Source organism: Microbacterium tenebrionis (genome assembly GCF_020682665.1).
Lineage (GTDB): Bacteria > Actinomycetota > Actinomycetes > Actinomycetales > Microbacteriaceae > Microbacterium > Microbacterium tenebrionis.
This window is the reverse complement of the sequence record NZ_JAGTTM010000002.1, coordinates 732,897-789,937: the sequence shown is the minus strand read 5'-3', so window position 1 is coordinate 789,937 and position 57,041 is coordinate 732,897. Positions and strand designations below refer to the sequence as shown.

The following is a 57,041-nucleotide window of genomic DNA, read 5'->3' as shown; positions in this document are numbered from 1 at the left end:
ACGTCGACACCGGCGACTTCGTCGTCATCGTCAACGCTGACAAGGTCGCCCTGACCGGCCAGAAGCTCCAGAAGAAGATGGCCTACCGCCACTCGGGCTACCCGGGCGGCCTCACCGCGACGAGCTACTCCGAGCTCCTCGAGAAGAACCCGGTCCGCGCTGTCGAGAAGGCCGTCCGCGGCATGCTCCCCAAGAACAGCCTGGGCCGTCAGCAGCTGTCGAAGCTCAAGGTCTACACGGGTGCCGAGCACCCGCACGCCGCGCAGCAGCCGACGCCGTACACCCTCGACCAGGTCGCCCAGTAAGCGCCGCAACGACTAAGGACATACTCGTGGCTGACATCGAAACCACTCCCCAGAACTACTCGACCTCCACCCCGGAGAGCGCAGCGACCGAGACGGCTCCCCGTCCGGTGCTGAACGTCTCCGGCGCTGCCGTCGGTCGCCGCAAGCAGGCCATCGCCCGCGTGCGCGTCATCCCCGGCTCGGGCACCATCACGGTCAACGGCCGTACGCTCGAGGACTACTTCCCGAACAAGCTGCACCAGCAGCTGATCAACGACCCGTTCAAGGTGCTGAACCTCGAGGGCGCGTACGACGTGATCGCGCGCATCTCGGGTGGTGGCGACTCGGGCCAGGCCGGTGCTCTGCGCCTCGGCATCGCCCGTGCCCTCAACGGCATCGACGTCGAGAACAACCGCCCGACCCTGAAGAAGGCCGGCTTCCTCTCTCGCGACGCTCGCGTCATCGAGCGCAAGAAGGCCGGTCTCAAGAAGGCCCGCAAGGCGCCTCAGTACTCGAAGCGCTGATCCCGCGGATGCCGCTCTTCGGCACGGACGGCGTGCGAGGACTTGCCAACGGCATCCTCACCGCCGATCTCGCGCTCTCCCTGGCCCAGGCGACTGCTGTCGTCCTGGGCCAGGGTCGCACTGCGGAGGCGCGCAAGGCGCAGGGCAAGCGACTTTCGGCCGTCGTCGCCCGCGACCCGCGCGTCTCCGGTGAGTTCCTCGTGGCCGCCGTCTCCGCCGGCCTCGCCGCATCCGGCGTCGACGTGCTCGACGCGGGTGTCATCCCGACCCCGGCTCTAGCGTTCCTCGTCGGCGACCACGACGCCGACTTCGGCGTGATGGTCTCGGCGTCGCACAACCCCGCGCCCGACAACGGGATCAAGATCTTCGCCCGCGGCGGTGTGAAGCTCCCCGACGTCGTCGAGGAGCGCATCGAGGCCGCGATGGCGGGGGAGAAGCTGCTCCCCACCGGCTCCGGCGTCGGGCGCATCGAGCGCTTCTCCGATGCCGAGGACCGTTACAAGCTCCATCTGCTCGGCTCGCTGCCGAACGGGCTCGACGGCATCCATGTCGTCCTCGACTGCGCGCACGGCGCAGCATCCGGGGTATCGCCCGAGACCTTCAAGGACGCCGGCGCGACCGTCACGGTGATCGGCGCCGACCCCGACGGACTCAACATCAACGACGGCGTCGGCTCCACCCACCTGGGCAACCTCGCCGAGGCTGTCGTCCGCCTGGGCGCGGATGTCGGCATTGCTCATGACGGCGACGCCGACCGCTGCCTCGCCGTGGATGCCGAGGGGAACATCATTGACGGCGACCAGATCATGGCGATCCTCGCGGTGGCCATGAAGGAGCGCGGTCACCTCGTCGAGGACACGCTCGTCGCCACGGTCATGAGCAACCTCGGCCTGCATCGTGCCATGGCGGAGCACGGGATCACCGTGCGGCAGACGGCGGTCGGCGACCGCTACGTGCTCGAGGACATGAATGCTAACGGCTTCGCCCTGGGCGGCGAGCAATCGGGCCACGTCATCATGAGCGAGTTCGCGACGACGGGCGACGGCGTCCTCACCGGACTTCACCTGGTCGCCGAGATGGCGCACAGGAAGAAGTCGCTCGCAGAGCTCGCCGCCGTCATGACCGTGTACCCGCAGGTGCTCGTCAATGTGCGCGGCGTCGACAAGGACCGCGTCGCGGACGACGCGGTCGTGCAGGATGCCGTCGCCGCTGTCGAGCGCGAGCTCGGAGACTCCGGTCGGGTCCTGTTGCGCAAGTCCGGGACCGAGCCGCTCGTCCGTGTCATGGTCGAAGCGGCGGATGCGGAATCCGCTCAGGCGTACGCCGACAGGCTCGCCGGCGTGGTCAAGGAGCGGCTCGCGCTTTAATCCGCGCTGATCGGGGAGAAAAGCGAGTCGTATACCAAGCGGAGCGCTCGCCCCGATAGGCCAAGGTCACGGAAATGTAACGAGTCTTTCTCGTGATCTTGTTGGTGTCCGGGCGCGCGAATACGCTTACCGCGCTTGCACCGAACGTAATCCGAACCTCGGGCAAGCGGGGACGGAATGAGGCGGGGCCTTTCCTGGGGAGGCACCGAGCGCATTCCTGAACCATCAGGGTTTTGGGGACCCCTGGGGGAGGAAAAGACGTGGGTTTGTTGGCTTCGCGCAAGGCGCGCGTCGTCGCGGTCAGCCTGCTGGCCGGACGTTGAGGAGAACAGGGTCGCGACAGCGGCAGTTTTCGTCAGCACCAGCGGTCGAGGAGGAGCATCACCGGGGAGAGCAGCGTATGACGTTGCGGGATCCTCCCGGCGATCGAGGTGCCTCCAGCCAGCGACTCGCGATCTCGGGCTGGTTCTCATCTCGGTGTATGCGCCGCAATCGCTCGATGCATCCGTGCTGCACGTCGGCAGCGTCGCTGGGCGTGAAGTCGGCCACGACGTCTCGCTGCGGTCGGTGTCTTCGTGTGCGGGCTGATGGATACCGTGGTGATCGTGCCCAGGCTTACGCTCCGGCGTGACCGGGCGTATCATCTGGTCGTGAACGGCCCTTTGGGGATCGGGCCGACTGGGGGAGACATGAATACTGCGCAGTATCTGCTGAGCACGGGTGAGGACCACAGACCCGTGTTCGTCGATGGGGACCGGACGTACAGTTATGCCGAGCTGCGCGGTGCCGTCGCGAAGGCCGGCACGCAGCTGGAGGAGTTGGAACTGCCTCTCGGGGCTGCTGTCGCTCTCGCCGCGCCGAACAGCTTCTTCTGGATCGCGGCGTACCTCGCCATCATCGCCGCAGGGCTCGTCTGCGTGCCGATGCCGTCCGTTCTCGCGCCGGACGAGTTCCGTGCTCGCCTGCGATTCGCCGGATGCCGTGCAGTCCTGTTCGGCGGTTCGGAGGCACGGCGGATCGGGCCGCTGGCAGACGTCGCGGTGCTCGACAATACGATTCTTGACGATACTTCCCGCGGAGATGATCGCGGGGGCGGCCCGGAGATCCGCGAGGTCGACGACGACGAGGACGCTGCGTATCTGTTCACCTCGGGGACGACGGCGGCGCCTCGTGTGGTGCGCATCACGCATCGCAATATCCGTGCGAACACCGAATCGATCCTCGGCTATGCGGGCATCGCCGGCGATGACCGGATGCTGGTGGTCCTGCCGTTCTCGTATGTGTTCGGCGCTTCGCTGCTGCACACGCATCTGCGTGCCGGAGCGTGCCTGGTGAACCAGCCGTCGTTCGTCTATCTGGAGTCGGTCGTGGAGCGCCTCGCCGCGCAGTGTTGCACTGCGATCGCCGGAGTGCCGTCGAACTTCCACGCGCTCATGCGCAACAGCTCCTTCGGCACACGCGAACTGCCCGACCTCCGCACGGTCCAGCAGGCGGGAGGTCGGATGTCCCCTGCGATCGTCGACGAGATCCGCGCGGCGCACCCTGGTGCACGTCTGCTCGTCATGTACGGGCAGACCGAGGCGACCGCGCGGCTGTCGTATCTGCCTCCGGAGGACCTCGACGCGCACGCAGGATCCATCGGACGCGGCATCCCGGGCGTGACGCTGCGCGTGGTCGATGAGCAGGGCGCCGATGTCGCTCCCGGAGGAGTGGGCGAGATCTGGGCGACGGGGGAGAACATCTCGCCCGGCTACCTGTTCGACGAGCAGCGCACGGCCGAGAAGATGCCGGGCGGGACGCTGCGCACCGGAGACCTGGCCACGATCGACGCCGACGGCTACATCTACGTGGTCGACCGCGCAGAGGACTTCATCAAGTCGTGGGGGATCCGCATCGCCAGCCAGGACGTGGAATCGGCGGTGATGGTGCTGCCGGAGGTGATCTCGGTGGCGGCCGTCGGCGTCCCGCACTCCGTGGCGGGCGAGGCCGTAGCCGTGGCCGTCGTCATGCGTCCCGATTCCGACCTGGATGCCGCGCGTCTGATTGCGCACTGCCGTACGCGGCTGCCCAAGCATATGGTGCCGGAGTTCGTCGCGTTCGTCGAGCAGCTGCCGCTGAACAGCAGCGGCAAGGTCGTCAAGCGCGAGGTCCGCGATCGGCTGCGCGATCTTGCGGAAGATCGGAGCGTGCCGGCATGATCACGTCGGAGCGCACCGGTGCCAGGTGGCCGGCGAAGCGCAGATGGCGCTGGGCGGTGACATCGGCGGCGCTGCTCGCGCTCGCCGGGATCGGAGTGTGGTTCATGGTTCCCAGGCCCGCGGAGGCGGTCGCCGTGACTGAGCCGACGAGCGGTCAGCTCGATGCCTTCACCGAGACGAGTGTGCTGTTCGGCCACCAGTCCGTCGGCATGAACATCCTCGACGGTGTCGAGAACGTCTATCGGGATGCCGGTCGTGAACCCCCGCAGATCGTCGAGGCATCGGACAGTCCGGGCGGCGCGGCGATGGTGCACGCCTATGTCGGCGCCAACGGAGATCCGCTCGGCAAGTTCGCCGACTTCCGCGATCTCGTCGATGGGCCGGCTGGGGATGCCGCAGCGATTGCGCTCGTCAAGCTCTGCTACACCGACATCACAGCATCCACCGATGCCGAGGCCGTGTTCGCCGAGTACACCGAGCTGATGGCAGATCTGGAGAGACGTCACCCTGACATCGCATTCCTGTACGCGACGGTGCCCCTGACCACGGACCGCAGCTGGCGGACGAACCTCAAGGCGCTGTTCGGCTCGGACGACCAGATGGGGCCGGCTGACAACCAGGCACGCGAGCAGTACAACACCTTGATCCGAGAGGAGTACGCGGCGAGCGGGCGGCTGTTCGACATCGCCGCGGTCGAGGCCACGATGGAGACCGATCCCGCTGTGCGCACCGGTGACGAGGCGGAGTATCACGTGCTGAACACCGCGCTGAGCTCCGATGCCGGGCACCTGAACGACGTCGGTGGTCGTATCGCTGCGGCAGAACTGATCCGGATCGTTGCCGACCTCCGTTCCTGAGACGATCATCCGCGGGATCGGTATCGATCTTGTGGACGTGGCGCGCGTCGAGCGAATCATCAGGGCGGGCAGCGGTTCATTCGCGACGCGGTGGTTCTCCGAACGGGAACGGGTGGATGCCGCGCGCTCCAGCGACGCCGCGCACGAGCTGGGAGCGCGCTTCGCCGTGAAGGAGGCGACGTGGAAGGCGCTGGGCGTCTCGCGCGCGGGGGACCCGGTGCCGTGGGCCCGCATCAGCACGGCGCGCGCCGTGACAGCTCGGGGCTGCTCCGGTTGGTCTGTGACGCTGAACGGTTGGCTTGCGCAGCGCGCGGCGGATGCCGGAGTGACGCGGCTCGTCTGCCTGTCGGCGGTCGTCGAAGGAGTAGCCGTCGCGGTCGCTCAGGCTGTCGCCGCCGGTGACTCCGCGGACGGCGCGCGAGCGGTCTCAGGTGAGATCGAGGTGCTCGACCTCGCCCACGGGGGCGATGAGGACCGGGGCCTCGTGCAGGTAGGCGGTGCTGCGCCGCTTCTGCTCGATGTCGCGGAACACGCGCTCGACCTGCTCTGCACTCAGATCCGCCGCCTGCGCGACGGCCTCGGCGCCGATGCCGTGGTTGAGGCCGAACAGGCAGAGGTCCATGAGCGCGTAGGGGAGTGAGAAGTAGAACTCCTCCTGCGACTGCGGCATCGAGTACGTGTCGGTGGTGGGCTGGCGCGTTCGGATCGACTCGGGGACGCCGAGGTACGCCGCCAGCGCGTACACCTGGGTCTTGTAGAGGTGGGCGATCGGCTTGATGTCGGCCGCTCCGTCGCCGAGCTTGACGAAGAACCCCTGGTCGTACTCGAGGCGGTTCGGCGTGCCGGCGACGGCGTAGTTCAGCCGGTCGGCGTGGTAGTACTCCAGCATCTTGCGCGTGCGCTGTTTGAAGTTGGATGCTGCGACGATCTCGAGATACGCGGATGCCGTGAGGCGCGCGCTGACCTGTTCGCCGTCCGGCGACTGCGCGACCACGGAGAACAGCCGGAGCGCGTCGGAGTCGATGACGCTGGGCAGCACGATCTTCGACGCCCAGCCCGGGCCGTACTCGGGGATGACCGAGCGGATCGCATCGTCACGGCGCTGGTAGCACCCGGCGGCGGTGAGGATCGGCGTGATGTTCTCCTCAGCGGAGTCGACTCCCAGCGCGTCGGTCAGCTCGGTGCTGTACGAGATCGTGTTCTCTGACGACTCCCGCTCGGGCAGGTGCAGGGCGAATACGCGCTCTGGCCCCAGGGCGCGAACACTCAACGCCGCGACCACGCTCGAGTCGATGCCGCCCGAGACGGCGACGACGATCCCCTTGCGTCGCGAGGCCGAGAGATAGCGGCGGATGCGCTCGCCGATGCGCTCGGTCTCGGCTTCTTCGTCGATCGCGAGGCTCTCCGTGCTGAACTCGGTCATGTCCACTCCCCAGCTGGATTCCCACTCGTCCGGTCGAAGGTCACGACCGGTCGCGGCGGCAGCGGCTCCGGCGCACGCCAGTCGCGCACGAGCATCCGGTGCAGCAGCTGCATCGTCAGCACGCCCATGACCCGCATGTTGTCGGTGTTCCCCATTCCGCGTCCCTCAGCCCGGCGCCCCTTCTGCATCAGAAGCTCCACCGCGCGGGGGTTCCAGATGCCCGCCGCAACGATCTCGCCGGGCGAGGTCGCATCGGCCACCCAGTCGGGGGCATCAGTCAAGAAGATACTCGCCGCGTCCGGTGCGCGATAGGGCTGCTTCGGCCGATCGATGATCTCGGCGGGGATGAGATCGGCGAAGGCGCGCTTGAGCAAGTGCTTCTCGTCGAGACCATGCAGCTTGTGCTCGGCGGGAGCGGCGGCGGCGATGTCGAAGACGCGATGGTCGAGGAACGGGAATCGCCCCTCCACGGAGTTCGCCATCAGCATTCGGTCCCCTTGGGACGAGAGCAGGTATCCCGACAGCAGCGTCCGCATTTCCAGCCACTGCGCACGGGAAAGCGGATCCCAGCGCGCGGCCCCTGTGGGCATGTCGGCGAGGATCCGGTCGGCCGACCCGCTCGCGCGGCGGTCGGGATGCAGCATGGATGCGATGGATGCCGTCGTCACCCAGCGCGTGCGGTGCGATACGCCGAGGTCGTTTGGGGCGAAGGGGCGGTTGAAGAAACTCTCGGCGAACGCGGGCACCTGTCCGGGCGAGCGGCGCATCCACGGGTACAGCTGCTCGGTCAGCTCGGCGCGCACCGCGGCATCCGGTTCCTCCGCCATGAGGGCCCGCACCTTGGCCTCGCGGAAGATGTCGTACCCGGCGAGCACCTCATCGGCTCCCTCTCCGGTGACGACGACCTTGTACCCCTCGTCTCGTACGAGCTGCGAGAGCAGCATCATCGGCGCGGGTGCCGAGCGCAGGAACGCGCTCTCGGCGTGCCATACCGCTCGGGGCAGTGCCTCGGCGATGTCTTCTCCCGTGACGGCGACCTCGCGATGAACGGTGCCCAGACGCTGCCGCATCAGCCGCTGGTAGTGGCCCTCGTCGTACTCGGCGTCGGTGAACCGCAGTGAGAACGTGTGCACATCGGCATCGGCGAACTCGGTGATGACCGCTGCTGTGACCGCTGAATCGATGCCGCCGGAAAGGTAGGCGCCGACCGGGACGTCGCTGCGCTGGAACCGCAGCCGGGTCGCGTCGATGACCGCCTCGCGAAGACGCTCGGTGTTGTGCTGGAGGTCGCGAGCCGGTTCCGCGCCGCGGTCGGGAAACGCCGGCTCCCAGTACATGTGCGATGTGACGCCGTGCTCGTCGATTTGCAGATACGTGCCGGGGACGACCTGACGGATGCCGGTGAACAATGTGCGCGGTGCGACCGGCGACCAGGCGGTGAGCAGGTCGTCGATCCCATCGGGGTCGAGTTCGCGGGTGACCGTCAGGTCGCTGAACAGCGATTTGATCTCCGACGCGAACAACACCCTGCTGCCGGAGCGGGTGTAGTACAGCGGCTGGATGCCGTAGCGATCGCGCGACAGGATCAGCTCGCGCGCACGGCGATCCCACAGGGCGATGGCCCATTGTCCGTTGAAGCGGCGGAAGCAGTCCGGACCCCACTCCTCCCAGGCGTGCACGATCACTTCGGTGTCGCTGGCTGTACGGAACCGGTGACCCCGGCTGCGCAGCTCGTCGGCGAGTTCGACGTAGTTGAAGATCTCGCCGTTGAACACCAGCCAGACCCGTTCGTGCTCGCCGGTCATCGGCTGGACGCCGCCGTCGACGTCGATGATCGCCAGGCGCGTGTGGCCGAGAGCCGTGGTGTCGTCGCGGAAGTATCCGCTGCCGTCGGGGCCGCGATGGGCGATCGCGGTCATCATCCGCAGGATGAGGTCCGGTGGGGTCGTCGTGACGGGGTCGAAGACCCCGCAGATCCCGCACATGTCAGTGCTCCACCGGTGACGCGACGATTCGTGCCCGCACTGCGACGTTCATGGAGTATCCTTCTGGCTGTGCGGGCACGGCGTCTGGCCGATGCTAAGCACAATAGAGCACGCGGGTCTGGGGACACGAGGGCCGATCATCACGGGGAAGATCGGCTCGCACCGCGATGGGGATAGGGGAGAGCATGCTCACGATCGATGGGCGCATCGAAGAATTCATTCTGAACAGCTTCCTGTTCGGAGACAGCGGACGGATGCCGTCTCGGCAGGAATCGCTGCTGCAGTCCGGCGTGATCGATTCGACGGGGGTGCTCGAGCTCATCGAGTTCCTCGAGAGCGAGTTCGACGTTCGCGTCGAGGACACCGAGTCGGTTCCCGAGAACCTCGACTCGATCGAGAACCTCATCCGGTTCGTCTCGGTGAAGACCGCCTGAGGGCGCGTCTGACGTCGCGATGTCGACGACGATTGCGGCGGGATCTCTCGCCGCCGATACGACACGGATGTTAGCGAGCCTGCTCGACGGCGCTCGGACGCCGCTCGGGCGCAAGCTCGCGTTCGTGATCTCGAACTCGGAGCTGCACAGCGTCGCGTGCTATCGGTTCGGCCGGTTCGCCCTGCGTGCGGGCCGCCGTTCCCGGTTCGCCGGATTCGTGTTCACGGTGATCCACCGGATCTGGAACCGGTGGATCACACACCTGCACCATTGCGATATCTCTGTGCACGCCGAGATCGGCCGCGGGTTCCTGCTCATGCACCGCACCGGCGTCATCATCGGTGGGGCGACGATCGGCAAGAATGTCGTGATCCACCAGAACGTGACGATCGGGCAGAGAGTCGCCGGCGGCGACCAGGGGCTCCCCGCGATCGGCGACGACGTGTGGATCGGCCCGGGCGCTGTGATCACGGGAGCGATCCGGATCGGCGACGGGGCGACGGTCTCGGCCGGGGCTGTGCTGTCGCGCGATGTGCCGGCGCATGCCCTCGTCGCCGGGGTGCCGGGGCGCGTGGTGGCGCAGGACTACGACAACCGGGCGATGCTCGGACCACTGGTGAGCTGATGAGCATCGAATCGCGAGCGCGGAGGCATCCCAGTGCGAAGATCGCGGCGCTGCTTGCGGCCGTGTTCGTGCTGGTGGGGTGCACCGGGGACATAGAGGCCGCGGGGACAGGCGCGTCGGCTGAGTCGGTGCCGGAACCGTCGGCGCCCCAGGCATCGGTCGAGCCGAACTCAGTGGCGACGCCGGATCCGTTGCCCGAACTCGATGCTGTCGGACTGGAGTCGCTGCGGCAGGTACGGATTTTTTTCGCTCATCGTTCGGTGGGCGGGAACATCGTCGAGGACGGCTTCCCGGCCGTGTACCGGCGGCTGGAGCTCGAGCCGCCGCGCGTGGATGTGGGGCTCCCCGCGACCGGGGGCGGCTTCGGCGACCACTGGCTCGATCAGACCGAGGACCCGCAGTCCAAGCTGCGCGACTTCGATCGCTGGGTGCGCATCGAAGGAGTCGGCGCGAACGCCGACATCACGGTCATGAAACTCGGCTACGTCGACGTCGTGGCGGACACCGATGTGCAGCACCTCTTCGACTCCTATCGTTCGATGATGGATCGGCTCGAATCCGACTACCCGCAAGTCGCGTTCCTGCACGTCACTGTCTCGGTCACGGGATGGCAGCCGGAGAACAACGCCGCCATCGAGCGGTTCAACACACTCATGAGGGATCACTACGGGCCGACAGGTCGGCTGTACGACCTGGCCTCTGTCGTATCGACGTGCGCGGACGGACGCTCCGAGACGCGAGAGACCGAAGAAGGAGATCCGTATCACAGCATCTGCGATGAGTACACAAGCGATGGTGGACATCTCAACGAGCTCGGCGCGACGATCGCGGCGGACGGACTACTGCGGCTGCTCGTCGCTGCCGCTGCAGAGCGTGAGGATTCACGATGACCGGCACTGAGCAGTCTCTGAAGATGACCGCGGCTCGCGGCGCGGCGTGGAGCGCTGTCAGCTCGATCGTTCTGCGGCTGGGAAGCCTCGTCGTCGGGATCGTACTCGCCCGGCTGCTGACGCCTGAGCAATTCGGAGTGTATGCCGTCGCGCTCACTGTGCAGTCGGTCCTGTCTACAGTCTCAGACCTCGGCCTGTCGTCGGACTTGATCCGGTCGGAGGAACCGGAGAAGATCGCACCGACCATCGCGACGCTCGGGCTCGTGAGCGGCGCGACGATGACGCTTATAACGGCTGCCACGAGTACCTCGGTGGCGGGACTGCTGGGAAGCCCGGAGGCGGCGCCCGCCATCTCGGTCCTCGCTTTCACCCTCGTGCTCGGAAGCATCAGTCTCGTGCCGTACTCGATGCTGATGCGTCGATTCCAGCAGCGGGCGATGTTCCTGGTGGGGGCGGTGGACTTCGTCGTGTCGACCACGGTCACCCTCGTCCTGATCTTCTTCGGCTTCGGGGTGATGGCACTGGCACTGGGGCGCGTCGCCGCGCAGGTCGTGTCGTCGACGATGCAGTTCTTCCTCGCACGCGTGCGTCCGCGCTATGGTCTGGATCGCACACGGCTCAAGCCGATCCTTGCGTTCGGCGTTCCGATCGCGACGGCCAACCTGCTCGCGTGGGGACTGCTGAACGTCGACAACGTGATCCTGGCGAGGATGGTCGGGGTAACGGCTCTCGGGTACTACGTGCTCGCGTTCAACATCTCGAGCTGGCCGATGAATGCTCTCTCGCAGAGTGTGCGCGCCATCTCCATGCCGTACTTCTCCCGCGCTGACGGCCCGTCCGGCGGACTGGCCACGGTCGTCGCGATCGGCTGGGCCGGCGCGCTGCCGGCGGGTGGCGTGCTCGCCGTGCTGAGCGCACCGCTGATCAGCGTGCTGTACGGGGACAGATGGCTGGCAGCAGCCCCCGTGCTCGCAGCGCTCGGGATATACGGTGCGCTGCGGGTGGTCTTCGATATCTTCACCGGATTCCTCTATGCGCGAGGACGCGCGCAACCGGTGCTGTGGATCCAGGTGATATGGCTGATCACGCTCGTGATGGGCATGATCGTCGCGACCGGATCGTACGGAATCGTCGGCGCAGGGTGGGTCCACGTCATCGTCGCGGCGGCTGTCGTTCTCCCCGCCTACCTGATCGTCCTGCGTCAGAGCGGCGTCCGCGTGATGCCGCTCATCCGCCGATCGCTGTGGCCAACGGCTGCGGCGATCCCCGCGATCGTCGCAGCCGTTGTGTGCCACACGTTCATCGATCATGACCTCCTCGCGCTCCTGATCGGCTGTCTCGCGGCCGTCGCGGTGTACGCCGGGCTGGTCTGGCCGTGGGCGTGGCGGGAATGGCGACGGATACGGCCGGTGCGATGAACGAGCTACGAAACGCGATGTTCGCGGCGTTGGGGCTGCGAGCAGCCGATGTCGCTCTGCGTGCGCTTACTGTGGCCACCGACGCCGTGCCGGCGAAGTATCGGTTCGGGCACTGGAATCGGCTGCTCGCAGCGTTGGCGCTCAGAGGCGGCCTGCCCATCGTGGAGAAGCGGGCTGCCGGCGAGCGTCGGCTGGGTGCAGCCGTTGCGACCGAGGCCGGTGAGCCGATGTCGTGCATGATTCTGGCGGGCGATCTCGACACGGGTGGGATAGAGACGGTCGTCGCGACCCTCGCCCCAGGGCTGGCATCGATGGGGTTCGACGTCGAGGTGGTCTGCTCGTCCGGCGGACGCGTGCAGCGGATGCTCGAGAACGACGGCCTGCACGTGTCGTTCGTGTCGCATGATCGGGTCGGAGAGCATATCGCGCATCGCCGGCCGGACGTCGTCCAGCTGCACCGGCTCGACCCGACGCTGATGCGGTCGCTCGCGCCGTGGCGTTCCCGCACGGTTCCCGTATTCCACGCCATGGAGTCGTACCTGACCCCAGCTGTGTGGGGTGAAGTCACTCGGATGCTGCACGATGCCCCCGCGAGCGTCGCCGTGAGCACATCGGTGCGCGACTACTTCGAGGAGCGCACGGGTGCGACGGCGCTCGTCGTCGAGAACGGTGTTCCTCCTGCTGAGACGATCGACGAACAGCAGCACGCCACCGCGCGCGCCGCGATCGGGAGGGCGCTCGGTCGCGAATTCGGCGGCGAGGACGTCATCGTGCTGGGACTCCAGCGGTTCAGCGAGCAGAAGAACCCGACAGGTCTCGTCGATGCCTTCCTGCTCGCGGCCGAACAGGATCCGCGACTGCAGCTGGTCGTGGCAGGCGCGCCCAACAGCTGGCTGGAGGTGCGTCGTGCGGACATCATCCGCCGACGGCATCCGAACGGCGACCGGGTGCACTTCCTCGGCGATTCGGATTCCTCGACCCTTTTCCAAGGTGCGGATGTCTTCGCGCTGGATTCGTTCTCGGAGGGCGGACCGATCGCGGCGGTGGAAGCGATCGCGCACGGCTTGCCGATCGTCGTGACGGAAGTCGGATTCGCCCGCGAGCTCGTCGACGTCTGCGGCCCGCGGGGCGTGCTGGTCGTCCGAGCGAACGAGGACGTCAGTGAGAGCGCGATGGCGCGTCAGCGCCGGATGCGTCATCAGAGGAATCGCCGAGCGTTCTCGGAGGGGATCCTGCGGGTCGCCGCGCACTCCGTCCGCGCGACACAGGGAGTACCGGAGCGCTTCACCGAGAAGAATATGGTGCGCAGGCACGCCGACATCCTGCGTTCGGTGGGCTCGCGGATCTAGCGGCGGAGCGCCCGTCGTGCCATACTCGGAGCAGGTTCGGATCTGGGGTCCGTGCCGATACTGGGGTCGTGCGCTCAGGCGTACGCGCAATGCATTGGGGAATGCAGTGTTCAAGCATGCGAATCGATCCATTCTGGGGATCGCCACCGCTGCCGTGCTCACGCTCGCAGCGCTCGTGGTTCCGACGTCTGCTTCTGCGGCGGATTGCGAGACGACAGTCGCGACCATAGTGGCTCATCAGGATGACGACATCCTGTTCATGAATCCCGATCTGATGACCGACATCGATGCCGGTGCATGCGTGGTCACCGTCTTCCTGACCGCAGGCGACGACGGTCGCGAGGCGGACTACTGGCAGGGCCGCGAGCGCGGCTCCCAGGCCGCCTACAACACGATGCTCGGCCTGTCGTCTGATGCGGCATGGCAAGCGAGCACGGCAACGTTCGCGGGGCGGTCTGTGGCGGTGTCGACGAGCCCGGATGCCGGTTCGATCACGGAGGTGTATCTTCGGCTCCCGGACGGCGGCGTCTTCGGCGAGGGGTACCCGATCAGAGGGAGGCAGTCGCTTTCCCAGTTGTGGGAGGGCGAGCTGGATCAGATGACTGCTGTCGACTCCGGCGTCCCGTACACGCGTCAGGGACTCATCGACACGATCGCCGCGATCGTCGACACGTATGCGCCCAACACGGTGCGGGTGCAGGATTCCCGGTCGGGCCAGTACGACCATGCTGACCACATCTCAGGCGCGCGTTTCGCACTGGCGGCCCTTGACGGGTTCGGCGGAGACATCGTCTCTTATCGCGGATACAGCTCGCAGACCGAGCAGGTGAACGTCTCCGGTGATGCGTTGGTGGCGAAGACGGCGGCCATCCGCAGCTATGCGGCGCATGACCACCTTCTCTGCAACGAGTCGGTGTGCCCGAGTGGCGACGCGGCGTTGTGGACCGAGCGTCAGTACACGGCTCCCATCCCAGAGCTGGAGGTCGGCGTGCCGGGTCCCGCCGCGTACGACGGGCCGAACGTGGCGCGCAATGCGCGAGTACTCGCATCGTCGGAGGCGTCGGGGCAGGCGGCGACGCAGGCGATCGACGCTGTGGTCGACGGCTACCCCGGCGACTGGTCGGCTGAGTGGGCTACCCGATCCGAAGGAGCTGGCGCTTGGCTGACGCTCTCGTGGTCGTCGGCCCAGACGATAGATCGGGTGTATCTGTACGACCGGCCGAACGAGTCGGATCGGATCACAGGGGGAGTGCTGACCTTCTCCGATGGCTCCACCGTGACGGTGCCCGCCCTCGTCAACGACGGCTCGGCCACCGTCATCACGTTCGCTGCCCGAAACACGACGTCACTGAAGTTCACGGTGTCGTCGGTTTCGGCAGGCACAGGCAATGTCGGGCTCGCCGAGCTCGAGGCGTACAACGGCGATGTCGCACCGGATCCGGGAACGGAGCCCGAGCCAGACCCCGAACCCGAACCCGACCCGGATCCGATCCCGGTGCAGGAGGGTGTGCCCGGGCCAGCGGCGTACGACGGTCCCAATGTGGCGCGGAACGCATGGGTATCGGCATCGTCGCAGGCGTCCGGCCAGTCTGCGACGCAGGCTATTGACAGTGTCATCGACGGGTACCCCGGCGACGCCTCTGCGGAATGGTCGAGTCACTATCAGGGGCTTGGCGCCTGGCTGTTGCTGTCGTGGTCCTCCGCGCAGACCATCGACCGGGTCTACCTTTACGATCGTCCCAACGCGTCCGACCAAGTCACCAGCGGCGTACTGACGTTCTCCGATGGATCGACGGTGCCTGTGCCCGCGCTGAGCGACGACGGATCGGCGACGGTGGTGACGTTCCCGTCGCGGGCGACTACGGCTTTGCGCTTCACGGTCTCGTCGGTCTCCGAGAGCACGCGCAATGTCGGACTCGCCGAGATCGAGGCCTACAACGGAGATGTCGCACCGGGCCCGGAGCCCGATCGCGATCCTGAGCCTGAGCCCGCACCGGTGCAGGTGGGTGTGCCGGGGCCGGCGGCGTATGACGGCCCGAATGTGGCGCGGAATGCGTGGGTGTCCGCGTCGTCGCAGGCATCGGGGCAGGCCGCGACGCAGGCGATCGATGGTGTGGTCGACGGGTATCCGGGGGATTGGTCGGCCGAGTGGGCGTCGCACTACGAAGGCGTTGGCGCGTGGCTACTGTTGTCGTGGTCGTCGTCGCAGATCATCGACAGGGTGGTGCTATATGACCGGCCGAACGAGTCCGATCACATCACAGGCGGTGTTCTGACGTTCTCGGATGGCTCGACGGTTGCGGTTCCGGCGCTGAACAACGACGGGTCGGCGACGGTGGTGGCGTTCCCGGCGCGGGCGACGACGTCGCTGTTGTTCACGGTGACCGCGGTATCGGACAGCACGCACAACGTCGGACTCGCCGAGATCGAGACATCCAACGGCTGAACCCGCTCGCGCTGACCGGAACTGGGGAGGAACGGTGGCACACGTGCTGAACAACAGAGACGACGTCGTGGTGATCACCGCGTCGAACAGCTGGTCCGACAAACGAATGGCGGACCACCAGCTCGCGGCGGCCCTCTCCACGCGTGTGCGGGTCGTCTTCGTCGATCCATCCGGATTCAGGCGCCCGACCATCGACGAAGATGACGTGCAGGTGATCGTGATCCGCCCGATCCGGCTTCCGTTCGTCCGGCTGGCGTTGATGACACTCCTGAGTCGCCGTCTCATCGCCTGGCAGATCCGACGCGTGCTGCGCCGCATGGAAGCCACTCGAGTCGTCCTGCTCGAGGGGAACGTGCTGTACCCGGTCTCCGGTCTCATCGGTGAGGACGCGACGGTCTACTGGGCTCAGGACGACTGGCAGGGGCTCGCTCCGATGATGGGTCTCGACCCCGCCGTCCTCGCACGGAACGAACAGATGGTACTGGGACGCAGCCGTTCGGTTGTCGCGGCGAACCCTCTGGTCGCAGAGCGACTGAAGGACCGACACGACAAGGTGAGCCTGATTCCGTTCGGCGCCAGCACCGAGCTGTTCGCCGGCGCAGTCGGGGAGGCTCCCGGCGACGATCACCCGGTCGTTCTGATGGGAACGCTCAACTCGCGGATCGACTACGGCATCCTGGATCGCATCGTCCGGTCCGGGGTGCCGTTGCTCATCGCCGGGCAGATCGACACCGCCGAGGCGCGCGACGCGCTGACCGCCCTGCAGGATGCCGGTCGAGTCGAGTATCTGGGAGCCGTCGACTTCGACCAGCTCCCGCCAGTGCTCGCACGATGCTCCGCAGGGATCGTGCCCTACACCCACTCGCAGTTCAACCGGGGAAGCTTCCCGCTCAAGACGGTCGAGTATCTGGCGGCCGGCCTGCCGGTAGTCGCGACGGATCTGCCGGCGATTAGGTGGCTCGACTGCGACGACGTCCGCATCGAAGACGATCCGGCGGCGTTCGCCGACGTGACGCGCGACCTATGGCAGCAGGGTCGCCCTGCCGTCGCGGACAGGATGCGCCGTACAGGATTCGCCCGCGATCACGACTGGAGCGAACGGGCCGCGCAGTTCTTCGATGTGCTCGACGAGGCCGGGCTCGCGAGCCGGGAACGGGCGCTGCGATGACCGACCAGGCTCAGGATGCGCCGCGCGTGCTCTACGTCCGCACCGAGGGGAACTCGTCCCTGCCGCGCGTGATGCGAAGACAACGTGAGCTCGAGGGGGCAGCCCCACGCCGTGTGCTCATCGAGGAAGCATTCGGATTCGACCTGCTCGGGGAATCGGACATCGCCGGCATCCCCGGATTGCGCGGTGCGATCCTGCGCCGGCTGCCGACGTTCATGGCCCTCGCCCTTGAGGTCATGCGGCGCCGACGCGACTACGAGATCGTCGTTTCATGGGCCGAGAAGTATAGTGTCGCGATCGCCGGGATCCTGCTCCTGTGCCGGCGCCGCCCGCTGCACGTCGCACTCATGGACTGGATCTCGAAGCCGATCGTACGGGTGCCCTTGCGTGTCGTGAGGGGCGGCATCGATCGGATACTGACCTGGAGCTCCGTGCAGGGCGAGTTCGCCATCGCTCGTATCGGTTTTTCTCCCGAGCAAGTCCGCTTCATCGAGCATCCCGTCGACGACGAGTTCTTCGCCCCGATGACGGCGGACCGTACGATCCTGTTCTCGGCCGGCGAGACCCAGCGCGACTTCGAGACGCTGATCGACGGGGTGGAAGGCCTCGCGATCCCGACGGTGATCGCGGCATCGCGGATCGGCGTGTTCAACGGATTCCGCACGCGGCTCGCAGACGCACAGGAGCTGTCGCTGCCGCAGGGCGTGACGGTGGAATCGTTGGATCCGACTGACCTCCGACGCGCCTACGCGAGGGCGGCGGTGGTCGTGGTTCCGCTGACCCCTGCAGAGAACAACGCCGGCATCAGCGTGCTGCTCGAGGCGATGTCGATGGCTCGTCCCGTCATCGTCACGCGGACCGAAGGGCAGGTCGACGTGGTACGGGACGGCGAGAACGGGCTGTACGTGCCCGCGCAGGACTCCCGTGCGCTGAGGGATGCCGTCGAACGACTGCTCGCCGATCCGGAGTACGCGGAAAGGCTCGGGCGTGCAGGGCGCGATGACGTCGTCGCGAAGCATCGGGCCGATGATTTCGCCGCCACGGTCAGGGAAGCCGTGCACGCGATGGCGCGTCAAGGGGGTGAGATCTCCGTCGAGTAGTCCGCGAAGACCGATCAGACCTGGGGAGGAATCAATGATCATTCGCGACCTGTTGCAGATGTTGCGCAGGGGATGGGCGATCGTCATCGTCATGCTCGTCGCCACCGTGACGGCGGCGGTGTTCCTCCTGTCCACCTCCGGGGTGTACACGACTCGGACGTTGATCGCCTTCACACTGCCGGACGGGACGGATCTCACCGACGACGGCTCATCGGAACCCGGGATCATCACGTTCGCGGCGACGGTCGCCGGTGAGGTCGCAGGAAACGTCGAACGTCCGCAGTACTCCGACGCCGATGCGCGGGCATACGGAATCGGCGTGCGGCAGGGGGTCTTCGTCGGGGTGCCCGACGTCGGCGGTCAATGGAACGTCGTGTACCGGCGGGCGGAGGTCACCGTCGAGGTGGTCGGACCGACGTACGAATGGGTGGAGAAGATGCGGGACTCCACGGTTGCGCGCGTGTTCGACGCCGCTGACGCGCAGCAGGAGGCCATCGGCATCCCGGAGGCGTCGCATCTGGTCTACACGGTCGAGCCCCTGTCGGAGCAGATCGAGCACATCGTCCCCAGCCGGTCATCTCAGATCATCGCTCTCGCGGCGCTAGCCGTCGCGGGGGCCATGGTGGCGGTGTTCGCAGCCGCGTGGTGGGACAGAAGACATAGGAGACATCGATTCACGGCGGCGCGATCTCATCGTTCCGCGGAGGAGGTTGTGTGACATGAACGTCGCGGACATGATGGGGGCCCTCGGGCGACGATGGTACGTGCTGGTGGCGGGACTCGTCATCGCCGGGCTGGCAGCGTTTGGCGCGTGGACCCTGGTGAAGGTCGAGTACGTGCGTACTGCGACACAGCTGATGCTTCCGGGATCGGGCACGATCCCCGAGGACGCCAATCCGTTCCTGTATGTCGGCGGCCTCTCTCAGGCAGCGGATGTGCTGGTGCGCAAGATGGGTTCACCGGATGTGCTCGCCGCTGTGCAGGACGACTACCCGGACATGGAGATCGTGATCACGCGCGACCCCTACAGCTCCGGCCCGGTCCTGCTGATCTCGGTCACCTCGTCGAACGATGCCGACGCCGCGGACGTCGTCGAGGATCTGCTCAGGCTGACGGAGGAGACTCTGCTCGACGTGCAGCGCACCGAGAACATCGCGGCGGCTGATCGGATTACATTGGTGACGCTGACGACCGACGACAAGGGGGTTGTCGAGCAGAAGAGCCGTCTGATCGCAGCGGGAGCCGCCGGCGCGGGGACGGTTGCGCTCACCCTGCTGGCGATCGCCCTCATCGACGGTCTCGCACGCTCGCGCGCGCAACGCCGTGGACGGTCGACATCGGCCGCGGAGCGCAGGAGCGCGGGCGGCACGACAGAGGACGCTGAGTTCGATGACAACACGCTCGACGCCGACGCGCTCGACGGCGAGGACGAGCTTCATGGGGATGCCGTGTCAGACACCGCTGCGCTCGAAGAGGACGTTGACGCGACCACCGACACAGATGTGGGCTCAGACGAAGATGCGGAGGGAGCGGAGCTCGAGTCGGGCACGAAGAAGGGGCGTCCGCGCAGGGCTCCCGCCGCGAGCAGATCATGAGCGTGAACGTGGCGGTGCCGTCGCCGATCCCCGCAGTCGCGCATCGCGGGATGCGTCAGAGCGGGGTCTCTGCGGTCACGATGCTCACGATCTACCTCGTCCTGCTCGTCGGATTCCCCTCCAATATGGCGATCAGCGCGCTCGGCGCGTACGGCCGGCCGCAATTCCTCTGGGGGATCGTGCTCTTCATCTGGTGGGTCTTCTCACAGTTGCAGGTTCAGCGCCGGACGGTCGAGATGATCGGTCAGCCCGTGCGTATCGCACTGGCTGTCTTCCTCATGATCGCCCTGGTGGGTTTCGCGGTCGCACTGCTGCGGGGGCAACCGAGTGACCAGGTCAGCCCGGCGATCTCCGCCATCCTGAGATTCGTGTCATGGACCGGGGTGATGCTCGTCGCGATCGACGGGATCCGGTCGATGACGGAACTGCTCACGATCGTCCGTCGCATCGTGATCGCCTGCGCGTTGCTCGCGATGCTCGGCATCGTGCAGTTCATCTCCGGGCAGAGCTTCCTCGAGGTGTTCAGCGGCATCCCGGGGCTCTCCGAATCCGCGGGCGGTATCGACACTCGGGGCATGTTCCTGCGCTCATCCGGCACGGCGACCCACCCGCTCGAGTACGGAACGGCGCTGTCCATCGCCGTTCCTCTGGCGCTGGCGGTGGCGATCCTGCGGGTGGGGCATAGGCACGAGTCGCGGCGGTTGCGCTGGTGGATCTTCCTCGCGGCCTTGGCGATGGCATCCTTCCTGGCGGTGTCACGATCGACGCTGATCGGATTCGCCGTCGCGGTGATCCTGATGATTCCTGCACTGCCTCGCCGGTATCGTGCGCTCATCATCGTCGGGGGCGCGGTTCTAGCCGTCGTCGTCGTGATCGCGACTCCGGGACTGTATGGCACGATCCTCGGCATGTTCCTCGGAGTGGGGAATGACTCGAGCACTCAGTCGAGGCAGGCAGGAATGGCTCTTGCTCCCGTTTTCCTCAGCGCCTCGCCGTTCGTCGGAGTGGGTGTGGGGACGCTCCTGCCCCGCTACTTCATCTTCGACAATCAGTGGCTCGGCATCCTGATCGAGACGGGGATTCTGGGAACGCTCGCATTCGCGGCGATCTTCGTCACGGCGATCTGGAGCGCGGCGGCGGCTGCTCATCGCTCGCAGCGTGAGGACATCCGGCTCATGGGGCGGGCACTCGCCGCATCAACGGCGGTCGCAGGGCTCCTGCTGGCCTTCTTCGACGGCCTGGCATTCCCGATCGCGGCGGGCCTCATGTTCCTCGTGTTCGGCCTGTGCGGTGCGATCCGCACGGTGAGCTGGGCCGAATCGCGGGGTGCGATGATCGCTCCGTCGACCCTGCAATGGGCAGGTTCCGGTGGCGGACGTACCGCGGCGTTCGCCGGCCCGAAGCGGGCGAGCAGCGCCGTGCGATGAGTTCGGCGCGCGTCGTGCGACCCTTCGACAGGCTCAGGGATCGAGCACGCGGCTCAGGGTCGGGCGCTAAGCGTGCAGCCGGCGCGCTGTGGTCTTCACACGATCGAGTGAGTCCTTGCCGCCGACGCGCAGGATCACGTTCTTGACCAGGCTCCTGCCGTGGTCTCGCGCCCCGCGCAGGGGCCGCTTCACCGCGCGGTCGAGCCAGACGCCCGCGGCGGATGCGGCCGGCACGGCATCCAATTGCCCGGGGAACGCGTCTCGATGTGCACCGGGGTCGACCCGGTTCCCGCGCACGCGGTTGCTGACGTTCTGGCCGTGGATGACCTGCAACCAGGCGGGCGGCCCATCCAGGCTCGCCACGGGCAGGTGCTCGCGCAGCAGGATGTGCCAATCGCGCCAGGCCGTGATCGGCGCATCCCATGTCTCGCTGATGCTGCAGAACGCGTTGTCCGGATCGTCGCGCACGTACAGCGCATCGCCTTGCAGGATGAGGCCCTTGCGGAGATAGATCGCATGATCGGGATGCCGTCGCGCGGCATCCTGCAGACGGTCGACGAAGTCGGCAGCCACGGCGTCATCGTTGTCGAGATTCGTCGTCAGCAGCAGGTCGCTGCGGTTAGCGAAGATCGAGCGGGCATCGCCGACGACGTCCTCCCAGCCGACCTGCTCGCGGTAGATCGGCACGAACAGCCCCTCCGCGACGAACGGGGCGAGCCGGTCGATGAGCCATCTCGGGCTCTCCGGGTCGAAATAGATGACCCAGGTGAAATCCCGGCAGGTCTGCGCGCGCATGGTGGCGACCGTGTGCCGCTCGAACAGCACCACACGATTCTGCAGCCAGCCGTCCTGTGCCCGCACGAGACTCTCGGGTCCCGGCGTCGGAAGATTGAACCGTGTCAGGATCAGATGGTCGACGCTGGTCATGACTGCCCCCTTAGCGAGTTCTCGATCTGCCGTACCTTCGGGGCGGCCCACGTCCGCAGCGACTCGAATCCACGGGTCGATCGCCCCAGAGGGCCCTGATCGAAGCGCGCCACGTCGATGCCGAATGCGGTCGCACGCATGCGCCCGGCGAGCATCGATGAAACGACCGCGCCGCTGCGCTGCCGGTTGTCTCCACGAGGAGGCGACGGCACCCGGAGTGCGAGGGGATACAACTGCCGGGTGCCGTGCCAGTCCAGGGCGACGGTCGCGGGCAGTCCGAGCTGCTCCGCCTGTGCGAGGGCCCACGTGTTCGGGCGCACTCCGTCGTACTTGCGATTCCACGCTTCGATGCCGGTGAGGTAGGGCGCCCACGCCGGGTCGAACCGGCGCCACGCCTCTCGCCGCTGCGGGTGGGCGAAGATCGCCGCTGCGCCGTCCTCACGCGCTCGCCGCACCACGTCGTCGATGATGGGGGAGCGACCGTAGAAGGGCGCCCGACCGAATACCGGCAGATGCACGATGTGGTCGGGATCCTGATACTCGATCCCTGGCACGAGCAGGAAGCCGGTGTCATCGCCCAGCCGATCGCACTCGTGCTGGATCCGCGCCCAGGTGCCGGCATCCATCGTCCTGTCGTGATCGCACACCAGGGCGCCGTCGAATCCCGCCCGTCGCAGCACCCGGATCAATCTGGGCAGCTCCCAGTCCGAGTCGTCCGAGAACGAGGAATGGATGTGCGGTGCGAGACGCAGCTCCCTCATCGTTTCACCCTTCTTCCCGCGACGAGTTCGGCCAGCGTTCCGATCGTGTCGCTGACGAGAACGGACGGGCGGTGCGCGTTCCAGTTGTACAGGCGGTCGCCCGGCGATACGCGCAGCAGGTCTCTGACCGTTGCCCATGTGCCGGGCCAGCCGGAGACCGCCTGCGATCGCGGCCCCCGAAGGACGAAGAGCAGATGCGCGATCTCGCGTCCCAGATGACGCGCCGTCACGGATGCGGGGGCGGCAGGCGCCGGTGGCTCCTGCGGGAGTCCCATCGCAAACTGCGCCGCCCAGGCCGGGTACTCGAACCCGCGGCGTCGCGCCAGCGCAAGGCTGCCCCAGGCTCGCCCGTTGAGCTCCATGAACCACGCGGTGCCGTCTTCGTCGCGCAGCAGCTCGACCATGAACAGCCCGCGCCAGTCGAGGTCCGAGATCAGGCGCCGCACGGCCCGCTCGATCTCCGGTGGGACGTCTATCGAGGTGCACGCCGAGGATGCGGAACCGTGCGGGTTCACCATGCGCACCCGCCGGTGGGCGCTGATCGCCGCCACGCCATCGTCATCGACGTACCCGAACACGCCCTCGCCGGTCCCGTGCAGGTACGGCTGCACGAGCAGCGGCCCGTCGCTCAGTCCCGATCGCGCTTCGTCCAGCTCCGCCCGGTCGGCCGCGATGGTTCCGCGCGGCCTGACCAGATGGTCCCCATCCGCACGCACGGCCTCGGCGGGCTTGACGACCACCGGCCAGGTCAAGTCGTCCGTCAGGTCTGCTGCCGAGCGGACGAGGCGCGTCGGCGGCACCAGCAGCCCCGCAGCCTGTGCGGCCGTGATCTGAGCGTTCTTGTCCAGAGCGACCGCCGCGCTGTCCGGCGACGGGCCGATGACGACGGCTCGGTCGAACACCATGCAGGAGGTGAGCCAGAGCGCTGCGTCGTCGAGCGGCAACACAGCATCCGGATCGACCCGCTCCACCAGCATCCGCAGGTCCGCGAGGCATTGCTCGACGCTCTCCTCGGGCGGCGTGACCTCGTGGATGTGCACATCCCGTACCCGGCGCAGAGCACTGCGGGTGCCGCGCCGAGCGAATGCAATCACCTGCATCCCTGCCTCTTGCAGGGACCAGGCTGCCTCGATCGCAGCGAACGCCTGTGCGAAGCCCAGCAGGACCGTGGGCCGGTGCGGTGTCATCGCCATCTCTTCACCGCCTGTCTGGCGGGACGCACCGGCCATCGTCCGGCGGTGAGGTTGGGGGAGTCCAGCAGGGCGCGGATGCTGTCCGGTGTGTCGGACTCGATCACGGAGTACCGCGTCCGCAGCCACGACTTCGAGCGCGCCCAGCCCTCATCCACCGAGTAGACGTGCAGGAACCCGTGTCTGCGCAGCTCGGCGAGCACGGCCCGGCCGTACAGCCCCTGCGGGAACGCCGCATGCCGGGTCGGGCGGCCTGAGAGGTCCTGCAGGATCCGCGATGACGCGACGAGCTCGCCGTGCAGTTCTCCGTTTCGGGCGAGCTCCGGCCACGGCCGGTGGCTGGCGCCGTGGGTGCCGAACCTCATGCCGGACTGCGACATCTCGGTGATCTGCGTCGCGTTCAGCGATCCGCGGGAGCCGATCCGGTCGGTGATGACGAAGAACCGCGCCTGCACCCGACGCTGCTGCAGCGCCGGTAGCCCGATCGCGTAGTCGGACTCGTTGGCGTCGTCGAACGTGAACTCGACGTGACGCCGGTGCGCGATGGCGACGTCGAGGATGCCGTGGAAGTCGTCCTCGGTGATCCAGAAGCGCTCTTCGCCGGGCTCGAGCTCCCGGTTCGGCGCGCCGATGCCGTGGAAGTTCAGGGTGATCACGCGCGGAGCGGATACGGATTTCGCGGCGGTCATGATTCTCCGTGGATGCTGGCAGAGGCGGAGTGGACGCTCAACGTCGCGGGCTCCGGGTCGCCGGCCGGGAGCGTGCGCCAGCGCGCGCGATTCAGCACGATCGGCAGCGAGTGACGGTGGCGCGGGTCGTGCGGCCGGAGCAGGTGCTGCACGGCGACGGCGCCGCGGAACAGCGCAGTGCGGGTCGGCCCGTGCAGGCGCTCGAAGTAGCGGATCCGGTTCACCGAGATGAGTGCGACCAGCGGCGCCGGCTGCCCGGAGCCGGAGCCTTCGTGGCGCGCGATCGCCTCGGGCACGTAGCGGACCGAGTACCCGGCGTCGCGAGCGCGCCGCGCGTAGTCGGTCTCCTCGGAGTACAGGAAGTAGGTCGCCGAGTCCCATTCGCCGACCCGGCGGTCGCAGCCGGCCGAGATCAGCAGCGCAGCCCCTCCGGCCCAGGCGACGTCGTGCGATCGGCCGTAGTCGCGGTCGGCTCGCAGCGTCTCGGCGAGCCAGGATGGGCGCTCGCGCCAGCGGTTGCCGAAGATCGAGTCGCCCAGCGCCCTGGTCACCGACGGCTCGCGACGCAGGCTGTCGAAGCGCCCGTCGTGGTCGAGCCCGCGCAATTGCGGCACAGCGATCCCGACTGCCGGATCCGCGTCGATGGCCTGCAGGAGCCGCTCGAGCGCTCCCGGCTCGACCGTCAGATCGGGATTGAGGATCGCGATGTGCTCGCCGTCCCGCACGTAGCGCCGGCCGACGTTGATGCCGCCGGAATAGCCCAGGTTCGCCCCGGTGGCGATGGTCAGAGCGCGCGGCTCGCGTGCCGCGACAGTGAGAGTCTCATCGGCTGAGCCGTTGTCGACGATGATCGCGCGGACGGGCGCTGTCGCGGCATCCAGCGATGCCAGCAGACCCGGCAGGGTCGGCGCGCTGTTGTAGGTGACGATGATGGCTGCGACGCGCGAGGACGTGTCGTCATGCGCGAGAAGTGTCATCACGCTCCCACCGTCGGCTGTGGCGTCCGAGCCGGCTCGAGAGGGCGACGGCAATGTAGACCATCGCGTCGAAGGCTGTCAGCGGAGAGCGGATCGTGCCGAGCAGTTCCCGCAGGACGCCCGCCGGATCGTGCTGGTCGACCGCCGCCTGCCCCGACGCGGAGGTCGCGTCCGGGCCGACCACGGGGCCGGCCTCGCGAGCGCCGCTGACGTTGCGGCGGCTGATCGCGACGAGCGCCGAGATCGTGCGCGGCACGCGGACGGCGACGGGTTCCGCCGCGATCACGGTCTTCTCGTCGGGCGCGAACAGCCGGTCGACCCACAGATCGTCACCGGTGACGTCCGGAAAGCGCCCGAGCCGCCGATGCCCTTCCTCGGAGAGTCCGTACACGCCGGCGCCCCACATGGCGCGGCTGAGCGATGACATGCGGGTCCGGGCGCGGTAGTAGGCCCGGACCATCGGGCCGGTGCCCGTCATGACGAACTCCGACCGGGGCCGCGCGGCGAGCCATCTCCGTGTCGACAGCGCGATCGCCGTGGCGGTGATGCTCTGCTCCGACACGACGATGTCGGCGTCGAGGTAGATGCGCGGCCAGGAGGTTGCGGTCTCGTCTCCGAGGTTGAGCGCATGCGTCTTCGACGGGATGCCGGATTCGAGCACCGCGACGCCGGGAAACGCTCCGGCGATCTCGGCGGTGCGGTCGGCGCAGGCGTTGCACACGACGATCACCTCGAGCGCGCCGCGGGCTGCGGCGTCCGCCAGCGGTTCGAGCGTGCGGGCGATCACCGCCTCTTCGTTGTGCGCCGGGATGATGACGGAAGCCGTGACCGCTGCGTGTGCCACACTCGTTGCATGTCCTCGCCGAGCCGCCGTCGCCGATGGGCCGGCTGGGCTCTCGGCATATACGCGCTGGGCGCTGTGGTGCTGCTGCTCTCGCCGGTCGGCCCCGGCACGATCCTGGGTGCCGTCGTCGGCTGGATCCGAGACGACCTCGGCTGGAGCGGTTTCCACCAGGGCTGGCTGGAGGCCCCCGCGAACGTGGTGCTGTTCGTCCCGCTCGGGTTTCTGCTGGTGATCCTGTTTCGCAGCGCGCGGATCGGCGTCATGGTCGCCGTGATGCTGTCGGTCTCGGCGGAACTCGTGCAGATCCTGCTGCCGGATCGGCTGCCGAGCCTGCGCGATGTGATCGCCAACAGTGCCGGCGCCGCGATCGGAGCGCTGCTGGCGTGGCTGTTCACGCGGCATCGTCGTGATGCTCATGATCAGCGCGATTCGCCGGGCTGAAGCGTGATCGAGCCGATCGAGCGCCGCACCGCGAGGTAGGCGGGCGGCCCTTCGATCAGGTACCGGCGTGCGAGTCGCTTCGGCTCGAGCATGAGCCGCCAGGCCCATTCCATGCCGGCATCCGAGATCCACGATGGTGCGCGCGAGACGCGCCCGGCGAGGAAGTCGACGACGGCGCCGAAGGCGAGCAGAGCACCGGCTCCGGTGGCTGCGCCGTATTGAGCGATCCACTTCTCCTGCCGCGGCTTTCCGAGACACACCAGCAGGATGTCGACGCCGGCCGCGCGCAGTTCCGCCGCGATACGTGAGGAGTCGTCGGGTGAGGCGAGTTCGTCGCGGCTCGGAGTCCAGTGCCCGCCGAATCGGATGTGCGGCCAGTCGGCGGCGAAGCGACTGCGCAACGCGGCGGTGACCTTCGGCACCCCGCCGATCACGCCGACCGTGAGGCTCTGCCCGTCGGCGTCGTCGAGAACGGGCCCGATGAGGTCGCTGCCCGACAGCTTCGGGCACGGGATGCCGGTGGCCCGGCGCACCTGGGCGGCGATCGGCGCACCGTCGACGAGGTTGAGCCACTCGAGATCGTCGCACATCGGGTCGGGTTCGAGGTTCCGGGCAGCCAGCTGCGAAGCGCCGAAGTGGTGAATATGGTCGAGGTTGATCGACACGACGGCGAGCGGTTTGGCGCTCGTGTGCTCCGAGGCGTCGGAGATGATGCCGCGTGCGTCGTCGCCGTCGACGACATGCACCGGAGTGCCGTCGATATCGACGGAGGGGATGCCGCTCACGAGTGTTCCGGTGACGGTCGCGCTGACGCGATCGATGAGCGACATCTCAGTACGCTCCCTTCGGTGCGACCATCACGCGCGCCGTGCGCCACATGATCTGCAGGTCGGTGATGACCGACCAGTTCTCGACGTAGCGCAGGTCGAGGCGGATGCTCTCGTCCCAGTCCAGGTCGCTGCGACCCGAGATCTGCCAGAGGCCGGTGATGCCCGGCTTGATGTACAGGCGCCGCGAGACGGTGCCGTCGTAGTCGCTGACCTCGCTGGGCAGCGGCGGCCGGGGACCTACGACACTCATCTCGCCGGCGAGCACGTTCCAGAACTGCGGCAGCTCGTCGAGCGACAGCTTGCGCAGCACGCGGCCCACACGGGTGATCCGCGGGTCCTGCTTCATCTTGAACAGGAGCCCCGATCCCTCGTTGGCGGCCTTCAGCGCGGCGAGCTTATGCTCGGCGTCCGCGTGCATGGACCGGAACTTGACGATCTGGAAGGGCTTCCCATCCCGGCCCACCCGCTTCTGGAAGAAGAACACGGGGCCGGGAGAATCCAGCTTGATCAGTAGTGCGATCAACGGTGTGATGACGACGATCGGGATCAGCGCGATGGTCGAGACGACGACGTCGAGCGCGCGCTTGAGCACGTGCTTGGCGCCCTCGTAGGTCGGGATCTGCATCTTGATCATCGGCAGACCGTCGATCGGCGTGAACGACAGGCGGGGGCCGGCGACGTCGGCGAGACGGTTGCAGAGCACGAGTTCGGCGGCGGTGCCCTCGAGCTCCCAGCCCAGACGCTTGATGAAGTCCGGGTCGCGTTCGGGGCGGCCGGCGACGACGATCGTGTCGGCGCTGAGCTCGGCGGCGACCCTCGCGACGGAGGTGAGGTTGCCGAGCACGGGTACGACCGTGCGGCCGAGGTCGAGTTCGCGGGCGTTCGCGTCGAGCAGCGTGGCGCCGACGATCTGGTAGCCGGACATGCCGATCGGCTCCAGGGCTCGCACGGCGTACTCGACCTCATCGCGGTTCCCTACGACGAGAGTCCGCGACGTGAAACGGCCATGGCGGCGCTGGTTGCTCAGCCAGCGCCGCCACGACCACCGACTCATCAGAAGGCCGAGCAGGCCCATGGGGAGGGTGATGAGCACGGTGAGCCGCATCGAGTCCCAGCCGAGAAGAAGGGCCATTACCGCCATCATTCCGATGGCGAGGCCCGAGGCATGCGCAATGCCTCGGTACTCGGCGGCGCTCGAGCCGAACAGAGCCGTGAGGCTCGTGCGCATGGCGAGCAGCGTGGCGAACCACACCGCCGCCAACAGCGCAGCACGCGTCACGACATCCATGGGCGGTTCACCTAGATGAAGCTGGATTCCGGATGCGACGCCTGAGGCGATCGCGATCACGGCAGCATCCGTCAGGCCGAGGCGGACGCGGTGCGCCCGTTCCCAGTGCAGACGGTGCTCCAGCGTCGCCGAGACGCGCGGCATGGGAGCCGTGGTCGTCTCGACCCGGACGCTCGGAACGACGGCCGCGACAGCGGCCGGTTCTTCGCGTGTCAGGCTCAGGGCGTTCTCCACGGACGTCATGTCCGTGCACCCCGAGCAATGCATGTACGCATACCCCAGTGCGACATTGCTTCCCCAGTTTCATCCCCAGTTACCGTGATCCCACATCACGTCGCATCCGAACGTCACAACCCCTTGCGACGGTTGCAAGACACGTGATCCCACATCACGGTTGTTCGCATCGATCCCACTCGATGCTCACTGTCTTGCAGTTCGGATGCCGATCACACTAGCCCAACCCGGCGTCGGATGCATAGACATTCAGCGGTTTGTTCTGAAGATGACGTCGCGAAGGGGGTATGCCCCATCCGATCTCCTCCGGATACGGGGATGATCCCGTGTCCACGCGGTCGCCCGAACGTCACTCCGCGGCGCAGATCCGGCGGCTCTTCTGGATCATGCTCGTCGTCGCGATCCCCGTGATCGCCTTCTCGGGCATGTTCGCGATGGTGCTCGGCTACACGCTGCCGGATGCCGCATGGGTGCGCTGGATCTCGCCCGTGCTCGGCACCGTCATGTATGTCTGGGGCGGCGCCCCGTTCCTCGTCGGCGCTGTACAGGAACTGCGAGCACGCACGCCCGGCATGATGCTGCTGATCGGCCTTGCGATCACGGTCGCGTTCCTCGCGTCCTGGGGTGCGAGCCTGGGGATGCTGCACCACGATCTCGAGTTCTGGTGGGAGGTCGCGCTGCTCATCGTCATCATGCTGCTCGGTCACTGGATCGAGATGCGCTCCCTCGCGCAGACCACCTCGGCGCTGGACTCGTTGGCCGCACTCCTGCCCGATGAGGCTGAGCGCGTCGAGGGCGACGCCATCGTCACCGTCGCGCCTGCCGACCTGCGGGTCGGCGACGTCGTCGTCATCAGGCCGGGCGGGCGCGTCCCGGCGGACGGCACCGTCGTGCAGGGCTCGGCGAGCATGGACGAGTCGATGATCACGGGCGAGTCCAGCCCCGTCCGTCGCGCCGAGGGCGACCAGGTCGTCGCCGGCACGGTCGCCACGGACTCCGGACTTCGGGTCGAGGTCGCGGCGATCGGCGAGGACACGGCGCTCGCCGGCATCCAGAAGCTCGTCTCCGAGGCGCAGAATTCCAGTTCTCGCGCGCAGCGCATCGCCGACCGCGCCGCCGCGCTGCTGTTCTGGTTCGCCCTGATCGCCGCCGTCGTCACCGCCGTCGCGTGGAGTGTGCTCGGGATGCCGGACGAGGCCGTCGTGCGCACCATCACCGTTCTCGTCATCGCGTGCCCGCACGCCCTGGGCCTCGCGATCCCGCTCGTCGTCTCGATCGCGACCGAGCGCGCGGCGCGCGGCGGCGTACTCGTGAAGGACCGGCTCGCGCTCGAGAGCATGCGCACGGTCGACACGGTGCTGTTCGACAAGACCGGAACGCTGACCAAGGGCGCGCCGGCGGTCACCGCCGTTCAGCCGGCTGGCGACCTCGACGAGGACCGGCTGCTCGCGCTCACCGCCGCGGCGGAGGCCGATTCGGAGCATCCGCTCGCCCGCGCGATCGTCGGCGCCGCCGAGCACCTCGCCGTGCCCGCGGCATCCGGGTTCTCGTCGTCGCCCGCGGTCGGCGTCCGCGCCGACGTCGACGGGCACGTCGTACAGGTCGGCGGGCCGTACCTGCTCGAGCAGGAGGGCGCCTCGGAGCTTCCGGTCGCCGACGACTGGCGAGCGGACGGAGCGATCATCCTGCACGTGCTCGTCGACGGGCAGGTGGCGGGTGCGCTGAAGCTCGCCGACGAGGTGCGCCCCGAATCGCGCGCGGCCGTCGAGGCGCTGCATGCGCGCGGCGTGCAGGTCGTCATGATCACGGGCGATGCGGAGGCCGTCGCATCCGCCGTGGCCGCCGATCTCGGCATCGACCGGTTCTTCGCCGGCGTCCGCCCGGAGGACAAGGCCGCCACCGTCAAGCAGCTGCAGGACGAGGGGCGCCGCGTCGCCATGGTCGGCGACGGCGTCAACGATGCGCCCGCGCTCGCGCAGGCCGACGTCGGCATCGCGATCGGTGCGGGAACCGACGTCGCGATCGCCTCGGCCGGGGTGATCCTCGCGAGTGACGATCCGCGCGCCGTGCTGTCGATCATGGAGCTGTCGCGGGCGAGCTACCGCAAGATGACGCAGAACCTGTGGTGGGCGGCCGGTTACAACCTGCTGTCCGTGCCGCTGGCCGCAGGCGTACTCGCACCGATCGGCTTCGTGCTGCCGATGTCGGTCGGGGCCGTGCTCATGTCGCTGTCGACGATCGTCGTCGCGTTGAACGCGCAGTGGCTGCGGCGGCTCGACATCCGCCCTAACAGACTCGCTGAATGAGGTCGCAGTGGCGCAGCGCACGGGCGGCGGGGGTCCGGTGGCGAGCCGCACCCGGTCAGATCCCGGAGCCACCCCAGGTCATCGACTCGGTGTAGCGGAGCATGACGCCCTCGCGCAGCGCCCAGGGCGACACCTCGATCTCATCGATGTCGAGCATCTTCATCGCCGTGTGCAGCACGACGGCGGCCGCGACGATCTGGAACGTGCGGTCGGGCGTGATGCCCGGAAGCTCCTGACGGGCCGATGCCGGAATCCGCGCGAGCCGCGGAATCCACGACTTCAGCGAGGCCCGCGACATCACCGTCCGGTCGAAGCCGAGCCCCGACACCTCCCGCCCCGCGAGGTTCGCGAGCGACCGGATCGCCTTCGACGACCCCACCATGTGATCCGGCGACGGCAACGCGTTCAGCCGCGCCGCCACCGGCGCCAGTACCTCTCGGGCGTGCGCGCGCAGCAGCTCCACGGCATCCTCGCCGGGCGGGTCGTCCGGCAGGAACTGCACCGTCATGCGTCCGGCGCCCAGCGGCACGGATGCCGCGACCTCGGGCAGCTCGTCACCGCCCGCGGCGAACTCGAACGAACCGCCGCCGATGTCGAGCAGCAGGATGCGACCGGCATCCCACCCGAACCAGCGCCGCACGGCGAGGAACGTCAGCTCCGCCTCCTGCTCACCGGTGAGCACCTGCAGCGGCTGGCCCAGCGCCCGTTCGATGCGGGCGATGACCTCTTCGCCGTTGATCGCCTCGCGCACCGCGCTGGTCGCGGTCGCCAGCAGCGTCTCGACGCGCTCCGCCTCGGCGATCCCGCGGGCCCTGGTGACGGCATCCTCGAGGGCGCGGACGCCCTCCTCGCTGATCGCGCCCGCAGGCGTCAGGAAGCGCATGAGCCGCACCACCGATCGGTCGCTCGTCGTCGCGAGAGGCCTGCCGCCGGGGCGAGCATCCGCCGCGAGCAGGTGGACGGTGTTCGACCCGATGTCGAGGATTCCCAAGCGCACGGCAAGAGACTACTGTCCGCGGCGCTGTCGATACGATGGATGCCGTGACCGCCGCCGAATCCACCACGCCACTGTCGCCGTACCGCGAGATCGGACGCGCGGAGTGGGCGCGACTGGCCGCGGGCCTGGACCAGCCGCTCAGCGAGACCGAGGTCGTCGAACTGCGCGGCATCGGCGACCGGCTCGACCTCACCGAGGTGCGCGAGGTCTACCTGCCGCTGAGTCGCCTGCTCAGCCTCTACGCCACGGCCACCAAGCAGCTCGGTGCCGCGACGAGCGCGTTCCTCGATGAAGAGGACGTCACGACGCCCTTCGTCGTCGGCGTCGCCGGATCCGTCGCCGTGGGCAAATCGACCATCGCGCGACTGCTGCGCGAGCTCATGAGCCGCTGGCCGGGGACGCCCCGCGTCGAGCTCGTCACCACCGACGGATTCCTCTACCCGAACGCCGAGCTCGAGCGCCGCGGGCTCATGGACCGCAAGGGCTTCCCCGAGTCGTACGACCGGCGCGCGCTACTGGAGTTCCTGACCGAGGTGAAGTCGGGTGCGGCCGAGGTGCACGCCCCGTTCTACTCGCACATGCGATACGACATCATCCCCGACGCCAGAGTCGTCGTGCGCCGACCGGATGTCGTCATCGTCGAGGGTCTGAACGTGCTGCAGCCGCCGCCCGCACCGAACGACGTCGCCGTCAGCGACCTGTTCGACTTCTCCGTGTACGTCGACGCCGACCCGACCCACATCGAGAAGTGGTACGTCGACCGGTTCCTCGCCCTGCGGAAGGGCGCCTTCAGCAACCCGTCGTCGTACTTCAACGTGTTCGCGCATCTCACCGACGACGAGGCCGTGGCCACCGCGCTCGGATACTGGCGCGACATCAACATGCCGAACCTCATCGAGAACGTGATGCCCACCAGGCACCGGGCGACGCTCGTTCTGAACAAGGGCGCCGACCACAACGTCGAGAGCGTGCTGCTGCGCAAGCTCTGAGCTCCGTGAGTATGCTCACCGCATGGGGACACGGGGGAAGCGAACAGGGGTCATCGGCGGCGGCATCGTCGGCATCGCGCTCGCGCGGGCGCTGGCCCAGCGCGGCGACGAGGTCACGGTGCTCGAGAAGGAGTCCAGGCTCGCCGCGCACCAGACCGGGCACAACTCCGGCGTCGTGCACGCCGGTCTCTATTTCGCGCCCGGATCCCTGAAGGCGACGCTGTGCGCCGCCGGCCGCGCGCAGCTGCGCGAGTTCTGCCAGGAGAAGCAGTTGCCGCACCGCGAGGTCGGCAAGCTCGTGATCGCCGTGGATGAGACCGAGATCGCAGCGCTCGACGAGATCGAACGCCGCTCCCGTGCTAACGGAGTGCCCGACCTCGAGCGCATCGACGACCGGGGACGGATCGGCGAGATCGAGCCCCACGCGTACGGGGTGGCGGCCGTGCACTCACCGCGCACCGCGGTCGTGGACTACGCCGCGATCACCGAGGCGATGGCGCAAGATGTGCGCAGCGCCGGCGGCAGCATCCTGCTCGGCCACGAGGTGACGGCCTTGACGGCGTCGACGGACCGCGCGCAGGTCCGCACGGCGGCATCCGACCACGAGTTCGACCGCGTCGTCGTCTGCGCCGGGCTGCAGTCCGACGTCGTCGCGCGTCTGGTCGGAGCGGATCCGTCGCCGAAGATCCTGCCCTTCCGCGGCGAGTACTGGTCGCTGCGACCCGAGCGCACCGGGCTCGTGCGCGGGATGATCTACCCCGTGCCCGACCCCCGGTTCCCGTTCCTCGGCGTGCACTTCACCCGCGGCGTCTACGACGACGTCCATGTCGGGCCGAACGCGGTGCCGGCTCTGGCCCGTGAGGGGTACAGCTGGGGGCGCATCTCGATCCGCGACACGTGGGAATCGCTGCGCTGGCCGGGCGCCGGACCTCTCGCCCGCAGGCACTGGCGCATGGGCGTGGACGAGGTCAGCGCCTCCATCCTCAAGCCGCGCTACTTCCGCAAGGCGCAGCGGTTCATCCCCGAGCTGACGATGGGCGATCTGCGCCGCAGCGGGGCTGCCGGCGTGCGGGCGCAGGCATGGGGGAGGGGCGGCGAGCTGATCGACGACTTCGCCATCGACCGCGTGGGCGCGGTCACCCTCGTGCGCAATGCTCCCTCGCCCGCGGCGACCAGTTCGCTCGCGATCGCCGACCATCTGATCGCGCAGCTGTAGCGCTGCAGGAGGGGTTGCAAATTGTTGCTCGCGCGCGCACTTGGCGACCAACTGCGACCCCTGTCGCGGCGGGGGCAGGCGCGCCGGGTCCGAGAGGGCGCATATGGTTGCGTCGGCGCGGCTCAGGCGACCATATGCGACCCCTGGCGTGGAGCTCAGCATCCACAGCAGACGGATATTGTTCGGAACCCTCGCAAAATCAACCGCTTATCCTTGACCTCATGTGTGGAATCGTCGGATACGTGGGCCCGCGCCCGAGCCAGGACATCCTTATCGCCGGTCTCGCCCGCCTCGAGTACCGCGGTTATGATTCCGCCGGAATCGCCGTCATCGATGGCGACGGCAACCTCGGGATACGCAAGAAGGCCGGCAAGCTCGCCGTGCTGCGCGACTCGCTCGAGGATGCTCCGCTCGGACAGGGCACCACGGGCATCGGCCACACGCGCTGGGCGACCCACGGCGGGCCGACCGACCTCAACGCGCACCCGCATCTCGCCGATGACGGCAAGCTCGCTGTCATCCACAACGGCATCATCGAGAATTTCGCGCCGCTGCGCGATGAGCTGATCGCAGAGGGCGTCGAGTTCCTAAGCGAGACCGACACCGAGGTGGCGGCAGCCCTGCTCGGCCGCGAGTACCGCAGCAACGGCGGCGACCTGCAGGCCGCGTTCCGTTCGGTCGTGAACCGCCTCGAGGGCGCGTTCACGTTGCTCGCCATGCACCAGGACACCCCCGGCCTCGTCGTCGGCGCCCGCCGCAACTCGCCGCTGGTGATCGGGCTCGGCGAGGGCGAGAACTTCCTCGGATCCGACGTCGCCGCCTTCGTCGAGCACACTCGCAAGGCGCTCGCGATCGGCCAGGACCAGATCGTCGCGATCACGCCGGATGCTGTCACCGTGACCGACTTCGCCGGCACACCGGTCGAAGCCGAGCCGTTCGACGTGTCGTGGGATGCCGCCGCCGCCGAGAAGGGCGGATGGGCCTCGTTCATGGCCAAGGAGGTCGCCGAGCAGCCCGAGGCCGTCGCGAACACGATCCGCGGCCGTGTGCAGGACGGCGAGGTCGTCATCCCCGAACTCGACGGGCTGGACGACCTCTTCGTCGGCATCAACCGCGTGATCATCACCGCCTGCGGCACAGCATCCTACGCGGCCCTCGTCGGCAAGTACGCGATCGAGCAGTGGGCCCGCGTCGCGACCGACGTCGAGCTCGCGCACGAGTTCCGCTACCGCGACCCGGTGATCGGCGACGACACGCTCGTCATCTCGATCAGCCAGTCCGGCGAGACCATGGACACCCTCATGGCCGTCAAGTACGCCCGCGAGCGCGGCGCCCGCACGCTGTCGATCTGCAACACGCAGGGCGCGACGATCCCGCGAGAATCGGATGCCGTCGTCTACACCCACGCAGGACCCGAGGTCGCCGTGGCATCCACCAAGGCGTTCTCGGCGCAGATCACCGCGCTCCTGCTGCTCGGCCTGCACATGGGGCGCGTGCGCTCGGTGCTCACCGACACGGCGGCTGTCGCCGAGCTCGCCTCTCTGCCGGAGAAGATCGCCAGCGTGCTCGAGAAGGAGAACGACCACGTCACCCAGCTCGCGAACTGGATGGCCGACACCCGCTCGGTGCTCTTCCTCGGCCGCCACGTCGGTTACCCGATCGCCCTCGAGGGTGCGCTGAAGCTCAAGGAGATCTCGTACATCCACGCCGAGGGCTTCGCCGCCGGCGAGCTCAAGCACGGCCCGATCGCGCTCATCGAGCCCGGCCAGCCGGTCTTCGTCATCGTGCCGTCGCCGCGTCACTCGGCGCTCATCCACTCCAAGGTCGTCTCGAACATCCAGGAGATCCGCGCTCGGGGTGCCCGTGTGATCGTGGTCGCCGAAGAGGGGGATGCCGCCGTCCTGCCGTTCGCGGACGAGGTCATCCACATCCCGCTCGCCGGCGCCATGTTCGAGCCCGTGCTCGCGGTCGTGCCGCTGCAGATCTTCGCGATGGCGCTCGCGACCGCGAAGGGCCTGGACGTCGACCAGCCCCGCAACCTCGCGAAGTCCGTCACTGTCGAGTAGGCCGAGCTTCCGCGTCTCGTCGGTGCCGCCGCCGCCACGCGTTCCCACAGACCCCGTCCCGCCTACGAGACCCCGTCCTGCCGACGTCAGCAGGACGGGGTCTCGTCGGCCAGACGGGGTCTCATGTGGATGGGCATTGATCGTATAAGACAAGGGTTATATGATCGAGCCGTGCATGAGTTCGAGGTGCTGGCGGATGCCGTGCGGCGGCGGCTGCTCGCCGTGCTCGCGCTGGGGGAGCAGTCCGCCGGCATCCTGACGGACATCGCCCGCACCGAGTTCGGCATCTCTCAGCCCGCCGTGTCGCAGCACCTGAAGGTGCTGCGTGAGAACGGCTTCGCGACCGTGCGGCCCGATGGCCCGCGCCGCATCTACGCCCTCGACCCTGCGGGGCCGGATGCCGCGGCACGAGCTCTCGCGGCGCTGCGCGCGCCTCTGTCGCAGCGCCTCGACGCGCTGCACACCGAGGTCGCCCGCGGTCAGCGCGAGGCGAAGCGAGCCGCCGGAGCAGCGCAGCGGGCGGAGCATCCGGATCGGGAGCATCCGGGCCGCCAGCATCCAGAGAACAGGAGTGCATCATGACGATCCACAGCCCCACCATCGAACGGCACGGCGACGGCTTCCGTCTCGTCTACGACGAGGTCTACGCGACAGGCGTCGACGACCTCTGGGAGGCGATCACCACCCGCGACCGCCTCGCGCGCTGGATGGCCGACTGCACCGGAGACCTGCGCGAGGGCGGCACGTGGGCCGTCGCGACCGAGGGCGACGAGGAGCCGTGGGCGACGGGAACGATCGCATCGTGCGATGCGCCGCGGTCGTTCACGACGACCTGGCACGCGACCGGCGAGGAGCCCACCGAGCTCACCGTGACGCTCGAGGAGGCAGACGGCGGCACGCGCATGCGGCTCGTGCACACCGGCATCCGCTCGATCTTCTACGGAGCCGGATGGCAGACCTACCTCGAACGGCTCGACGCCGAGGCCCGGGGCGAGCCGATCCCGCAGGGCTGGGACGCCCGCTTCGCCGAACTGTCGCCCGAGTACGAGAAGCGGTTCGGAAACCTCTGGACAGAGCGCCGGTAGGCTGGGACGGTGATCATCGGGACCGGCATCGACCTCGTCGACATCCCGCGGTTCGAGCGCACCATGTCCCGCACACCGCGGTTGATGGAGCGCCTGTTCGCGCCGACCGAGCGCGAGCTGCGCCTGCCGTCGCTCGCCGCGCGCTACGCCGCCAAGGAGGCGCTCATCAAGGCGCTCGGCGGTTCCGACGGCGTGCACTGGACCGAGATCGAGATCGGCTCCGAGGAATCGGGGAAGCCGTACTTCCGCCTCACGGGCACGACCGCCGACGTCATCGAGCAGCGCGGCATCACGGCCCTGCACCTGACCATGTCGCACGACGCCGGCCTCGCCACGGCCATGGTGATCGCTGAGCGGATCGAGGGCGCCGCATGAGCGCACCGCTGCGTGAGGCGACGATCGAGATGGATGCGATCACCGACAACACCCGGCACATCCGCAAGCTCACCGGTGCCCAGGTCATCGCCGTCGTCAAGGCGAACGCCTACGGGCACGGGGCCACGGCATCCGCTGTCGCGGCGCTCGCGGGCGGGGCGACCAGACTCGGCGTCGCCGAGATCGCCGAGGGACTCGAACTGCGTCGCGCCGGCATCACCGCCCCCGTGATCGCCTGGCTGCACGAGCCCGGGCAGAGCTTCGACCTCGCCGCCGCGAACCGCATCGAACTCGGGATCTCATCGTTCGACCAGCTCGAGGCGGCCGGTGCCGTCGCGGGCGGAGACGTCGCCGTGCACCTCAAGCTCGAGACGGGCCTCTCGCGCAACGGCATCGCACCGAGCGACTGGGGTCGGGTCTTCGCGGAGGCCGCGCGGCTCGAGCGCATCGGACACATCCGTGTCGTGGGCCTGTTCAGCCACCTCTCCAACACCTCGCCCGCCGACGATCGCGCAGCTCTCGCCCGGTTCGAGGAGGGTACGGCGGCCGCGGCATCCGCCGGCATCCGTCCCGAGATCCGCCACATCGCCGCCACAGCCGCCGCGATCGACCTGCCCGAGACCCGACTGGATGCTGTGCGCATCGGCATCGGGCTGTACGGGCTCTCGCCGTTCGACGACCGCTCGTCCGCCGAGCTGGGCCTGCGCCCGGCCATGACGCTCCGCGCCGCCGTCGCCGCCGTGCGCCGCGTTCCTGCGGGGACGGGCGTCTCGTACGGCTACGACCACCGCACGAACCGCGACACGACCCTCGCCCTCGTGCCGCTCGGATACGCCGACGGCATCCCCCGGCAGGCATCCGGACGCGGCCCTGTCGTCATCGGCGGCCGCCGGCACACGGTCGCCGGCCGCATCGCCATGGACCAGTTCGTCGTCGACGTCGGCGACTCCGCCGTGTCGGTGGGCGACGAGGTCGTGCTGTTCGGCGACCCGACGCTCGGCGCTCCCTCGGCGACCGAGTGGGCGAACGCGGCGAGCACGATCAACTACGAGATCGTCACCCGGATCGGCAACCGCGTGCCGCGGAGGAGCGCATGAGCGTCGACCCCGCCGTCCTCGGCCGGCGCGAGATCGCCACGTCCGACGAGATGGAGCGCCTCGGGTTCGTGATCGGCGAGCAGCTGACCGCGGGCGACCTGCTCGTGCTGACCGGGCCGCTCGGAGCGGGGAAGACGACGTTCACCCGCGGGCTCGCCGAGGGCCTCGGCGTGCGCGGCCCCGTGCAGAGCCCGACGTTCGTGATCGCACGCACGCATCCGTCGCTCGTCGGCCGGGCGCCGCTCGTGCACGTCGACGCGTACCGTCTGGGATCGGCCGCCGAGCTCGACGACCTCGACGTCGACTTCGCCCGCTCGGTCGTCGTGATCGAGTGGGGGCGCGAGATGGCGCCGGCGATCGCTGACGCCTGGTGGGACATCGAGATCGAGCGTCCCGTCGGCGGCGCCGAGGACATCGCCGACGAGGACCTGGATGCCGACGCCGCCCGCATCGTCACGATCGAGCGCGTCGAGCAGTAGGGCCACCGGGCGGGGTGCGACGCGGCGGGCCCGAACCTGGCCAGGAGGTGACGCGTGTGGTCGGCATACGTGCTCTGTGGCGACTATGTGCGACCCTGCGGGCGGCGCGGGAATGGGCTTCGGTCGTCGCACGGAACCATCCTGGCGGTCGGGGCGCGAACCGCGACTACCCTGGAGAGGTGATCCTCGCCGTCGACACCTCCCTGGGTTCGGCCGTCGCCCTCATCGATTCCGACGGCTCGCTGCGCGCCCGTGCCGCCAGCCCCGATCCGCTCGGCCATGCCGAGGTCATCGGCGGGCTCCTCGAGCAGGTCCTCGCGGATGCCGGGGAGATCACGGCGGTCGTCGCCGGGATGGGCCCCGGGCCCTTCACGGGGCTGCGGATCGGCATCGCCACCGCCCGCGCGTTCGCCCTCGGCCGCGGCATCCCGGTGATTCCGGTGCCCAGCCATCTCGGGGCCGCCCTGTCGGTCCTCGAGGACGACGCACCCGATTCGCCGTTCGCGATCGTCACCGACGCGCGCCGCCGCGAGGTCGCGATCTCCGTCTTCGACGGGCTGGATCCCGACGGCATCCCAAACCTCGTCGAGCCCACCGTGCTCGTTCCCGCGGCCGACGCCGAGGCGCGGCTGGGCGGCATCCGATCGTTCGAGGTGGCCGAGCTCGACGCCGCGGACCTCGCCCGCGTCGGACTCCGCGCCGCTGCCGCCGGACGCGAGCTCACCGGTCCCGAGCCCCTGTACCTCCGCCAGCCGGACGTCACGGTGCCCGGCGCTCCGAAGCGGGTGAGCTGATGACCATGCGCACCGCGACCCCGGCCGACCTCGACGCGATCATGGCGATCGAGAACGCCTCCTTCCCGTCCGACGCGTGGAGCAGCGAGTCCATGGCGGCCGAGCTCGCGACCCCGTACAGCCACTACCTCGTCGACGAGGAGGACGGCGCCGTCATCGGGTACGCGGGGCTCCGGTCGATCCGCGGGAACGCGGATGCCGACATCCAGACCATCGCGCTCGCCGAGTCGCGCAGGGGAGAGGGCCGCGGCCGCGCGATGCTGCGCGCGCTTCTCGCCGAGGCATCCGCCCGCGGCGCCCGCGAGGTCTTCCTCGAGGTGCGGGTCGACAACCCGTCCGCGGAGGGGCTGTACCGCTCGGAGGGGTTCGAGGAGATCGGCCGCCGCCCGCGCTACTACCAGCCTGACGACGTCGACGCGATCGTGATGAAGGTGAAGCTGTGACCGCTAACGAACCTCTCGTGCTCGGGATCGAGACGAGCTGCGACGAGACCGGCATCGGGATCGTCCGGGGCCGCACCCTGCTGTCGAACACGATCGCCTCGAGCATGGACGAGCACGCCCGCTACGGCGGTGTGGTGCCCGAGGTCGCCGCGCGAGCCCACCTCGAGGCTCTGCAGCCGGCGATCGAGGCGGCCCTCGCCGAAGCGCAGGTCTCGCTCGCCGACCTCGACGCGATCGCCGTCACCAGCGGTCCCGGCCTTGCGGGGGCCCTCATGGTGGGCGTCGGCGCGGCCAAGGGGCTCGCGGTGTCGCTGAACAAGCCGCTGTACGCTGTCAACCATCTCGTCGGCCACATCGCGGCCGACATCGTGACGCCGGAGTCCGACCCGCTGGAGTACCCGACCATCGCCCTGCTCGTCTCGGGAGGGCACACCTCCCTGCTGCACGTGCGCGACCTCACGACCGACGTCGAACTGCTCGGCGAGACGATCGACGACGCGGCGGGGGAGGCGTTCGACAAGGTCGCCCGGCTCCTGTCGCTTCCGTACCCCGGCGGCCCCGAGATCGATCGTGCAGCCGTCGGCGGCGACCCGAAGGCGATCCGCTTCCCGCGCGGACTGTCCAAGGGCACCGACATGGCGAAGCACCGCTACGACTTCTCGTTCTCGGGCCTGAAGACCGCGGTCGCCCGCTGGGTGGAGCGCGCCGAGGCCGAGGGGGTGCCCGTGCCGGTCGCCGATGTCGCCGCGAGCTTCCGGGAGGCCGTCGTCGACGTGCTCGTCACGAAGGCGCTGGCGGCCTGCGCCGATCGGGGGGTTCCGCGGCTGCTGCTGGGCGGAGGCGTCATCGCCAACAGGCGCCTGCGCGAGGTCGCTCTCGAGCGGGCCGCCGCCGCGGGGGTCACCGTGCGCATCCCGCCGCTCTCGCTCTGCACCGACAACGGCGCCATGATCGCAGCCCTCGCCGCCGACCTCATCGCGTCCGGACGCCGGCCGTCGACCCTCGCTTTCGGTGCTGACTCGACGCTGCCGGTCACCGAGATCCAGGTCGCCGAGCGCACCGAGGATGTCACCAGGGGGAGCGCCGCATGAGCGATCCGACGCAGCCCGATCCGCCGCCGCCCTCCGCTGCCGGCCTCGCGTCTTCCGCTGCCGACCCCGCGCCCTCCGCTGCCGATCTCGCGCCTGCCGCTGCCGATCCTCGTGTCGAGGCGCCGAGCCCCGACGTCGAGCAGCCCGCCGGCCGCACGAGCGTTCCCGGGGCGCGGCGCAGCGAGTACACGCGCATGCCGACCGGTCCCGTCGGCATCGAACCCGTCGTCGCGAGCGGACCGGCCGACACTGCCGGCATGCCCGCGGTGCAGTGGGCGCCGGCGGACGAGCCGGTCGTCGAGGACAACAGCCGCCTCGCGCCCTGGGCGCTCGTCGCGGCGATCGTGGCCCTCGTCGCGTCGTGGTTCGTCGGCTGGGGCATCCCGCTCGCGGTGATCGCCGTGATCGCGGCGATCATGTCGCTGCGCCGGCCCGTCGAGAGCAGGGCGATCGCGACGTGGGCGCTCGTGCTCGGGCTTGCCGCGACCATCTTCAGTCTCGGCTGGCTCATCTGGGCGGCCATGCAGTTCGAGCAGATCGGATAGCGCGATGACCGACTCCTCCGCAGAGCTGCGGATGCTGCGCGCGAAGGCCTACGGGCCGGGCGGAGAGCTGTCGGATGCCGAGCTCGCGCGGTTGCAGGAGCTGGAAGGGCGGGGGCGGGGTGCTGCTGGGGAGGAAGAGCGGCTTCGGCTCCCTGCGGTCGCTCAGCCCGTGGTTCCTGAGCCTGTCGAAGGGTCGTCTGCGGCGGCTGCGCCGCCTCCGCTCAACGACCCGCACGACGAGGACTCCGCGGGGGAGTTCACCGGATCGTTGGGCGAGCGAAGCGAGACGAAACGGGCTGAGCAAGCGGAGCGCGCCGAAGCCTCCTCTGACGCTGAAGCCGCTTCTGATGCCGAGGCCCCCTCTGACGCCGAAGCCTGCCCTGAGACCGAACCGCCGTCACGCGGCCGCTGGCGTCTGATCGCGGCATCCGTCGTCGCGACCCTGGGAATCGGGCTCGGCATCGGCTGGGCGATCTGGGGGTGGGATGCGCAGTCCTTCATGCTCACCGCGGCGCACGGCGACGAGCTGGCCGAACTCGAGAAGCATTACGACCCCGGCACGGTGGTCGCCGTCGCCGAGCAGGACGGCGTCGTCGTCTGGCGGGCCGAGGCCTCGCAGGGACAGAAACGCTGTGTCATCATCACCGCGCCGGGGCAGACATCGAGCGGGTGCATGTCGCTCGACGAGATCGACGAATACGGCTGGCCTAATGCGTCTATCACGATCCCTGAAGGACAGGAGCGGGCAGGCGAGTCCCTCTCCGCCGCGATCCTCCGTGCTCAGACGGGGGACCTGGTGCCGTACATCCAGGTGTGGGGGCCGGAGAACTACGACTGGGAGTCGCAGTACACCGAGGACGAGCTGGCGCAGCTGCGGCAGATCGAGGCCGAGGGGTACGCGCCGCAGAATCTCAGCGTCATCGGAAGCGATGGCGACACGTCCGTGTTCTACGAGTGGGCTGGACAAGGACTGTGCGTCATCGCTGTCCTGGACGGCGACGTCGTCGAGGCCTGCACCGAAGACGTCGCGAGCGACCTGACGCTCAGCGCGACCGTCGGCGGCATCCCCACGGAGTACATCGTCACCCAGAGCGCGACCCGTGGTCCGCAGCTCACGATCGTGCGGCATCCGGTGACGGTGAGGGTCGACCCCGAGACCGGTGAGGTCATCGAGCCCTCGCCCGACGATCCGATGTTCGACGACTTCTTCACCGAGGAGCCGTCGATCGACGACAGACTGGATCCTGACGGTCAGAGCCGGTCGGCGATTATGGCCAGGCGCCGCGATCCGACGCGGGTCAGGATCAGCGTCGCCGTCCGGTCGCCGCGCAGCGCGAGCTTCTTCCGGAACGCGGCGGGGTCGATGTCCATCCCGCGTTTCTTGATCTCGAGCGTCCCGATATCGTGCGCCTTCAGCACCTGGCTGATCGCCTTAGGGTTCGCCGCGGTCACCTCGCGCACGCGGAACGACTGCACGAAGGGGCTCGTGACGGCGGCATCCCCGGTGAGATAGGCGATCTTCGGGTCGAGCATCCCGGCATCCAGGCTCCGAGCGACGTCGCCGATCAGACGCGCGCGGATGACGGCGCCGTCGGGCTCGTGCAGGAACGCGCCGAGCTCACGCACCTCGGCGTCCTCGGCATCCGCCCCCGCGGTCATCTCGTGCGACTCGTCGCCGCGGATCACCAGCGCCGAGCGCCGCACGCCCTCGCGGGCGAGGATGCCGGACCACACCACCAGCTCGACCACGCTCCCGTCCGCCGACACCCACTGCGCCTCGGCATCCGCCGGCAGCGCATCCCGGTCATGGGCGGGGCCGAGCTTGATGCCGACGGGCATGCGCTGCGCCAGATCGAAGGCCCAGTCGAGCGAGGGGGAGTAGTCGGATGCCGCGACCCGCCTGGTCTCGCTGTGCCCGCTCGTCCTGCGGGCAGGATCGAGCCACACCGCCGTGCGCTCCCTTCGCAGAAGTGCGGCTCCTTCGGAGGAATTTGCGGAATTCGTGCGAGGTTCGTGCGTTTCTCCGAAGTTCGCGCTCACGAAGTCCTCGGCCGTGCCGTGCTGGACCTCGGCGTCGGAGCCGAACGGCGCGAGGTTGTAGGCAGCGATGGCTGCGGTGACCTCGTCGGTATCCACAGCCTGCACGCGCAGCCCTGCGCCCGCGAATGCGAGGGAGTCTCCGCCGATGCCGCAGCCCAGGTCGGCGACCTGCTCGATCCCCGCGCGGCGCATGCGGCCGGCGTGGCGGGCGGCGACCCCCAGACGCGTCGCCTGCTCGAGGCCGGCCCTCGTGAACAGCATCCGCTCGGCGAAACCGCCGAACTTCGATGCACCTTTCGTGCGCAGATGCGCCTGGCTGACGACGGCGGACACGAGATCGGGGGAGTGGCCCGCCTGCCGCAGTCGCGACACGGTCTGCGCGACCTCGGCGGTCGTGCCGATGGCCCCGACCTCGTCGAGGAGGCGCAGCCCCTCGGGGGTGAGCAGCGCGGTCAGCTCGGACATCTCCACCCGCCCAGCGTACGGGGTTGGCACTCGCATTGCATGAGTGCCAACCGAGCGCCTACACTGTGATTAGCACTCTCGGGTTGAGAGTGCGAACGAGTCTTTCGTGTCAGCGTCAAGAAAGAAGAGGTAGACCGTGTCGGTTTCCATCAAGCCGCTCGAGGACCGCATCGTCATCAAGCAGGTCGAGGCCGAGCAGACCACCGCGAGTGGCCTGGTCATCCCCGACACCGCCAAGGAGAAGCCCCAGGAGGGCGAGGTCGTGGCGGTCGGCCCCGGCCGCATCGATGACAACGGCAACCGCGTTCCGCTCGACGTCGCCGTCGGCGACCGCGTGCTCTACAGCAAGTACGGCGGTACCGAGGTGAAGTTCGGCGCAGACGAGTTCCTCGTCCTGTCGGCCCGCGACGTCCTCGCCGTCGTCGTCCGCTGACGCTCCAAGCTCAGCGACCGCGCAGTTCCTCGAAGGTCCGGATGCTACGGCATCCGGACCTTCGTCGTTCCTGCGGCGGCTAGGGTGAATCTGTGAACCCGGATGCCGCTGCCAGAACACGCGCGGCGGGCGTCGCCTACGCCGGCGGCGCGTACGTCCTGTGGGGCGTTCTGCCGCTGTACTTCCTGCTGCTGGTGCCGACGGGCCCGTGGGAGATCGTGGCCGCACGCGTGCTGTTCTCGTTCGTGTTCTGCGTGCTGCTTCTGACATTCACGCGCGGGTGGTGCCGCATCCTCGCAATCGTGCGGCAGCCCCGTCTGCTGGGCTGGACGGCCCTGGCCGGCGTGCTCATCTACGTCAACTGGCAGGTGTTCCTGATCGGCACCCTCAGCGACCGGGTCGTCGAGACGGCGCTGGGCTACTTCATCAACCCGATCACCACCGTGCTGCTCGGCGTCTTCGTGCTGCACGAACGCATCCGCCGACTGCAGTGGGTCGCGATCGGTATCGCCGCGCTCGCCGTCGTCGTGATCATCCTCGCCTACGGATCGTTCCCGTGGATCGCCTTGTCGCTGACGGCGTCATTCGGCGTCTACGGGCTCATCAAGAAGAAGATCGGCCCGGCGGTGGATGCCGTGAGCGGTCTGACCCTGGAATCACTCTGGCTCATCCCGATCGCTGTTGTGCAGCTCGTCATCGTGGCCCATACGACCGGGATCACCTTCGGCTCGGTCGGGGCCTGGCACACGGCGCTGCTGCTGTTCGCCGGCGTCGTCACCGCCGTGCCGCTGCTGCTGTTCGCCTCCGGCGCGCGGCGGATCGACCTGGCGATCATCGGGATGATCCAGTTCATCACCCCGATCATGCAGTTCCTCACCGGCGTGCTCATCCTGCACGAGCCGATGCCGCCGGAGCGCTGGATCGGCTTCATCATCGTGTGGGTCGCGGTCGGCGTATTCGTGGTCGATCTATTGCTCACACGACGCAGGCGTCCGCCGTTACCGATCTGAGACTGGACTGTTTCACACCGTTAACGCATCGCAACAATTCCGTGACTGTCTCACGGCTACGTTTGTGGAAACCGATCAGGCGCCCGAGTCTGATCGGGCCGACAGAAACAAGCAAGGAGCAGCATGAGCATCTTCTCAAGCTCGCGTGCACGCAGGGTCTACGGCACTGTCGCCGCAGTCGGTGCGAGCGCACTCATCCTGGCCGGGTGCTCTGGGGGAACGACCCCATCCGAGTCCTCCGCGCCTTCGGCCGACCGTGAGGACCTCACTCTCAGCATCGGCACCGTTCTGCCGCAGACGGGTGCGCTGAGCTACCTCGGTCCGCCCGAGGAAGCCGGTGTCGGACTCGCGACCGCCGAGATCAACGAGGCGGCCAAGGGCATCACGGTCGAGGTCCAGTACGGTGACTCGGGTGACCCCGACAACAAGGCGTACGAGACCACGGTTCCCAAGCTGCTCGGTTCCGACGTCTCAGCGCTGATCGGAGCCGCCTCGTCCGGTGTCACGAAGCTGTTCCTCGACCAGGCAGTCAGCGCAGGGGTCATCACGTTCTCCCCGGCGAACACCTCGCCGGACTTCACGACGTGGGACGACGACAACCTGTACTGGCGCACAGCGCCCAGCGACCTGCTCCAGGGCGAAGTGCTCGGCAACCTGATCGCAGAGGACGGCAACCAGGCACTGGGCATCATCTACCTGAACGACGCGTACGGCACGGGCCTGGAGAAGGTCGTCAACGAGACCTTCACCGCCAGCGGCGGCGAGGTCGTCGCCAGCGAGTCGTACAACGCCGGTGACACCAACTTCAGCGCCCAGGTGTCGACCATCCTCGCCGCCAACCCCGACGCGATCGCGGTGATCGGCTTCGAGGAGACCTCGACCATCGTCCCCTCGTTCGTGAACAGCGGGTTCGACAGCTCGAAGTTCTACTTCGTCGACGGGAACATCTCGCAGTGGGGTGACGACATGCCGGTCTCCATCGAGGGCTCGAAGGGCACGCAGCCCGGCCCCGTCCTCGCGGATGACTTCCAGGAGCGCCTGAAGGCGCAGTGGCTGGAGCAGGGCGACGGCAACGAGCTCGTCGACTTCAACTACGCGGCCGAGTCGTACGACGCGACCGTGCTGCTCGCTCTCGCATCCCTCGCGGCGAACTCGACCGACCCGGCCGACATCGCCTCGAAGCTGCAGGAGGTCTCGGGCGGCTCCGGCGACGGCGAGAAGTGCGACTCGTTCGCCGACTGCGCCGACATCATCCTCGGCGGGGGCACCGCCGACTACGACGGATACTCCGGAGGCATCGGATTCGACGACGCCGGCGACCCGACGGAGGCGTCGATCGGCATCTTCCAGTACGGTGCCGACAACACCCACACCCGCGTCAACTGATCGGGTGAACGAGAAGGCCCCGGGCGCGAGCCCGGGGCCTTCTCGTGTGCGCTGTGCTCAGTGTGCGCTGAGCGCTGTGCGCAGCTTGCGGGGGTGCTAGAGGTCAGTCCTCCTGACCCAGCGTTCCCAGGTACAGGCCGATGACCTTCGGGTCGGCCAGCAGCTCGCGTCCGGTGCCGGTGTGAGCGTCGTGGCCCTGATCGAGCACATAGCCGCGATCGCAGATCTGCAGGCAGCGGCGCGCGTTCTGCTCGACCATGATGGTCGTCACGCCCGCCTTGTTGATGTCGGAGACGCGGATGAACGCGTCGTCCTGACGGACGGGGGAGAGGCCGGCCGACGGCTCGTCCAGCAGCAGCACAGCCGGATCCATCATCAGGGCGCGACCCATCGCAACCATCTGCCGCTCACCGCCCGAGAGCGAACCCGCACGCTGCTTGAGTCGCTTGCCGAGCTCGGCGAAGATGCCGGTGACGAAATCCAGGCGCTCCGAGAAGACGCGGGGGTTCTGGTAGAGCCCCATCTGCAGGTTCTCCTCGATGGTGAGCGAGGGGAACACGTTGTTCGTCTGCGGCACGAACCCCACCCCGCGGGCGACGAGCTTGTCGGACTTCAGCCCGACGATGCTCTCGCCGTTGACGGTGATGTCGCCGCCGCGCACGTTCACCATGCCGAAGATCGCCTTCAGCAGCGTCGACTTGCCCGCTCCGTTCGGTCCGATGATGCCGATCAGCTCGCCCTTGCGGGCGACGAGGTTCGCGCCGTTGATGATGTTGATGCCCGGGAGATAACCCGCCGTCAGGTTCGAGACGTCGACGACGACGCGGTCGGTCTTGGCCGCCTCGCCAGTGGGAACTGCTGCGGTGGCGCTCATGGCTTCTCCTCCTCGGCCTCGGCGATCGACGCCGCCTCCTCCTGATGGATGTCGTCGAGCAAAGTCTGCGCCTCGGCATCCAGCTCCCCCTCGACGCGTCCGGTGACGACACCGAGATCGACATCCTGGTGGGCGCCGAGGTACGCGTCGATGACGGCCTGATCCTGCATGACCTCATCGGGCGGCCCCTCGGCGACCACGCGTCCCTCGGCCATCACGACGACCCAGTCGGCGATGTGACGCACCATGTGCATGTCGTGCTCGACGAACAGCACGGTCATGCCGAGCTCCTTCAGGTCGAGGATGTGATCGAGCAGCGACTGCGTGAGCGCGGGGTTCACGCCGGCCATGGGCTCGTCGAGCATGACGAGGGTGGGGTCGTTCATCAGCGCCCTGGCCATCTCGAGGAGCTTGCGCTGACCGCCCGAGAGCGATGCCGCATAGTCCTCCTGCTTGGCGTCGAGTTTGAAGCGCTCGAGCAGGGCGCGAGCCTTCTCCTCGATCTTCTCCTCCTGGGCGCGCCAGAGCCACGGGAACATGCTCTGCCAGAAGCTCTCACCGCGCTGATCGGTGGCGCCGAGCTTCATGTTCTCGAGCACGGTGAGCAGCGAGAGCGATTTGGTGAGCTGGAACGTGCGCACCTGACCCATTCGCGCGACCTTGAACGACGGCACGCCGCTGAGGTTCTTGCCGTCGAACGACCATGAGCCGTCGTTGGGCTTGTCGAACCCGCACAGCAGGTTGAACAGGGTCGTCTTGCCCGCGCCATTGGGGCCGATGAGCGCCGTGATCGCGCCGCGGGGGATCTCGAGGTGGTCGACGTCGACCGCGGTGAGTCCGCCGAAGCGGCGCGTCACGTGATCGGCCACGAGGACCGGGTCGACCTTGGCGACGCCGGGGGCGGCCGGACCCTTGGCGAGTCCGGTCGTCTTGGGGCGGCGGATGCTGCCGGTCTGCGACCCTTCGACAGGCTCAGGGACCGAGATGTTATTTGACAAAGGTCAGCTCCCTCTTGTTTCCGAGGAGTCCCTGCGGGCGGAAGATCACCAGCAGCATGAGCGCCAGGCCCACCAGCACGAAGCGGAGCGTGCCCGCCTGGATCGACGAAATCGGCAGGATGCCCTGCGCCGCGAGTGCGGGGAGCACACCGTCCAGAAACGCCATGATCACCCAGAAGATGACGGCACCGAGGACGGGGCCGAACACGGTCGCCGCACCACCGAGCAGCAGGATCGTCCAGATGAAGAACGTCAGGCTCGTCGTGTACGTCGCCGGGACGACCGCGCTCGGCAGTGCGAACACGAGGCCACCGAGCGAGCCGAAGACGCCGCCGATGATGAGCGCCTGCATCTTGTAGCTGAAGACGTTCTTGCCCAGCGAGCGCACGGCGTCCTCGTCCTCGCGGATGCCCTTGAGCACGCGCCCCCAGGGACTGCGCATGAGGGACCACACCATGAGGATCGCGATCGCCAGCAGGATCAGACCGAACACGCGCACCCACAGATCGTCCGCCGAGTACGTCCACGGACCGAAGCCGTACGTGCCCTGCGGGAACGGGTTCGCCGCGCGGAAGCCGGCGTGATATCCGCCGAGTCCGTCGGCGGAGTTCGTGAACTCGTCGAACGCCGTCGTCGTGAACAGCAGGCGCACGATCTCGGCGGCCGCGATCGTCACGATGGCGAGATAGTCCGCGCGCAGACGCAGCGTCGGGATCCCGAGGATGACCGCGAAGACGGCGGCGCCGATCATGCCGATGATGATGCCCAGCCACCAGGGCAGTCCGAACGAGAGGATCGAGATCGCGTAGCTGTACGCGCCGATGGCCATGAAGCCCGCCATGCCGAAGTTCAGCAGGCCCGCATAGCCGAAGTGCACGGCGAGGCCGGTGGCAGCCAGTGCGTAGGCGATCGTCGTCGGGCTGAACAGCCAGCCCGCGGTGTTGTTGAGGATTCCGCCCCAGTCCATGCTCGTGCCCCTAACCGATTCTCTCGCGGCGACCCAGGATGCCCTGGGGTCGCACCAGCAGGATGAGGATGAGTACGGCGAGCGCCCCGACGTACTTCAGATCGGACGGCAGCCAGAGCGTCGAGACCTCGACGAGGATGCCGACGATGAGTGCTCCGATGAGGGCGCCGAAGGCGGTGCCGAGTCCGCCGAGTGTGACGGCGGCGAACATGAGGAGCAGGATGTGCACCCCCATGTCCCACTTCACGCCGGGGCGGAAGTAACCCCACAGCACGCCGGCGAGGCCGGCGAGCGACGCCGACAGGATCCAGACGGTGCGGATCACGCGGTCGACGTTGATGCCGGATGCGGCGGCGAGTCCCGGGTTGTCGGAGATGGCGCGCGTCGCCTTGCCCACCCGGGTGCGCAGCAGCCAGAAAGCGACGGCGACGATGACGACGATGCTGATCCCCATCGACATCATGTCGACGACCGACAGCTTGATCGGGCCGAGCAGCTGGATCTTGGGTGCGTCGGCTCCCGGGAGCTGCCGGGTGGATCCGCCCATGAAGAACTGGATGACGTAGCGGATGAGCAGGGAGAGGCCGATGCTCACGATCATCAGCGGGACCATGCCGATGCCTCGGTGCCTGAGCGGTCGCCAGAGCCCGGCATCCAGCCCCCAGCCGAGGGCCGCGCCGAGCAGGAGGACGATCGGTATCGTCACCCACATGGGCACCGCGTAGAACGAACCGAACACCACCGCCATGACGGCGCCGAAGGTCACCATCTCGGCGTGTGCGAAGTTCGTCAGCCCCGTCGTGCCGAAGATCAGCGAGACGCCGATCGCGGCGAGGGCGAGGAGAAGACCGAAGTTGAGGCCGTTGATGAGGCGTTCGACCAGCTGATCGAAGAACGAGGTGGTGACGCGTTCGCCCTCGCCGAGGAACAGGTTGAGGATCTTCGATCCGGTCAGCCCGAACTCGACTTCGAAGGAGGCCGTCGTGCCCTGCGAGGGCTGCGTGCCCTCGGGGAGCTGTGCGGCGTCGACGATGACGCCGTCGGGAAGGGTCTCCTCGTCGACGGTGATCGTGTAGGTGTCCTTCTCGGGCACGTACAGGCGCCAGGCGCCGGTCTCGTTGGTGACGGTCTCGGCCTCGAAGCCGTTGCCCTCCACCGAGATCGTCACATCGGGAACCGGTTCATCGTCGTACTTGATGACACCGGCGAAGTAGAAGTCGGTCTGCTCCTGATCGGCGCCGGGAGTGTCTGGCGCGGATGCGCTCGCGGACAGCGGCGCGCCTAGGACCGCCAGCGCGGCGATGAACACGCCGAGAAGGGCAATCACCACGGGGTGGGATCGCCTCGCGCGCAAGGTCTTTGGACTCACAGGGCCTCCTGTCCGGATACGCAGACCGAGGCTGATCGGGTTCGTCGACCTCGGTGTACGACGCTATGAGCGTAATGTGTCGATTCTGTTTCAGCCAAGGCACAATCTGCTCACGGCGTGGCGCGGGCCCGGGAATATGCGCGCGCCGCAGGGCGCTTAGAATTGGTACACCGTCGCCGCAGCCCCCGCAGGAGGATCTTTCATGGACCAGCACGATCCCTTCGGTTTCGTCGGCCTCACCTACGACGACGTCCTTCTTCTCCCCGGGCATACCGATGTGATCCCCAGCGAGGCCGACACCTCCTCGCGCATCACGCGCCGGATCTCTGTCGCCACCCCGCTGCTGTCCAGCGCCATGGACACCGTCACCGAATCGCGCATGGCCATCGCCATGGCGCGTGAGGGCGGCATCGGCATCCTGCACCGCAATCTCTCCATCGCCGACCAGGCCGCGCACGTCGATCGGGTCAAGCGCAGCGAGTCGGGCATGATCACCGACCCGATCACGACGACGCCCGACGCGACCGTCGAAGAGGTCGACGCGCTGTGCGCCAAGTACCGCATCTCCGGCCTTCCCGTCGTTGACGGCGAGGGACGACTGGTGGGCATCATCACCAACCGTGACATGCGGTTCGTGTCGGAGTTCGAGCGGCCCAGCACCTTTGTCAAAGACGTCATGACGTCCTCGGATCTGGTGACGGCTCCCGTCGGAGTCGCCGCGGGCGAGGTCATCGCGCTGTTCGCGAAGCACCGCGTCGAGAAGCTGCCGCTGATCGATGAGCACGGCAAGCTCGCGGGCCTGATCACCATCAAGGACTTCGACAAGAGCGAGAAGTACCCGCTCGCCACGAAGGATGAGCACGGACGTCTGCGCGTGGGAGCTGCGATCGGCTTCTTCGGCGACGCCTGGGAGCGCGCGGAGGCACTGCGCGACGCCGGTGTGGACGTGCTGGTCGTCGACACCGCCAACGGCCAGTCGCAGGGCGTCATCGACCTCGTGAAGCGGCTGAAGGCCGACGAGTCGTTCGCGCACATCGACGTGATCGGCGGAAACGTCGCGACCCGCGAGGGCGCGCAGGCGCTCGTCGACGCGGGCGTGGATGCCGTCAAGGTCGGCGTCGGTCCCGGATCCATCTGCACCACGCGCGTCGTCGCCGGCGTCGGCGTCCCCCAGGTCACCGCGGTCTACGAGGCCTCGCTGGCGGCCCGGCCGGCCGGTATCCCGGTCATCGCCGACGGCGGCCTGCAGTACTCGGGTGACATCGCCAAGGCGCTCGTCGCCGGTGCGGATGCCGTCATGCTCGGCTCCCTGCTCGCAGGCACCGACGAGTCGCCGGGTGAGATCGTCTTCCAGTCGGGCAAGCAGTTCAAGCAGTACCGCGGCATGGGTTCGCTGGGGGCCATGCAGACCCGCGGCAAGCAGACCTCGTACTCGAAGGACCGCTACTTCCAGGCCGACGTCCCCAGCGACGACAAGCTCATCCCCGAGGGCATCGAGGGTCAGGTCCCGTACCGCGGCCCGGTGTCGGCCGTCGCGTACCAGCTCGTCGGCGGCCTGCGTCAGTCGATGTTCTACGTCGGCGCCCGCACGATCGAAGAGCTCAAGACCCGCGGCAAGTTCGTGCGGATCACGGCGGCCGGACTCAAGGAGTCGCACCCGCACGACGTGCAGATCGTCGTCGAGGCGCCCAACTACAAGAAGTGAGTCGGGATCGGGTCACGGTCGCGCAGCGACCTTGACGCGGCCCGACTCAGGTTGAGCGAGCGCAGCGAGTCGAAACCTCTGCCCGGGGTTACACCCGCTGTGCCCCCGGCGTAGCGTGGCGGCATGTGCCGCAACATCGTTCCGCTGAACAATCTCGAGCCGGCCGCGACCGATCAGGAGTGCCAGGACGCCGCCCTGCAGTTCGTGCGCAAGATCGCCGGCACGAATGCGCCGTCGCGCGCGAACCAGGCCGTGTTCGGCCGGGCGGGTAGGCTGGACGCGTGAGCATGGACATCGAACTCGGCCGAGGCAAGCGCGCGCGCCGCGCATACACGTTCGACGACATCGCCGTGGTGCCGTCCAGGCGAACGCGCAACCCCGAGGACGTCTCGACCGCGTGGACTATCGACGCGTTCTCCTTCGACACCCCGGTCATCGGCGCGCCGATGGATTCGGTCGTGAGCCCGCAGACGGCGATCATGCTCGGCAAGCTCGGCGGACTCGGCGTCCTCGACCTCGAGGGCCTGTGGACCCGCTACGACGACCCGGAGCCCCTGCTCGCCGAGATCGCCGCGCTCCCCGCAGACAAGGCGACCGTGCGGATGCAGCAGCTGTACTCCGAGCCGATCAAGCCCGAGCTCATCACCCAGCGTCTCGCCGAGATCCGCGAGGGCGGAGTGACGGTCGCCGGCTCCCTGACCCCGCAGCGGACGCAGGAGCTCTACGACACCGTCGCAGCCGCCGGCGTCGACCTGTTCGTGATCCGCGGCACGACCGTGTCGGCCGAGCACGTCTCGAGCGTCGACGAGCCCTTGAACCTCAAGAAGTTCATCTACGACCTCGACGTCCCCGTGATCGTCGGCGGGGCCGCGACCTACACCGCGGCCCTTCACCTCATGCGCACGGGCGCCGCAGGCGTTCTCGTCGGATTCGGCGGGGGAGCGGCATCCACCACCCGCGCGACCCTCGGCATCCACGCCCCCATGGCCACCGCCGTGTCGGACGTCGCCGCGGCCCGCCGCGACTACCTCGACGAGTCCGGTGGACGCTACGTGCACGTGATCGCGGACGGCGGCGTCGGCACCTCCGGCGACATCGTCAAGGCGCTCGCCATGGGCGCGGATGCCGTCATGCTCGGCGTCGCGCTCGCGCGCGCCACGGATGCACCCGGTCGCGGCTTCCACTGGGGCCCGGAGGCGCACCACCCGCAGCTGCCGCGCGGCCGCCGGGTCGAGACGCCCGGTATCGCGACGCTCGAAGAGGTCCTCTACGGGCCCGCGCCGGTCGCCGACGGCACCGCGAACCTCATCGGTGCGCTGCGCAAGTCGATGGCCACCACCGGGTACTCCGACCTGAAGGAGTTCCAGCGCGTCGAGGTCGTGCTCGCCCCCTACGAGTCGTGATCGGCGCTCGTCGCCCGTGACCTCATCGACCGCTCCCGCTGCGCAGGAGTTCCCGCCGACCCTTCGAGAGGTGATGCTGCGCGGCCGCTGGATCGCCGTGCTGTGCGCCTGCCTCGTGGTGGCCGGGGTGTTCGCCTTCCTCGGTCAGTGGCAGCTCGAGCGCGCGATCGACACCGACCCGCCGCCCGCCGGGATCACGGAGCAGGTGCGGCCGCTCGCCGAGGTCCTCGAACCGGGGGAGTACCTGCCGGAGCCGCTCGTCGGCCAGCGCGTCGAGACGTCCGGCACATGGGTGCCCGGCGACTTCCTCGTCGTCTCTTCGCGCTTCAACGACGGCGCGGAGGGATTCTGGGTGACCGGACAATTGCGCGTCGCCGACCGCACCTCGATCGCCGTCGCCCTGGGATGGGCACCGGATCGGGAGAGCGCGGATGCCGCGGCGGCCGCCCTCGAACGGGATGCCGCAGGATCGGATGCCGACATCACCGGCCGCATCATCTCGGACGAGGGCTCCTCGCTCCCGACCAGGGACGATCCGTTCGGGATGAGCCGGATGTCGCCGGCGATGCTGCTCGGGCAGTGGCACGACACGGAGCAGCTCTCGGTGTACCGGCCGTATCTGGCCTCGGTGGATGCTCCGGACGGCCTCGTCGACATCGTCTCGCCCGCGCCGCACGAGCTCTCCAGCGTCAACTGGCTGAACGTCTTCTACGCGATCGAGTGGGCGGTCTTCGCCGGCTTCGCGTTCTACATCTGGTATCGGCTCGCCAAGGACCGCTGGCAGCTCGAGGTCGAGGAGTTCGAGGAGCGCTCAGCCGCGGCATCCTGACCCGGATCCACCTTCGCGCCCTCCTTTCGTCCAGCCCCAACCGCATCGGCATCTATCGAAAGTCGTAGGCCGTATCGGCGCGAACGAACTTCCGGTTAGCGATCTGTGAACTCTCTCGGGAAAGTCCCAGCCCGCTCATAAGCTCACGAACGAGCCGCGTCGCACCTGCCCTGTGCAGCGCCTGCGCTCTCTCGTGCGCCCCATGACGGCGCTCGGGGTCTCATCCGTCGACGAGGAGAACAAACCCATGATGTCCAACCCCGATGGTGCAGCGCAGCGCGCTGGGTCGTCCATCGCACGCAGACGCGGGCGCATCGTCGCCGTCGCGCTGACCACAGCCTGCACGATGGGCTTCGGATCGCTCGTCGCCGCCCCGGCCTTCGCGGCCGCCGATGGCACGGGCGTCGTCATCAACGAGGCGTATCTCTCCGGCGGCAGCGCCGGCGCCGCCTTCAAGAACAAGTTCGTCGAGCTGTACAACCCGACCGGCTCCGACATCACCCTCGACGGCATGTCGCTCCAGTACCGCTCGGCGACGGGAACCGGCAACTCGAACGGCGTCGTCGCCCTCTCCGGCACCATTCCCGCGGGCGGCCACTACCTGGTCCAGGGCGGATCCAACGGCGCGAACGGCGCCGACCTGCCCGAGGCGGATGCCGCGGGCAACCTGAACCCGAGCGGTACGACGGGCACACTCGCACTCGTCGAGGGCACCTCCGCGGTCACACTCGGCACCGGCTCGGTCGTCGGCGCAGACGGTGTCGTCGACCTGCTCGGCTACGGCGCGTCCAACACGTTCGAGGGCGCA

At 68.3% G+C, this 57,041-nt stretch carries 53 protein-coding genes and 2 pseudogenes (2 of these 55 cut by a window edge); 39 read left to right on the top strand and 16 right to left on the bottom strand.

The window, feature by feature from the left end:
* The 6 genes and pseudogenes from rplM to KEC56_RS14105 all read left to right on the top strand — a co-directional run.
* A protein-coding gene (gene rplM / locus KEC56_RS09055; RefSeq protein ID WP_175989006.1) for a 50S ribosomal protein L13 crosses the window boundary here: on the top strand, nt 1-305 show its 3' portion. The gene continues 142 nt to the left of window position 1, outside the view; only the last 305 of its 447 coding nucleotides appear in the window; the start codon falls outside the window, past its left edge; it ends in the stop codon at nt 303-305.
* A gap of 26 nt (nt 306-331) precedes the next feature.
* Nucleotides 332-808: a 30S ribosomal protein S9 gene (rpsI, locus tag KEC56_RS09050; protein WP_227530682.1), complete on the top strand. Its 477-nt coding sequence runs from the start codon at nt 332-334 to the stop codon at nt 806-808.
* Nucleotides 809-816: 8 nt separating this feature from the next.
* Nucleotides 817-2,175 (top strand): phosphoglucosamine mutase, encoded by a 1,359-nt coding sequence (glmM, locus tag KEC56_RS09045; protein WP_227530681.1) that lies wholly within the window; start codon nt 817-819, stop codon nt 2,173-2,175.
* A gap of 689 nt (nt 2,176-2,864) precedes the next feature.
* Nucleotides 2,865-4,373, top strand: coding sequence for a class I adenylate-forming enzyme family protein (locus KEC56_RS09040; protein WP_227530680.1), 1,509 nt, complete (start codon nt 2,865-2,867; stop codon nt 4,371-4,373).
* Nucleotides 4,370-5,230: a hypothetical protein gene (locus KEC56_RS09035; RefSeq protein ID WP_227530679.1), complete on the top strand. Its 861-nt coding sequence runs from the start codon at nt 4,370-4,372 to the stop codon at nt 5,228-5,230. Before KEC56_RS09040 ends, KEC56_RS09035 begins: the two co-directional genes overlap by 4 nt.
* A pseudogene (locus KEC56_RS14105) lies at nt 5,211-5,471 on the top strand (holo-ACP synthase); the annotation flags it as partial. The gene KEC56_RS09035 and the pseudogene KEC56_RS14105, both read left to right, overlap by 20 nt.
* 186 nt (nt 5,472-5,657) lie before the next feature.
* Here KEC56_RS14105 and nadE read toward each other — a convergent pair.
* Both nadE and asnB read right to left on the bottom strand, forming a co-directional pair.
* Entirely contained in the window at nt 5,658-6,653 is a 996-nt protein-coding gene (gene nadE / locus KEC56_RS09025; protein WP_227530678.1) for an NAD(+) synthase, read from the bottom strand.
* Nucleotides 6,650-8,638: an asparagine synthase (glutamine-hydrolyzing) gene (gene asnB / locus KEC56_RS09020; protein WP_227530677.1), complete on the bottom strand. Its 1,989-nt coding sequence runs from the start codon at nt 8,636-8,638 to the stop codon at nt 6,650-6,652. The genes nadE and asnB overlap by 4 nt, the downstream gene beginning before the upstream one ends.
* Before the next feature lie 185 nt (nt 8,639-8,823).
* Between asnB and KEC56_RS09015 the strand changes: the two genes are divergently transcribed.
* From KEC56_RS09015 to KEC56_RS08965, 11 genes are all read left to right on the top strand, one after another.
* Nucleotides 8,824-9,072, top strand: a complete 249-nt coding sequence (locus tag KEC56_RS09015; protein ID WP_227530676.1) for an acyl carrier protein — start codon at nt 8,824-8,826, stop codon at nt 9,070-9,072.
* A gap of 67 nt (nt 9,073-9,139) precedes the next feature.
* Nucleotides 9,140-9,697 (top strand): serine O-acetyltransferase, encoded by a 558-nt coding sequence (locus tag KEC56_RS09010; RefSeq protein WP_227530675.1) that lies wholly within the window; start codon nt 9,140-9,142, stop codon nt 9,695-9,697.
* Between the two features lie 128 nt (nt 9,698-9,825).
* Nucleotides 9,826-10,587, top strand: coding sequence for an SGNH/GDSL hydrolase family protein (locus tag KEC56_RS09005; protein WP_227530674.1), 762 nt, complete (start codon nt 9,826-9,828; stop codon nt 10,585-10,587).
* Nucleotides 10,584-12,005 (top strand): oligosaccharide flippase family protein, encoded by a 1,422-nt coding sequence (locus tag KEC56_RS09000; RefSeq protein ID WP_227530673.1) that lies wholly within the window; start codon nt 10,584-10,586, stop codon nt 12,003-12,005. Before KEC56_RS09005 ends, KEC56_RS09000 begins: the two co-directional genes overlap by 4 nt.
* Nucleotides 12,002-13,354 carry a glycosyltransferase gene (locus KEC56_RS08995; protein ID WP_227530672.1) on the top strand — a complete coding sequence of 451 codons (1,353 nt, stop codon included), beginning with the start codon at nt 12,002-12,004 and terminating at the stop codon, nt 13,352-13,354. Before KEC56_RS09000 ends, KEC56_RS08995 begins: the two co-directional genes overlap by 4 nt.
* Nucleotides 13,355-13,370: 16 nt before the next feature.
* Nucleotides 13,371-15,800 (top strand): DUF7402 domain-containing protein, encoded by a 2,430-nt coding sequence (locus KEC56_RS08990; RefSeq protein ID WP_308013007.1) that lies wholly within the window; start codon nt 13,371-13,373, stop codon nt 15,798-15,800.
* A 43-nt stretch (nt 15,801-15,843) separates the two neighbouring features.
* Nucleotides 15,844-16,968: a glycosyltransferase gene (locus KEC56_RS08985; protein WP_227530671.1), complete on the top strand. Its 1,125-nt coding sequence runs from the start codon at nt 15,844-15,846 to the stop codon at nt 16,966-16,968.
* A complete protein-coding gene (locus KEC56_RS08980; RefSeq protein ID WP_227530670.1) occupies nt 16,965-18,068 on the top strand; it encodes a glycosyltransferase family 4 protein in 1,104 nt (367 codons plus the stop codon). Before KEC56_RS08985 ends, KEC56_RS08980 begins: the two co-directional genes overlap by 4 nt.
* 34 nt (nt 18,069-18,102) lie before the next feature.
* Nucleotides 18,103-18,786: a hypothetical protein gene (locus tag KEC56_RS08975; RefSeq protein WP_227530669.1), complete on the top strand. Its 684-nt coding sequence runs from the start codon at nt 18,103-18,105 to the stop codon at nt 18,784-18,786.
* Nucleotide 18,787: 1 nt separating this feature from the next.
* On the top strand, nt 18,788-19,663 hold the full coding sequence (locus tag KEC56_RS08970) for a hypothetical protein (RefSeq protein ID WP_227530668.1): 876 nt from the start codon (nt 18,788-18,790) through the stop codon (nt 19,661-19,663).
* The gene (locus KEC56_RS08965; protein ID WP_227530667.1) at nt 19,660-21,090 is read left to right on the top strand and encodes an O-antigen ligase family protein; all 1,431 of its coding nucleotides are present in this window, start codon (nt 19,660-19,662) and stop codon (nt 21,088-21,090) included. Before KEC56_RS08970 ends, KEC56_RS08965 begins: the two co-directional genes overlap by 4 nt.
* A 66-nt stretch (nt 21,091-21,156) precedes the next feature.
* Here KEC56_RS08965 and KEC56_RS08960 read toward each other — a convergent pair whose 3' ends face one another.
* Genes KEC56_RS08960 through KEC56_RS08935 form a run of 6 tightly spaced genes read right to left on the bottom strand, consistent with a single transcriptional unit; the run spans nt 21,157 to nt 26,478 of the window.
* Nucleotides 21,157-22,017: a glycosyltransferase gene (locus KEC56_RS08960; protein WP_227530666.1), complete on the bottom strand. Its 861-nt coding sequence runs from the start codon at nt 22,015-22,017 to the stop codon at nt 21,157-21,159.
* Nucleotides 22,014-22,778, bottom strand: coding sequence for a PHP domain-containing protein (locus KEC56_RS08955; RefSeq protein ID WP_227530665.1), 765 nt, complete (start codon nt 22,776-22,778; stop codon nt 22,014-22,016). Before KEC56_RS08955 ends, KEC56_RS08960 begins: the two co-directional genes overlap by 4 nt.
* Complete coding sequence (locus tag KEC56_RS08950; protein WP_227530664.1) at nt 22,775-23,965, bottom strand: ATP-grasp domain-containing protein; 1,191 nt, start codon at nt 23,963-23,965, stop codon at nt 22,775-22,777. The genes KEC56_RS08955 and KEC56_RS08950 overlap by 4 nt, the downstream gene beginning before the upstream one ends.
* Entirely contained in the window at nt 23,962-24,657 is a 696-nt protein-coding gene (locus KEC56_RS08945; protein ID WP_227530663.1) for a polysaccharide deacetylase family protein, read from the bottom strand. The genes KEC56_RS08950 and KEC56_RS08945 overlap by 4 nt, the downstream gene beginning before the upstream one ends.
* Nucleotides 24,654-25,634: a glycosyltransferase family 2 protein gene (locus KEC56_RS08940; RefSeq protein WP_227530662.1), complete on the bottom strand. Its 981-nt coding sequence runs from the start codon at nt 25,632-25,634 to the stop codon at nt 24,654-24,656. The genes KEC56_RS08945 and KEC56_RS08940 overlap by 4 nt, the downstream gene beginning before the upstream one ends.
* Nucleotides 25,615-26,478 (bottom strand): glycosyltransferase, encoded by an 864-nt coding sequence (locus KEC56_RS08935; RefSeq protein ID WP_227530661.1) that lies wholly within the window; start codon nt 26,476-26,478, stop codon nt 25,615-25,617. Before KEC56_RS08935 ends, KEC56_RS08940 begins: the two co-directional genes overlap by 20 nt.
* Nucleotides 26,479-26,487: 9 nt before the next feature.
* On the opposite strand from KEC56_RS08935, the gene KEC56_RS08930 reads away from it, so the two are divergent.
* On the top strand, nt 26,488-26,919 hold the full coding sequence (locus KEC56_RS08930; RefSeq protein WP_227530660.1) for a VanZ family protein: 432 nt from the start codon (nt 26,488-26,490) through the stop codon (nt 26,917-26,919).
* Here the strand turns inward: KEC56_RS08930 and KEC56_RS08925 are convergent.
* Complete coding sequence (locus KEC56_RS08925) at nt 26,898-27,749, bottom strand: WecB/TagA/CpsF family glycosyltransferase (protein WP_227530659.1); 852 nt, start codon at nt 27,747-27,749, stop codon at nt 26,898-26,900. The genes KEC56_RS08930 and KEC56_RS08925 overlap by 22 nt on opposite strands.
* A gap of 1 nt (nt 27,750) precedes the next feature.
* A complete protein-coding gene (locus KEC56_RS08920; RefSeq protein ID WP_227530658.1) occupies nt 27,751-29,280 on the bottom strand; it encodes a sugar transferase in 1,530 nt (509 codons plus the stop codon).
* Nucleotides 29,281-29,657: 377 nt separating this feature from the next.
* On the opposite strand from KEC56_RS08920, the gene KEC56_RS08915 reads away from it, so the two are divergent.
* On the top strand, nt 29,658-31,577 hold the full coding sequence (locus tag KEC56_RS08915) for a heavy metal translocating P-type ATPase (protein ID WP_227530725.1): 1,920 nt from the start codon (nt 29,658-29,660) through the stop codon (nt 31,575-31,577).
* A 55-nt stretch (nt 31,578-31,632) separates the two neighbouring features.
* Here KEC56_RS08915 and KEC56_RS08910 read toward each other — a convergent pair whose 3' ends face one another.
* On the bottom strand, nt 31,633-32,574 hold the full coding sequence (locus KEC56_RS08910; RefSeq protein ID WP_227530657.1) for a Ppx/GppA phosphatase family protein: 942 nt from the start codon (nt 32,572-32,574) through the stop codon (nt 31,633-31,635).
* Nucleotides 32,575-32,609: 35 nt separating this feature from the next.
* On the opposite strand from KEC56_RS08910, the gene coaA reads away from it, so the two are divergent.
* The 12 genes from coaA (at nt 32,610) to KEC56_RS08850 (ending at nt 42,754) form a co-directional block, all read left to right on the top strand.
* Nucleotides 32,610-33,563, top strand: coding sequence for a type I pantothenate kinase (coaA, locus tag KEC56_RS08905; protein WP_227530656.1), 954 nt, complete (start codon nt 32,610-32,612; stop codon nt 33,561-33,563).
* A 22-nt stretch (nt 33,564-33,585) separates the two neighbouring features.
* Nucleotides 33,586-34,779, top strand: a complete 1,194-nt coding sequence (lhgD, locus tag KEC56_RS08900) for an L-2-hydroxyglutarate dehydrogenase (protein ID WP_227530655.1) — start codon at nt 33,586-33,588, stop codon at nt 34,777-34,779.
* A gap of 221 nt (nt 34,780-35,000) precedes the next feature.
* A complete protein-coding gene (gene glmS / locus KEC56_RS08895; RefSeq protein WP_227530654.1) occupies nt 35,001-36,845 on the top strand; it encodes a glutamine--fructose-6-phosphate transaminase (isomerizing) in 1,845 nt (614 codons plus the stop codon).
* A gap of 171 nt (nt 36,846-37,016) precedes the next feature.
* Entirely contained in the window at nt 37,017-37,427 is a 411-nt protein-coding gene (locus KEC56_RS08890) for an ArsR/SmtB family transcription factor (RefSeq protein WP_227530653.1), read from the top strand.
* Nucleotides 37,424-37,930 (top strand): SRPBCC family protein, encoded by a 507-nt coding sequence (locus KEC56_RS08885; protein ID WP_227530652.1) that lies wholly within the window; start codon nt 37,424-37,426, stop codon nt 37,928-37,930. The genes KEC56_RS08890 and KEC56_RS08885 overlap by 4 nt, the downstream gene beginning before the upstream one ends.
* A 9-nt stretch (nt 37,931-37,939) precedes the next feature.
* Nucleotides 37,940-38,305: a holo-ACP synthase gene (locus KEC56_RS08880; protein ID WP_227530651.1), complete on the top strand. Its 366-nt coding sequence runs from the start codon at nt 37,940-37,942 to the stop codon at nt 38,303-38,305.
* Nucleotides 38,302-39,402, top strand: coding sequence for an alanine racemase (gene alr / locus KEC56_RS08875; RefSeq protein ID WP_227530650.1), 1,101 nt, complete (start codon nt 38,302-38,304; stop codon nt 39,400-39,402). The genes KEC56_RS08880 and alr overlap by 4 nt, the downstream gene beginning before the upstream one ends.
* Entirely contained in the window at nt 39,399-39,881 is a 483-nt protein-coding gene (gene tsaE / locus KEC56_RS08870) for a tRNA (adenosine(37)-N6)-threonylcarbamoyltransferase complex ATPase subunit type 1 TsaE (RefSeq protein ID WP_227530649.1), read from the top strand. Before alr ends, tsaE begins: the two co-directional genes overlap by 4 nt.
* A gap of 179 nt (nt 39,882-40,060) precedes the next feature.
* Nucleotides 40,061-40,675, top strand: a complete 615-nt coding sequence (gene tsaB, locus KEC56_RS08865; RefSeq protein ID WP_227530648.1) for a tRNA (adenosine(37)-N6)-threonylcarbamoyltransferase complex dimerization subunit type 1 TsaB — start codon at nt 40,061-40,063, stop codon at nt 40,673-40,675.
* Nucleotides 40,675-41,118: a ribosomal protein S18-alanine N-acetyltransferase gene (rimI, locus tag KEC56_RS08860; protein WP_227530647.1), complete on the top strand. Its 444-nt coding sequence runs from the start codon at nt 40,675-40,677 to the stop codon at nt 41,116-41,118. Before tsaB ends, rimI begins: the two co-directional genes overlap by 1 nt.
* Complete coding sequence (tsaD, locus tag KEC56_RS08855; protein WP_227530646.1) at nt 41,115-42,209, top strand: tRNA (adenosine(37)-N6)-threonylcarbamoyltransferase complex transferase subunit TsaD; 1,095 nt, start codon at nt 41,115-41,117, stop codon at nt 42,207-42,209. The genes rimI and tsaD overlap by 4 nt, the downstream gene beginning before the upstream one ends.
* A complete protein-coding gene (locus KEC56_RS08850; protein ID WP_227530645.1) occupies nt 42,206-42,754 on the top strand; it encodes a hypothetical protein in 549 nt (182 codons plus the stop codon). Before tsaD ends, KEC56_RS08850 begins: the two co-directional genes overlap by 4 nt.
* A 1,251-nt stretch (nt 42,755-44,005) precedes the next feature.
* Here KEC56_RS08850 and KEC56_RS08845 read toward each other — a convergent pair.
* The gene (locus tag KEC56_RS08845) at nt 44,006-45,265 is read right to left on the bottom strand and encodes a THUMP-like domain-containing protein (protein ID WP_227530644.1); all 1,260 of its coding nucleotides are present in this window, start codon (nt 45,263-45,265) and stop codon (nt 44,006-44,008) included.
* Between the two features lie 130 nt (nt 45,266-45,395).
* Here KEC56_RS08845 and groES point away from each other — a divergent pair, with 130 nt between their 5' ends.
* The 3 genes from groES to KEC56_RS08830 all read left to right on the top strand — a co-directional run bounded on the left by groES (nt 45,396) and on the right by KEC56_RS08830 (nt 48,088).
* Nucleotides 45,396-45,692, top strand: coding sequence for a co-chaperone GroES (groES, locus tag KEC56_RS08840; RefSeq protein WP_017203655.1), 297 nt, complete (start codon nt 45,396-45,398; stop codon nt 45,690-45,692).
* Between the two features lie 92 nt (nt 45,693-45,784).
* A complete protein-coding gene (gene rarD / locus KEC56_RS08835; RefSeq protein ID WP_227530643.1) occupies nt 45,785-46,702 on the top strand; it encodes an EamA family transporter RarD in 918 nt (305 codons plus the stop codon).
* A gap of 123 nt (nt 46,703-46,825) precedes the next feature.
* A complete protein-coding gene (locus KEC56_RS08830) occupies nt 46,826-48,088 on the top strand; it encodes an ABC transporter substrate-binding protein (protein WP_227530642.1) in 1,263 nt (420 codons plus the stop codon).
* A 103-nt stretch (nt 48,089-48,191) separates the two neighbouring features.
* Here the strand turns inward: KEC56_RS08830 and KEC56_RS08825 are convergent, their stop codons facing one another.
* From KEC56_RS08825 to KEC56_RS08810, 4 genes are read right to left on the bottom strand one after another with little or no spacing between them, the layout of a single operon-like run.
* Nucleotides 48,192-48,962, bottom strand: coding sequence for an ABC transporter ATP-binding protein (locus tag KEC56_RS08825; RefSeq protein WP_175985704.1), 771 nt, complete (start codon nt 48,960-48,962; stop codon nt 48,192-48,194).
* Complete coding sequence (locus KEC56_RS08820; RefSeq protein WP_175986121.1) at nt 48,959-49,906, bottom strand: ABC transporter ATP-binding protein; 948 nt, start codon at nt 49,904-49,906, stop codon at nt 48,959-48,961. The genes KEC56_RS08825 and KEC56_RS08820 overlap by 4 nt, the downstream gene beginning before the upstream one ends.
* Before the next feature lie 43 nt (nt 49,907-49,949).
* Nucleotides 49,950-50,927 (bottom strand): branched-chain amino acid ABC transporter permease, encoded by a 978-nt coding sequence (locus KEC56_RS08815; protein WP_175985705.1) that lies wholly within the window; start codon nt 50,925-50,927, stop codon nt 49,950-49,952.
* 10 nt (nt 50,928-50,937) lie between these two features.
* The gene (locus KEC56_RS08810; RefSeq protein ID WP_372456263.1) at nt 50,938-52,251 is read right to left on the bottom strand and encodes an ABC transporter permease subunit; all 1,314 of its coding nucleotides are present in this window, start codon (nt 52,249-52,251) and stop codon (nt 50,938-50,940) included.
* Between the two features lie 247 nt (nt 52,252-52,498).
* On the opposite strand from KEC56_RS08810, the gene guaB reads away from it, so the two are divergent.
* The 5 genes and pseudogenes from guaB to KEC56_RS08785 all read left to right on the top strand — a co-directional run.
* A complete protein-coding gene (gene guaB / locus KEC56_RS08805) occupies nt 52,499-54,001 on the top strand; it encodes an IMP dehydrogenase (RefSeq protein WP_227530641.1) in 1,503 nt (500 codons plus the stop codon).
* 123 nt (nt 54,002-54,124) lie between these two features.
* Nucleotides 54,125-54,268 (top strand): annotated as a pseudogene (locus KEC56_RS08800) (DUF2277 domain-containing protein); the annotation flags it as partial.
* Between the two features lie 20 nt (nt 54,269-54,288).
* Nucleotides 54,289-55,404, top strand: a complete 1,116-nt coding sequence (locus tag KEC56_RS08795) for a GuaB3 family IMP dehydrogenase-related protein (protein ID WP_175986122.1) — start codon at nt 54,289-54,291, stop codon at nt 55,402-55,404.
* A 73-nt stretch (nt 55,405-55,477) separates the two neighbouring features.
* On the top strand, nt 55,478-56,233 hold the full coding sequence (locus tag KEC56_RS08790; protein WP_227530723.1) for an SURF1 family protein: 756 nt from the start codon (nt 55,478-55,480) through the stop codon (nt 56,231-56,233).
* A gap of 250 nt (nt 56,234-56,483) precedes the next feature.
* Nucleotides 56,484-57,041 carry the beginning of an ExeM/NucH family extracellular endonuclease gene (locus KEC56_RS08785; protein ID WP_227530640.1) on the top strand. The gene runs 4,062 nt beyond the window's last position, so only the first 558 of its 4,620 coding nucleotides appear in the window; it begins with the start codon at nt 56,484-56,486; its stop codon lies off the right edge, out of view.

What these genes read in the sequence shown, in the direction of transcription:
- KEC56_RS09015 (WP_227530676.1), top strand. Translation starts at nt 8,824, where the DNA reads ATGCTCACGATCGATGGGCGCATCGAAGAATTCATTCTGAACAGCTTC.
- KEC56_RS08975 (WP_227530669.1), top strand. Translation starts at nt 18,103, where the DNA reads ATGATCATTCGCGACCTGTTGCAGATGTTGCGCAGGGGATGGGCGATC.
- KEC56_RS08825 (WP_175985704.1), bottom strand. Translation starts at nt 48,962, where the DNA reads ATGAGCGCCACCGCAGCAGTTCCCACTGGCGAGGCGGCCAAGACCGAC.
- glmM (WP_227530681.1), top strand. Translation starts at nt 817, where the DNA reads ATGCCGCTCTTCGGCACGGACGGCGTGCGAGGACTTGCCAACGGCATC.
- KEC56_RS09010 (WP_227530675.1), top strand. Translation starts at nt 9,140, where the DNA reads ATGTTAGCGAGCCTGCTCGACGGCGCTCGGACGCCGCTCGGGCGCAAG.
- KEC56_RS08915 (WP_227530725.1), top strand. Translation starts at nt 29,658, where the DNA reads ATGCTCGTCGTCGCGATCCCCGTGATCGCCTTCTCGGGCATGTTCGCG.
- KEC56_RS09035 (WP_227530679.1), top strand. Translation starts at nt 4,370, where the DNA reads ATGATCACGTCGGAGCGCACCGGTGCCAGGTGGCCGGCGAAGCGCAGA.
- asnB (WP_227530677.1), bottom strand. Translation starts at nt 8,638, where the DNA reads ATGTGCGGGATCTGCGGGGTCTTCGACCCCGTCACGACGACCCCACCG.
- KEC56_RS08965 (WP_227530667.1), top strand. Translation starts at nt 19,660, where the DNA reads ATGAGCGTGAACGTGGCGGTGCCGTCGCCGATCCCCGCAGTCGCGCAT.
- KEC56_RS08940 (WP_227530662.1), bottom strand. Translation starts at nt 25,634, where the DNA reads ATGACACTTCTCGCGCATGACGACACGTCCTCGCGCGTCGCAGCCATC.
- KEC56_RS08795 (WP_175986122.1), top strand. Translation starts at nt 54,289, where the DNA reads ATGGACATCGAACTCGGCCGAGGCAAGCGCGCGCGCCGCGCATACACG.
- KEC56_RS08815 (WP_175985705.1), bottom strand. Translation starts at nt 50,927, where the DNA reads ATGGACTGGGGCGGAATCCTCAACAACACCGCGGGCTGGCTGTTCAGC.
- alr (WP_227530650.1), top strand. Translation starts at nt 38,302, where the DNA reads ATGAGCGCACCGCTGCGTGAGGCGACGATCGAGATGGATGCGATCACC.
- guaB (WP_227530641.1), top strand. Translation starts at nt 52,499, where the DNA reads ATGGACCAGCACGATCCCTTCGGTTTCGTCGGCCTCACCTACGACGAC.
- KEC56_RS08850 (WP_227530645.1), top strand. Translation starts at nt 42,206, where the DNA reads ATGAGCGATCCGACGCAGCCCGATCCGCCGCCGCCCTCCGCTGCCGGC.
- KEC56_RS08925 (WP_227530659.1), bottom strand. Translation starts at nt 27,749, where the DNA reads ATGTCGCTCATCGATCGCGTCAGCGCGACCGTCACCGGAACACTCGTG.
- lhgD (WP_227530655.1), top strand. Translation starts at nt 33,586, where the DNA reads ATGGGGACACGGGGGAAGCGAACAGGGGTCATCGGCGGCGGCATCGTC.
- KEC56_RS08970 (WP_227530668.1), top strand. Translation starts at nt 18,788, where the DNA reads ATGAACGTCGCGGACATGATGGGGGCCCTCGGGCGACGATGGTACGTG.
- nadE (WP_227530678.1), bottom strand. Translation starts at nt 6,653, where the DNA reads ATGACCGAGTTCAGCACGGAGAGCCTCGCGATCGACGAAGAAGCCGAG.
- KEC56_RS08945 (WP_227530663.1), bottom strand. Translation starts at nt 24,657, where the DNA reads ATGACCGCCGCGAAATCCGTATCCGCTCCGCGCGTGATCACCCTGAAC.
- tsaE (WP_227530649.1), top strand. Translation starts at nt 39,399, where the DNA reads ATGAGCGTCGACCCCGCCGTCCTCGGCCGGCGCGAGATCGCCACGTCC.
- KEC56_RS09000 (WP_227530673.1), top strand. Translation starts at nt 10,584, where the DNA reads ATGACCGGCACTGAGCAGTCTCTGAAGATGACCGCGGCTCGCGGCGCG.
- KEC56_RS08950 (WP_227530664.1), bottom strand. Translation starts at nt 23,965, where the DNA reads ATGACACCGCACCGGCCCACGGTCCTGCTGGGCTTCGCACAGGCGTTC.
- KEC56_RS08960 (WP_227530666.1), bottom strand. Translation starts at nt 22,017, where the DNA reads ATGACCAGCGTCGACCATCTGATCCTGACACGGTTCAATCTTCCGACG.
- KEC56_RS09040 (WP_227530680.1), top strand. Translation starts at nt 2,865, where the DNA reads ATGAATACTGCGCAGTATCTGCTGAGCACGGGTGAGGACCACAGACCC.
- KEC56_RS08920 (WP_227530658.1), bottom strand. Translation starts at nt 29,280, where the DNA reads ATGACGTCCGTGGAGAACGCCCTGAGCCTGACACGCGAAGAACCGGCC.
- KEC56_RS08790 (WP_227530723.1), top strand. Translation starts at nt 55,478, where the DNA reads ATGCTGCGCGGCCGCTGGATCGCCGTGCTGTGCGCCTGCCTCGTGGTG.
- KEC56_RS08885 (WP_227530652.1), top strand. Translation starts at nt 37,424, where the DNA reads ATGACGATCCACAGCCCCACCATCGAACGGCACGGCGACGGCTTCCGT.
- KEC56_RS08995 (WP_227530672.1), top strand. Translation starts at nt 12,002, where the DNA reads ATGAACGAGCTACGAAACGCGATGTTCGCGGCGTTGGGGCTGCGAGCA.
- rimI (WP_227530647.1), top strand. Translation starts at nt 40,675, where the DNA reads ATGACCATGCGCACCGCGACCCCGGCCGACCTCGACGCGATCATGGCG.
- glmS (WP_227530654.1), top strand. Translation starts at nt 35,001, where the DNA reads ATGTGTGGAATCGTCGGATACGTGGGCCCGCGCCCGAGCCAGGACATC.
- KEC56_RS08930 (WP_227530660.1), top strand. Translation starts at nt 26,488, where the DNA reads ATGTCCTCGCCGAGCCGCCGTCGCCGATGGGCCGGCTGGGCTCTCGGC.
- KEC56_RS08955 (WP_227530665.1), bottom strand. Translation starts at nt 22,778, where the DNA reads ATGAGGGAGCTGCGTCTCGCACCGCACATCCATTCCTCGTTCTCGGAC.
- KEC56_RS08980 (WP_227530670.1), top strand. Translation starts at nt 16,965, where the DNA reads ATGACCGACCAGGCTCAGGATGCGCCGCGCGTGCTCTACGTCCGCACC.
- coaA (WP_227530656.1), top strand. Translation starts at nt 32,610, where the DNA reads ATGGATGCCGTGACCGCCGCCGAATCCACCACGCCACTGTCGCCGTAC.
- KEC56_RS08830 (WP_227530642.1), top strand. Translation starts at nt 46,826, where the DNA reads ATGAGCATCTTCTCAAGCTCGCGTGCACGCAGGGTCTACGGCACTGTC.